The organism is Desulfogranum marinum (assembly GCF_016918565.1).
Classification (GTDB): Bacteria; Desulfobacterota; Desulfobulbia; order Desulfobulbales; family Desulfobulbaceae; genus Desulfogranum; species Desulfogranum marinum.
In genome coordinates this window covers 1-46,246 of record NZ_JAFFQD010000041.1, presented here as the reverse complement: position 1 = coordinate 46,246, position 46,246 = coordinate 1, and the positions used below count along the sequence as shown (strand labels likewise).

Here is a 46,246-nt window from a genome sequence, read left to right as displayed (position 1 = left end):
GCCTTGGGGTGGTCAGGGGCAGCCTCTGCTAAAGGTAGCTGTTGATTGTGAGTTTTTCGCATCTTTTTCGATTTCCGGAAATAGTTAATCAAGTAATTTTAGCGACTTACTAAAAAAACTTTACCAGGAATCGTAAAAAGAGCACCCCTTAAAAGGCGATTTTCTCTTACTAAATCAAATAAATAGCTTCTCGCGGACAGACACTAGCTTGGTTAAGCTATAGTGAAGCAAGTTGTATCTTTGTTTTGTCTATCCTCCTGTTCGTTGACTTTCACTTGTCCCTCTACTGTTGCACCAGACAGAACTCTACATCATCCGACCTTCTTGATCCCCTGTAGAACTAATCAACTGACTCCAGAGTCAACATGGGCCAGGTATTGAGTATCACTCTGTAGTATCGATTCTGTAGATACTGGGTGGCCCTTTCTGTATACCCTGGGGTACGGAAGCTAAACCTTCAAGATACCCCCGTATACATGGGTATTGACCTCTGCTTACCTAGCTGAATATAAAGTGTTCAAGGTTATACAGGCTGAGCATGATTAGGTCAGAAGGTATTTCCTGACCTGCAATTAAGGACATTTTCCCGTGCAACTAAAGAGGTGGTGAGGTCTTTAGTCATTATTATCCACCTCTACCAAAAGTGCTGGTACAAGGAATAAGACTACTAAAAATGATGGTATTGTTTCGTTCATCGCATTTCAATCCCAGCGTCCTGAACGCTTTTTTTTCATCCCAACTTGCCATCATACATTGAACCTCCAAAGCTGCAAATACCTTCCATGTTGCCGGTATTTGCTTCATGGCACCATTGATAGTATTGAAGTACATCATCTGGGGACAGCCCACGGCTTAATTCTCTGTTGATGCATGGGGGAACGATTTCCTCCGAAAGTTCCCGTTATATCAAGACTTCTAGTGTCTTTTTGAACTGAGTGTTTTTTGTTGGGAGTCTGTGCTGACCAACCCCTGTGCCACTGACCTGCACACCAAAATCTTTACCCATGGCCCCTTTTAAAAGGGAAGTCGTTGAGATGATGGTTTCATTCCTCATCGATCCTATATTGTTGCAATTGCTCGTACACTTGTATCTTGGTCAAGTGAACTTGTTCCATTTTTTCAGAGAGTTTCGTTAAGTTGAAAATATCATCTCCACCCTTTTGTAAGTATTCATTCATATTTTTTGTTGCTGCAGCTTCTTGTTCCTCAAGTAATTTATATTCAGCAAGAAGGTCGTGTGCAGCATCACTGTATGGCATAAGGTTACCTCTTATTAATGATTCAAATGAAAGTGTTCATGTCGGGAACCACAATAATTAACATATTTGAAGATTTCAATGTGGTCGTCAGTGTTCTCCCATGTACTGGTTCAGCGTGAACCTTGTTTTATGAAGTCTAAGGGGGCAGATCTTTGCTTGGCTCATCTCGTTTATATAATCTCCCCCGGAAGTCGATTTTTCTAAAGGCGAGATTTTTCCACTAAGTGTTGACTCTTTTTGTTTTTCCCAGCAAGTTGGACCAAAAATGTCTTTTATCTGGTCTGGTTTTTCAGTCGGAAAATCATAGCAGCAGTAACAAATAAGATTAAATCGTTCATCATTCGCGTTGGCAAGAAACTTTTTTCGTAGTTTTGTAGGATCGATAGAATCTATGTGAAACGAGCCCGCATCGGCCATGAAGCTCCAAAATGGATTTGGCTTATCGAGTGAGGATGTGGATTGGAGAATAGGAGGAGAACTGTGGTTCTGCTTGGGTCGATTTTGGGTACAAGTCGTTTGCTGAAAAACGAAACCTATTTTTCTTGGTCATGGAAATTAATAGGTTTATCCTCTCCTATGTACCGAGGAAGGATGCAATGGGCATTCCTATGAACCTTGTTGTAGTCATCGCCCAAGTGATATGTATATTTTTGTCTAATACTCACTAGGTAACTCCGAAAAACTTATTTTACTTTTTAATGCCTCAATTTTTCATCTATAAAACAATAGCAAAATTTTGCTGACGCTGCTGTCATTGCCGACTATGCCATAGGTTTCTGTTTCACCTTCTTCATTAACAACAGTTTGCAAATATCTCTTTCTAGCCTGGCAACTGAGAAGTGGTCAGGGGCCTTAGACAGGATAGACAAACAGGGCGGCTAAATCTATTCTGCACAGACAAAATATGACCATATTTTTCTAAAAAATAGTGATAAACAGGAAGTGCTCCTACCCAAGAGGTATCTTTCTATATTAATAAAGTTTTTTCCCCCGCTTTCTAAAGTGGCGAAGCTATCATAGATAGCGGACCCTAAATTTTATTTACATACCTTGAATTTGAATAAAGCCTTATTTTCGGATAGAATTTTGTAGATTAAATTTTCATGGATGCTGCGGCCTGTTCTCCGGATTTCTTGCGAGTATATTTTTTTAAATTTACATCATCCTTGGATGCGTCTGGTATTTAATACTTTTTTGCTTTTTTTGCCGAGGGGTTAAGCGATGTATCATCGGTTACTAAAAATCTATATTGCAACTCATGATCCTCAACTCGAAATGATTCTTCAGGGAGTGGAACCCGAGGAAAGGTTTTCCCATCAGTTTCTTTGTTCACATAATGTCGATGAAATCGACTTTAGCGACTACTCGGTCATTATCCTGGATTTCGACACCGCTGCCCCCAAGTCCTTGGATCGTATTAAGACAATCAAGAATGACAAAGTTGCCGTGATAGGTTGTTTTACCCGCAATAGCTTTCCTGTTTTAGCAGAGCATTACCATCTGTTTGACCAAGTCTGGATCAAACCTTTTGCTGATGATAAACTCCAGTCCTCCTTTGCCGGGATCTTAAGGCGTTTTAAAGAACGGGAAGAAGTGATCCTGGGCCAAAAATATCTGGATACCCTGATAGACAGTCTGCCCGAGCTTATTTGGTACAAAGATGCCCGAGGAGCCCACCTTAAAGTCAACGATAGTTTCTGCCGCACCGTCAATAAGACCAAGGCTCAGGTAGAAGGCCGCGGGCATTACTACATTTGGGATATTGAACCAGATGAATACACCCAGGGGGAATTTATTTGCCTAGATTCTGAAGAGATTGTTCTCAATAAAAAGGAAACCTGTTTGTTTGATGAAACGGTGAAATGCGGTGATGAACTTCGTAAATTTAAAACCTATAAATCACCGATTTTTGACATCGATGGTGAGGTTATCGGCACGGTTGGATTTGCTCACGATGTAACTGACTTGCAGAACTTGCTGATCGAGCTCAATATTTTGATTGAAGGCCTGCCTTTTGCTGTCATGGTAACCGACAAAGACAGGAATATTACGAGTGTTAATCAAAAATTTATCGATATCTTTGTTCTTGATCGTACCGAGTTTATCGGTAAAAAAGTTGATTTTTTGATCGATGAATCCAAATCATATACTCGCAGTAAGAGATGGCTTATTGAGAGGGAAGCTGACGGCACGTTGCTTATTTCAAAAAATAAAGTTTTAAAAATTCATGACGAAAAACTGCTGGATGTATTTGACGTGCTGGCAGGCCATGTCTATCTTTTTATCGATGTAACTCTTGAGCATCAATACAAAAACAAGCTGCTCATCGATGCCAACACCGATCATTTAACCAAATTGAATAACCGACGCAGTCTTCAGGATTTTATGAGGAAAACCCCGTGTCAACCAGGGACGGCACTGTTGCTCGCCGATCTCGATAACTTTAAGGAAGTCAATGATCGACATGGTCACGATGAAGGAGACCGAGTGCTGATAGCCTTTTCCAACTTGCTGCTGCAGCTGTTTTCTGCTGACAATCTCTTTCGTCTTGGCGGCGATGAATTTGCCATTATGCTTACCGAAATTGATGGTGAGGACCGGCCGAAAGATTCGGCAGAGCACCTGTTGGCAGGGTTTGCAGCAAAAGTTACCCGGAAGTTTCCGCATACCAATATTTCTGTCAGTATCGGGGGTGCCATTGATGCCGGTGTTGGAGACTTCGGTGAATTGTTCAAAAAAGCAGATATGGCCCTGTATGATTCCAAAAAAGCAGGGAAAAGTGCCTACACCCTTTGGGGCAAACAGCCTGTGATTTGGAGTGGTAAGTGACCAGATTTTTTTGGATAGTTGCCTAATATAGTCTTGGTAGACTTTAAAAAAGTGAGATGGTTCAGCGCGTTATAGCCTTATTTGCATTATTCAAAGGCGATGGACGTGGCTGAACCACCATCCATCAATAACTTAAAATTTGTGTGTCTTTATGAAGAAGTTTATCTGCTACCTGAGATGGTTTTGCAACAGCCACCCCATCTATTAGGTCCGCTGTTGTTTTTTCTTTGTTCGGCAAATATGGTGGGCAAATCTCTACACTAACGCTATTTTGAAGTAGATTTTTCAGTAGCATCTGCGGGGATATGTTTTTTGGCTTTAAAAGTACCTCCGGTGAATTTTTGACAGCCAGTGAACCTGCTTCTCCACAAAGAAGGACATCCACCGTTGCTCCTTTTTTCGATGTCTGTGTGGCCAGCACCATTGACATCAACTGGGTAATTGGATCGTCTGTTGTTACGACAATAAACATATTTTTAGAGATCTCGGAACCAATTCCAATGGTCGGAATAGCGAGTAAAGCTGCAAGAAATAACATAATCATACGTCTATACATTTTTTGGCCTCATCGTTGGTGTTGAGCATTTTAAAAATGTAATTATCATCGGAAAATATCCCAAAGCCCGTCCAAAGAATGGGCTTTGGGGTAAAAACGGTATCAGATTTTTTCCGGTAATTTCCAGGCGATAAGCATAAAAACAATACCAATGGCTACGGCCAGCAAGGTGCCGGGAATCATAGGCAGCAGTGGTTCAAATTTTTCAGACCCGGTTGCAAGCATCACCTTGCCTCCTGCAATCTTGTCGAACAGCCAGGTCTCTTCGATCGTGCCGTAAACCAGAGTATATACCAGGGCGCCAACCAGTCCGCCGCCGACAAAAAAGAGGGCATCCTTCCTGCCGTCTGCAAGAGCAGTTAGACTTGTGCCGGGGCAGTAGCCCGCTATGGCAAATCCCAGCCCGAGCAGTGCACCGCCGAGAATAACGCCAAAGTAGCTGCTTTTCACTGAGAGGTGTCCGCTATCGATGATGCCGACGGCCATAAGCAGAAAAAGCAGAGTGCTGCTGATGCCAATAGCAAAAAAGATGGCTTTCATGAGATGCAGATCTTTGAGGCGCAGCATGTTGATTATATTTTGAGGGTTGTTTGCCCCCACCCGCTGCAGGGCAAAACCGAAAAAAATTCCAAGGATGATCGCTAGTAGAGTATCCATGATAAATCTCTTATTTTCTCTTGTAGATTAATATGGCTGCCGGAATGGCTGCAGCAAAAGCGCCGAGGGCAAACAGATATCCACTGAGGGATGTCTGCATCATGCCGCTCATCATATGGCCGCTGGTGCAGCCTCCGGCCAGACGGGCACCGAAAAGCACAAGAATTCCGGCAAAGAATACTATTATATAACGGGCGAAAGGGTTTTCCCCGAAGCGCTGTCGCCAGACTTGGGGGGCTTGGCGGTCTTGTGCGCTGGGGGTGGGGCCGCCCAACTTGGATGATAAGAATGCTCCTGCTATCATGGCAAGAACAAAAATAAAGCTGTAGTTAATTGGGTTCGCTATATTTTTCGCGTATTTACCGTCGCTTTTGTCCAAGTAGGCGTTTGGGCTGGAATAGCCTGTCTTCCTTTCTGGATTTTCCTGGACGATGGTATCGGAAAAAAGATTCCATATAATGCCGTCAGCTATGACAAATTGAGTGGAAACCCCGATGGGCTTCACCAATGCGACAGCGAAGAGAAAGGCCGCTCCCAGTAAAAGGCCTCCTTTAAACCAGTTTAATTGTCCGCTCATGTCAATTCCTCCTCATTTTTCGGTTTGCAGTAAATGCGGTAAAGGACTTGCAGGATATCTGCAACGGCCTCGCTGTTCAGCCGGTAATGGATGATCTGGCTTTCACGCCTCGTTTCCACAAGACCGGCATCACGTAGACTTGCCAGGTGCTGCGATAGAGCCGACTGACTTAAAGGGACAGCCTTGTTCAGTACACTCACCGGGCATTCCCCATTCATCAGATGGCAAAGCACCATCAGTCGGCTTGGGTGACTCATGCTTTTAAGCAGGCCGGCAGCCTTTTTCGCATTTTTTTGTAATTTATTAGGGTCAATCTGTTCCATAATGGCGTATAACTTAAATTAGAATATACTAAATTAGTTAATTCTAATGTGTAGGGTTGTCAAGCTTTACCATGAGTGATGCTAATCACACATGTAAGGCTGATTGAAGATATGAAAAAAAAGGCAGAGCTGATAAGCTCTGCCTTACGCCTTCCGGTTTATGGGAAAGAGTTATTTTTTCCTTTTTCTGGCAAATCAGTTCGAAGATCCTCTTTACTGAAGATTTATCATGCGGGATTCTCCAGGTGAAAGTAGTGTGCCTTGCCGTGCTTTTAAGAAAAAATATATAAAAAAATGTTGAGCATAACAAGGTAAGCGCAAAACGACAGGAGATCGAACCCGGTGGAAATCCTTCAAGATAGCATCATTGTGCTCCTCTGAACAGATGCCCGGCTGACCTTGATCGGAAACTTGTTTTTTCAAAGTACCCTTAAATCCGCTTGAAATTTTTGTGATTGTTGGCAGGTACATGTATGGTGGTGCCGCCTATATTTGCATACTGCTCTCCAGCCTGAACAGGCATGGCTATAGGTGTCTCCAGTTCCGCTAGTGTATTGAGCCACGCGGCACTGGCAATGATCAGCGAGACAAACCAGATGGAAAAGCAAAGAGCTATATATCCTCGTGTTGAACCTTTCATTTTCTTCTCCTGATTCTTGATGTTCCCGAAGTAATTCGGCGATGGAAACAAGGTAAAAGGAAAAAATGAAAGCAATATGAAGGAAAGAAGGAAAGGGTTTATGGCAACAGGCTATCAATACTTTTTCACATCTTATTTTTTGAAAGATGACTCTCGCCCGACCTCCGTTTGCTTAGATCTGTGAAATAGATTGCCATGGTCTAACTACGTCGGGTGCCTTGAATGGTTTTTACTCAACAGCCCCAGCGTGGGTGAAGCCAACGGAACCGTTATAGGTTATTTTAGCTATTCGCTGTTTGTCACTCCAGGCTTCGATGTTAATAGGGCTGGCTGTTGTAATAATAGTGCAATGTTTAAGCGCCGCCTCTGCTTTTTTCACGTTGTTGTCAGCCATGCTTGATGCATATCTCCACACCCAGCTTGCATTTTCACACACCGGCGAGCCTACAATAAGTGTTGCCGCTCCTGTTGGAAGAGGCCCTGTTGGAAGGGGGATAGCCTCATCTTTTTTGGAATTACCTAGAGAGGAAAACATTACAATAATACCGAAGACTGCGAGCAGGCCTATCACTGTAGCGATTAAGTTTGCTTGTTCTACTGTCATAATTGTCCTTTTTTGAAGGTGCTGTTAAGCGTAAAAAAGTAATATACCACTAAATCACCTTGAGCACTGCTGAACAGTGACGGATTGTAGCTATTTTCCATTCAAGGGCGCCACTGAGGTTTTTTGCCTGTATCCTTGTATAGTGGTTTGTTGTATCGATCTCTTTGTTCGCTGAAATAATGAATGGTTGCCGGAAAGTATTTTCTATGTTCCGGGAATATTTTTTCAAATGTCTGGCGGCAGGGCTTGCGAAAATCTTCATCTGTGAGTCCTGGAAATTTTTCGCGGCAGCAGGCAACGATCCGATCAAAAAAGTGGCTCCCCATGAACATATCATAGGCAATACTGAGAAATTGGCCATAATCCATCCGATTATACTGATTGAGATGGGTAGACGAAATCTGTAGGTCCTGACGGCGGCGCATATCTATGCCTACGCTTAAATCTCGATGCACTATGCGAGTGATATTTTGCTCATCATCCAGTTCCAGGAGCACATTTTGCCCATGGGGTTCCAGCATGTAGCCAAAGGTGCTGAAGCACTGCACCCAATGGTGTATGATGGGCAGCATTATCCGGCCAAGAATAAATTCCACAGGATCTGCTGCATCAATAAGGCTATAAAGAAGGGGGGCTTGTTCAGCGGTAAAAAAATCTTTGCCGTATAGTGCAAAGCCTGGAATCAATGCTCTCTTTTCCCGGCAGACGGGGAAAGGGCGCATGTCGCGTATCAGATATCCCCAGTTTTCCCCACGGGATGATGACGTATTAAGGTTAGCGTACGAGATGCCGATTACTTCCCGAAGGTAGGCAAACGTAGGGTCAAAGTTATCTATTCCGTATTCCATGTCGCGGGAGACATTGACCGCCTGTTCAATCACCTCATCGCGCATTTTTCTATTGTAGCGGGAAACGCGAAAAGGAAAGTGAAGCTTTATAGCGTGGGGGAAGGCTGACTTGACGTAGAGTGTTCTCGTAGAAGAGCTTGGAATAACTTCTATTTTCCGTCTGCTTTTACTGGTTTTTATAACAGCTTGCACGTAAGGGTCGGTGGTATATTCTTCAAGCACTTGGGGGTGAATGCAGAAGAGGGCCTTCTCCTTGCCAAGATAAGAGACGCTGAGCTCCTGGGGAGGATTGGCGGTATAAATCAGGAGGTCCTGGCGCGGTATTGCAAAAGCATTGACAATGAAATTTTTCTGCGATGCATTGGGGCGATACAGTTCCTTCGCCTCAGTGTACGCTGAATGCTTGCTATAGGTTCTGGTTCCTTCGTTACGATATCTGTCTAGGTATTGGAGAGATGGGATCATGGTAACACCTGGATAAAATAGGTTGCTGACGTTAGAATATAGGTGTTTTTTTATATATGATGGGTAAAGTTTAGCTTTATTGCCAAAAAAATGTGAGAGTAAATATGCTCTTTTCTCTGATTACCATCTTTTCCACTTCTTTTATCCTGGCCTTGTCCGGCGCTCTCATGCCTGGGCCGGTGCTTACCGTTACCGTGAGTGAAAGCACGCGCAGAGGCGTGGTGGCAGGTCCTTTGATGATCTTTGGCCACGGGTTGCTGGAGCTTACGCTGGTTGTTGCCCTGCTGGCCGGCCTTGCGCCTTTTTTTACCAGGGATGATGTCTTTGTGGTCGTCTCCCTGCTGGGTGGCATTATTTTATTGTGGATGGCCTGCTCGATGATAAAAGAGCTGCCTACTTTGCAGCTTCATGATGTCGACAACCAAGAGCAAACCAGGAGCCTTGTTCTGGCCGGTATCCTGCTCAGTCTTTCCAACCCGTATTGGTTCATCTGGTGGGCCACGATCGGCATCGGCTATATCATGTATGCCGCCAAATTTGGTTTTTTGGGGATTGGTGCCTTTTTTACAGGCCATATTTTGGCCGATCTTGCCTGGTACAGCCTTATTTCTTTCGGAGTTGCCAAAGGGAAACGATATTTTAGCGATACTTTTTATCGGAGGCTTATTTTTGTTTGCGCAGCTTTTTTAATGATTTTTTCCTGTTATTTTTTTTACAGTGGCCTTGGTAAGGGATATTTTATCCTGCAAGCACACAAAATTATATAATAAATTCAGATTTGAGGGGTAGCTATGGTAAAGACGATAGAGGTGGCAAAGCAAGGCAATATTACTGTGCTAAGCTTGAATAATGGCGTTACCAACGCAATATCCCCGCAAATGGTTAAAGAGCTTTCTGCAGCGCTGAAAACGATACAGTTTGATTCCGAAGGGCTGGTTTTATGCGGTGGTGAGAAATTTTTTTCTATCGGTCTTGACCTACCCGCTTTAATTGAATTAGACCAAGCAGCGATGGCCGTATTTTGGGAAGAGTTTAATCAGCTTATTCTCGATCTCTATATATTTCCATTGCCCGCTGTCAGTGCTGTTGCCGGTCATGCCGTGGCTGGAGGGAATATTCTGGCGCTCACCAGTGACTACCGCTTTGCAGCCAGTGAAAGTCGGAAAATCGGATTGAACGAGATTACCTTGGGCATTCCGGTTCCTTTTTTACCCGACATGCTGCTCAAACAGGTTGTGGGAGAGCGACGAGCGATCCGCATGATGTACAGTGGTGCGTTTATGTCCCTGCCTGAGGCTGAAGCAATTGGCTTGGTTGATGAATTGCATCCTGTCGAGACTCTTCAGCAAGCAGCTGTGGAAAAAGTTGCTGCCATGGCAAAATTACAACCAGCGGCATTTGCTGCCATCAAAGCCAATTATACGGAGCCTGTCAGGCAGCGCTATCTACAGGAAGCGGCAGCCCAAAATGCAGCTTTTCTTGATTGTTGGTTCAATGATCAGGTCCAGGTTGGCCTCAGGGAGGCTGCGAAAAATTTTTAAGTACTGTAGCGAGGAGTGTAACCACGTTTTGCAGGATATCTTAACCCAAGGAGGAGTGTATGGAGTGTGCAGGTAAGAAGATAGCGATTCTGGTGGAAGAACTGTTCAACGTCTATGAATTCTGGTACCCCTATTATCGTCTTTTAGAGGCAGGGGCCGAGGTCGTGGTTGTCGGTTCGGGAAGAACTGACACATATAACGGTAAGCCCGGAACCGATGTGCAGCAGGATGTCTCTGCTGATGATGTTAAGGCTGCAGATTTCGACGGTATCATCATCCCCGGTGGTTTTGCCCCGGATATGATGCGTCGTTATCCTGCCATGGTACAGCTCGTTGCCGAAGGAGTAGAGCAAGGCAAAGTGGTGGCTGCGATCTGCCATGCAGGCTGGATGCTGGCGTCAGCCAAGGTCCTCAAAGGCCGGCGGGTGACTTCTTTTTTCGCCATTAAGGATGATTTGATTCATGCCGGAGCCGACTGGGTGGATGAGGCCGTGGTTGTTGATGGAAAGATAATCACCAGTCGCACCCCTGATGATTTACCGGATTTTATGCGGGCAGTGGTGAAGGAACTGACTGCCTGAGCCACATTTTCCAGGAACAGCCCATCAACCTGAGCGGCCAGTCGCTCAGGTTGATGGAGTTTGCCACGACTCATAAATACTGTTGCCGGGTTACTTGGTCTGCTCCCCAAAGACGTGTTCCGGGTTGAGCTGATGGATGCCTTTGATATGTCTGATTGAACCGGTTATGGCCCGGATGACTATACTGTGGGTTGTGACGCCTCCAGCCCTGTCAAAATGGACGCCCTCAAGAAAAGAACCGGAAGTGATGCCGGTGGCAGCAAAGAAGGCATCGTCGGAATGGATGAGGTCGTTTAACTGGAGAACCTGGTTTGGGAGAAAAGTGCTGTCCGCAGCAAGGGCCTCTTTCTCTGCCGCAAGTTGGGGGGCAGCCATGGCCTGCATGCCGCCGCCCAGTGCTTTTACTGCAGCGGCAGATATAACCCCTTCCGGAGTGCCACCAATCCCCATGAGCACATCCACTCCTGTGCCCGGTACCGCAGCCATGAGGGCTCCCATTACATCCCCGTCAGTGTGCAGAGAAATACGAGCGCCGGTACTTCGGATCTCCTCTATGAGCTTTGTGTGGCGTGGCTTATCGAGCACAAAAACCGTAAGGTCGGTTACGTGGCGATGAAGGGCCTGCGCGATGTTATGCAGATTATCGGCAGCCGGCGCGGTGATATCTATCGCCTCTCCGGCCGCTTTTTCGACAACGATTTTATCCATATACAGAGAGGGGCCTGGATCCCACATGCTGCCTTCCGGAGAGGCAGCGATGACTGCGATCGAATTCGGCCTGCCATAGGCAAGGAGTCTGGTACCCTCAACCGGATCAACAGCAATGTCAAGACGAGGTGCGTTGCCGTTGCCAACCTTTTCTCCATTAAACAGCATCGGCGCTTCGTCTTTCTCACCTTCACCGATGATGACCACGCCGTGCATATCCACACTTTTCAGGACGGCCCGCATGGCATCTACTGCAGCCTTGTCACCCCCTTCCTTGTCGCCTGTGCCCATAAAAGCTGCAGCGGAAAGGGCTGCTGCCTCGGTAACCCGAACAAGTTCCATACCTAGATTTCTATAGATCGATGTATTCATATGCTATGGTGGGGGTTGGGATTGATAAGTACTTCCTGCTGATTATCTTGTTATAAGGCAGATAATTTTTGTTTGTCTGTTTTTAACCTGAGGGGAAAATACATGTTTGCCATTTATGATGTAACAGGTCGAAGCTTCAGGGATTCACTTGAGCAACTATATCGAGTTAATAGCGTTAGATCCACTCTTTCTTCCCATCGACGTAAAGCAGAAGAGGAGCAGCAGCAACAATTTGCCTCGTCTGTCTCACAATCCGCTATCCGTGCTTACAAGAAAACCCTGCAGCTCCCAAAGGAACGGACCATTTATCATGCCAACCAGGTCATGCAATCTCCGGTTATCACGGTACGCGATAATTTTTTACCTGAGGACTGCTGGGAAATATTATGGAAAAATAAAATCAGCCAGGTGCCGGTACTCAGTGATAAGGGGCTGCTGGCTGGTATGTTAGCCAAAGAGGATTTACTCAAGGAGATGATTGTCGACGGTGAGACTATTATCAGACCTGCTGATAAACCGTTGTCGGAAATAATGTCGCCCAAGGTAATAACAGCTGACCCGGTTTCAGATATTCGCCGGGTAGCCCAGGTGCTCAATGACTACCACTTCAACAGTTTACCCATTGTCGATAATTTTGACCGGATCGTGGGCATCGTTACTCGGACAGATATCATCCGAGCAGTGGCCGAACATCCGACGCTCTCTTTATGGGGCTGAGGTTCGTAGTCGCAAAAAGGTAGAGCGTTGAGAAGATGATTGTGATGTGAAAAAAAAACATTTTAATGGAGTTGCGCATGTATATACTGGAACGAGAGCAACAGGTGAGCACATCCCTTGACAAGGCATGGCATTTTTTACAGAATCCCGCTAACTTGAACCGGATTACGCCCCCGGATCTTCGTTTTCAAATTGTTTCAGATACCCCGGACATCATGTACAACGGGCTCATCGTAGAATACCGAGTGAGCATTCCTTTCATGGGCACCCATGGGTGGGTTACAGAGATTAAGCACATTCGTGAGCACCATTCATTTGTTGATGAGCAGAGACTGGGGCCCTATCGTTTTTGGTATCATTATCACGAGATCCAGCAACAGGGAGACCACGTTCTCCTTTTAGACCGGGTCCATTATCAGCCGCCATTCGGTCCACTTGGAACCGTACTCCATTGGGTGCATATAGAGAAAACCCTGAACAGGATTTTCGACTATCGTCGGCAACAACTGGCTGATGTGCTCTCTACCGGGTAGGAGTCTAACGAAGAATGTCTTTTTCTCTCATATCGGTGTTATTTCCTGAAAATGCCTCGGAGGCGGGGCTTACCTGATTTGAGAAAAAAATCCTGTTATCCAACAGGCTCCTGCAGCAGAGGAAATCGGTTAATCCCCTGAAAATAAGAGCGCTTTTACCTGTCTTTCCGCATGGACAGGCTGATCCGTTTTCTGGCAATGTCAACCTCAAGGATACGGACCTGGACATGTTGACGAACTTTTACTATTTGACTGGGATCACTAATGAATTTGTCGGCAAGTTGACTGATGTGGACAAGGCCGTCCTGATGGACGCCGATGTCGACAAAGGCACCGAATTTGGTGACATTGGTCACTATTCCAGGTAGCTCCATTCCCGGCTCCAGGTCTTCCATGGTATTGATGCCTTCGGTAAAGGTAAAAGCGGTAAAGGAGGTTCGTGGGTCTCGGCCGGGTTTGTCCAGCTCGGCGAGAATATCCTGCAAGGTAGGTTTACCTACCTCTGCGGTAATATATCTGTTTATGTCTATCTGCTGACGCAGCTCCTTAGACGCAATCAGGTCGCGGACACTGCAGCCGGCGTCTTTAGCCATCTGTTCCACCAGGCCATATCTTTCCGGGTGGACGGCAGAGTTGTCCAGTGGGTTGGCAGCATTGCTGATGCGCAGAAAACCAGCGCATTGCTCAAAGGCTTTCGCCCCCAGGCGAGGTACCTGCATAAGGGCCTTTCTGGAGGTAAAGGCTCCCTGTTTGTTTCTTAAATCAATGATGTTTTTCGCAAGACCTGGTCCTAAGCCCGACACATAGGTGAGCAGAGATCGGCTGGCTGTGTTGACATCGACTCCAACCATGTTAACGCAACGCATCACCACATCATCAAGTCCTTGTTGCAGCGCCTTCTGTTGCACATCGTGCTGGTATTGACCTACCCCGATGGATTGTGGGTCCAGCTTGACCAGCTCTGCCAAGGGATCCTGTAGCCGCCTGCCAATGGAAATCGCACCGCGAACCGTGATATCATGATCCGGGAATTCCTCACGAGCAATTTCCGATGCGGAGTAGATCGAAGCCCCACTCTCGTCAACCATGGTCACGATGATCTCTGGCGGAAGGCCAAGGCTGCGGATAAAGGCTTCTGTTTCTCTGCCGGCAGTTCCGTTACCAATGGCAATTGCCTCGATAGCGTATTGCTTGCAGAGTGTCTGCACTGTTGCTGCAGCTTCCTGTTGCTGCTTGTGCGATAAAGTCGGAAAAACAGTTGTATGGTGGAGCAGGGCACCATGGCGATCCAGGCAGACCAATTTGGCCCCGGTTCGAAAGCCGGGGTCCAGTGCCATGACTGACTTTTGTCCAAGAGGGGGAGCCAGCAAAAGTTCTGTGAGGTTGTCGGAAAAAACAGCAATAGCCTCCTGGTCTGCCTGATCCTTTAACTGGGCACGGAGTTCATTTTCCAGCGAGGGCGCAAGCAGCCTCTTGTAACTGTCAGCAGCCGCAAGTTGGAGCTGTTGGTCAGCAACGCTATTTCGCCTTGCATATCTGGTATGCAATAACTCCATGGCGATTTGCTCCGGCGGGCGGATGGTGAGGCGGAGAATCTTTTCCTGTTCTCCCCTGAACATTGCCAGCAGGCGATGGCCTGGTATCTTTACGGCGGGTTCCTGGCGATCGAAATAATCTTGAAACTTTTTACCGTTCTCTCTGTTTTTTTCTATGACGCGTGAAGTGATGATCGCTTTGGTGGCAAACAACTGCCTGAGTTTGTTCCTGGTGCCGCTGTCTTCGCTCATCCATTCAGCAATAATATCCCGGCTGCCGGCCATGACATCTTCTGCGATGAGCAGACCATGCTCCTGGTTTAAAAAAGTTTCCGGTCGAGGAATATCAGACTGTTGGTTGAACAAGGCCCTAGCCATAGGCTCCAGCCCTTTTTGTCTGGCAATGGCAGCTTTGGTTTTACGTTTTGGCCGATGGGGAAGATAGACGTCTTCCAGTTCGCTTAGAGTTTGTGCCGCCTCAACAGATGCACAAAGGGCAGGGTTGAGTAATTCTCTTTCCTTGAGCGAATTGAGGATATTTTCGCGTCGTTTATTGAGCTCTTTGACCTGTTCAAGGCGATCACGGATGGCAGCAATCTGAATCTCATCGAGACCACCTGTCGACTCTTTTCGGTAACGGGCTATAAAGGGCAGGGTTGCTCCGCTGTCAAGCAGTTCGCACACTGCGCTTACCTGGCCCTGATTTATGGTCATTTCACGGGCAATGTTGGTGGTGTAGTTCTGCATAACAGTATGTTTTTGTGTGTGAAATTAGAAGAAGTTCGAAAAACGGCGACTGGCAGGTTCCGTGCAGATGGTGGATATGATGAGGCACACCTTTCTATGGTCACGGAATTATGCCTTTACCCCGCCCTCCTTGTATTGTCAACCGGCAACAGATCGTGTATAGTTTTCTTCCAGCCAAAAAATGACAGCCGCCGGCTGACTTATTTTCCCCCCTACAGAATTGATCAGGTGAACGCATGAAGCAACCGTTAAGCAAAAAGACGAAATTTATTTTTATTACCGGCGGTGTCCTCTCCTCTTTAGGAAAGGGCCTGTCTGCAGCTGCCATTGGATCGTTGCTCGAGTCCAGAGGGATGACAGTTACCTTCCAGAAGCTGGACCCCTATATAAATGTAGATCCTGGAACCATGAATCCTTTTCAGCACGGGGAGGTCTACGTTACCGACGATGGTGCTGAAACCGATCTGGATATGGGGCATTACGAGCGCTACACCAATGCAGTGATGGCCCAGAAGAATAATTATACTTCAGGTCGGATTTATTATTCCGTGATCATGAAGGAGCGTCGTGGAGAGTATCTTGGCGGTACGGTGCAGGTTATTCCCCATGTCACTGATGAAATCAAAGAAGCTGTCCTTCAGCTCGATGGCTTGGTGGATGTCGCCATTATTGAGATTGGTGGTACTGTGGGCGATATCGAAGGATTACCTTTTATAGAGGCAATTCGCCAGCTTCGTTCAGATCTTGGCAAGGAATATTCTCTGTTTATTCATTTAACTCTGGTGCCCTATATAAAGACAGCGGGTGAGGTCAAGACCAAGCCCACCCAGCACTCGGTAAAAGAACTACTCGCGTCCGGTATTCAGCCGGATATTCTCATGTGCCGTACCGAAGCACCGCTCACCGACGACCTGAAAAGAAAGATCGCTTTGTTTTGTAATGTAGAAGCAAAGTACGTTATTTCGGTGGTGGATGTTGATAATATTTACGAAGTGCCTTTAAAGCTCCACGCCGAAGGGGTTGATGACAGGATTCTGGAAAAACTCGGCATTTGGACCGGTGCGCCCAATGTGAAACCTTGGGAAGACCTGGTTCATAAAATCAAAAATCCCAAGCACACTGTTACCATAGGTATTACTGGTAAGTATGTTGATCTCACCGAATCCTACAAGAGTCTCCATGAAGCTCTGGTGCATGGAGGTATCGGCAATGATACCAAGGTTGAACTGGAGTATATCAGCGCTGAAGATCTCGAAAAGAATCCTGATGATTCGAGTTTGAAAAGGTGCGACGGCATTCTGGTTCCAGGTGGATTCGGTAGCCGAGGTATGGAAGGGAAAATTCGGGCTATCACCTATGCCAGGGAAAATAAGGTGCCTTTTTTGGGTATCTGTCTTGGCATGCAGCTAGCTGTGGTTGAGTTTGCTCGCAACATTGCAAAGATTGCTGATGCCCATTCGGTTGAATTTAACAGTGCTACTACCAACCCGGTTATTTATTTGATGACGGAATGGTACGACTTTAGAACTGGGAAAACAGAAACCAGAGATGAGCATTCGGATATGGGCGGTACACTCCGTCTTGGCGCGTACCCATGTGTTCTGCATGAAAACACCCATGCTGCGGATGCTTACCAGCAGGAAGAGGTGAGTGAGCGGCATCGTCATCGATATGAATTTAACAACGACTTTCGTGAACCACTGGAAGAAGCCGGGCTGGTCATCAGCGGGACTTCACCGGACAATACCTTAGTTGAAATTGTTGAAATTGCTGATCATCCTTGGTTTCTCGGCTGTCAGTTTCATCCTGAATTTCAGTCCAAGCCTATGCGACCGCATCCATTGTTCAAGGCCTTTATCAAAGCGGCTTTGGACAATAAAAAATAGTTACTTTGTTGGATAAAGACAGTCAATTATGAAAAACGTCGTTTTTAATCCTTTTGCAGGGAAAACCATTAGTATTGGTCCATGTCAACCGTTGCTGCTTATGGCTGGGCCATGTGTGTTGGAATCACCGGAGTTGGCCTTGGAAATTGCCCAGGAAATGAAGAGTATTACCACCCGGCTTGGTATTTCCTATGTTTTTAAGGCTTCATTTGATAAAGCAAACAGAACCTCTCTGGATTCCTTTCGTGGCCCAGGTCCGGAAAAAGGGTTGCGCCAGCTGGGGCAACTCAGGGCAGAGATGGGCATCCCTGTGGTTTCTGATATTCATGAACCCGCCCATGCAGAGCTTGCTGCTGATAGTCTCGATATCCTGCAGATACCTGCTTTTTTATGCCGGCAAACAGACTTGCTGGCAGCAGCAGCAAAAACCGGTAAGGTGGTCAATGTCAAAAAAGGACAGTTCGTAAGCCCATGGGACATGGAGCATGTAGTCAATAAACTGCGAGGCTGTGGCTGTGAGAAAATTCTGCTCACCGAACGGGGTGCCAGCTTTGGCTATAACAACCTGGTGGTTGATATGCGATCTCTACCGGTGATGCGTTCCCTTGGCTGTCCTGTTGTTTTTGATGCTACCCACTCGGTCCAGCTGCCGGGAGGAGCCGGCAAGTCTTCCAGCGGACAGCGAAATTTCATCGCTCCATTGACAAGGGCTGCCATGGCCGCAGGTATAGACGGTTTGTTTATGGAAGTCCACCCTGACCCTGACAAGGCCTTGTGTGACGGACCTAACTCGCTGCCGCTTGAACATGTCGAGCCTTTGTTGACTGAACTGCTGAAAATTCGTAACGCAGTCGAAGGAGTTGCTGATGATATCTGATGGTTGTTCGCCGGCTAATCCAGGTGACTATCCTTCGGATTGTCAGCTCACAGAAGCACTGCGGACCAGAGCAATGAAACGGAACGCCCCCGTTGAGAGAACTAAAGAGTGGCAGGCTGCGCTGGGACAGGCGCAAAAAGTCAAATTGCTGCTGCTTGATGTTGACGGTGTCTTGACCAATGGTTCCCTTGTGTATACGGGAAGTGGAGAAGAGGCCAAGTGTTTTCATACCCAGGATGGACTTGGCATCAAGCTACTGCAGGAGAGTGGGATTGAAGTTGGTATTATTACTGCCCGTAATTCATCGATTGTTGCCCGGAGAGCGGAAGAACTCAAAATAACCCATGTGTATCAGGGGAAATTTGATAAGCTTTCGGTATATGAAGAAGTGTTGAAAAAGACAGGCCTTCGTCCAATGCATACCGCTTACATGGGCGATGACTGGGTTGACCTACCGCTTTTGAATAGGGTCGGATTTGCTGCCGCTCCTGCCAATGCGAGGGTGGAGATCCAGCAGCGGGTCCATTATCTTACCAAACGTAACGGTGGTCAGGGAGCCGTCCGTGAAGTCTGTGACCTTATCATGGAGTCACAGGGTACCTATCAACAGATGTTTGCCAGGTTTGACAGATGATGAAAAAACCGCGCGACCTGCTCTGGGTGGTGCCACTTGTCTTGTTTGTCACCAGTCCCGTTTGGCAACCTGTAGTGGCTGATTTTCTGAAACCACGTGGTGAGTTTGGTCAGCAGCAAGTTGGCGGTCAGGCTACGAATTCTCAACAGTTTCAAATGGATACGGTTACGATCACCTTGACCAGTAACGGTAAGGAAGAGTGGTTGATCAACGCAGAACGTGCAAAAACGGGGAAAACTGATCGTATCATCGAGATGGAAGTCGTGAATGCCCGCTACATTGGGAAGGACAAAGCACCAACCCATATCGTTAGCCGTCAAGGGCAGTACTTCATCGATGACCGGCATCTTATCCTCATTGATGATGTGGTGATCAGCAAACCAGAGACCAAGGAGGTGCTGTATACAGATCTCCTCCATTATTACGATGCTACGAAAATGGCCGTCAGCCCTGGTAATGTGGACTTACAAGGCCCCGGCTTCAGGCTTGAGGGAGGGCGGATGGACTATGATCTCTCCACCGATGGATACGATTTCAGCGATCGGGTGAAAGTTGAGCTGTAATGCAATCGCGGCATGGATAGGATTTCGGCAAGTGTGTTAGCAACGATTAAACAGGCAAAGAGAGACAGGAAAAACAATGTTCCCGGCATGCTGTAACTCCACAAAAAGGAGTTGAATGCTGAAAAAATGCACAGCAGGGAGTATTTTTTTGAGGAACTCGGCAATAAATAACAACGAAACAAAACAGGACCTTTTGCATGATAAAAATCAACGAACATTACTTAAAACTGCAGGCATCGTATCTTTTTTCCAACATTGCCAAGCGAGTGGCCGCCTTTCAGGAAAATAATCCTGATAAAGACGTGATCAAACTCGGTATTGGCGATGTTACCAACCCGTTGCCTGCTGCCTGTGTGAAGGCTTTTCATGATGCTGTTGATGAAATGGCAACCGAAGCGGGCTTCCGTGGGTATGGCCCGGAGCAGGGGTATGATTTTTTGCGTGAAACAATCGTTGCCAATGATTTTCAGGCCCGCGGTGCTGAAGTCAATAGTGATGAGATTTTTGTTTCCGATGGTGCCAAATGCGACTCTGGTAATATTCAGGAGATTTTTTCTCTTGATACGCGGGTGGCTATCCCGGACCCGGTGTATCCTGTTTACCTTGATACCAACGTGATGGCAGGACGAACCGGTGGCTATAATGATGACCGCTATGACGGGATTGTCTACCTGGAGTCGACCAGGGAAAATAACTATGTCCCTGATCTGCCCCAGGAGCAGGTGGACATGATTTATCTCTGTTTTCCAAATAACCCGACCGGTTCAACTATTTCCAAGGAGCAGCTGAAGGTATGGGTTGATTATGCAAGGGATAACAAAGCGCTTATTTTGTTTGACGCCGCCTATGAAGCCTTTATCCGTGATGAAAGTCTTCCCCATTCCATTTATGAAATAGAAGGTGCGCGCGAGGTCGCTATCGAATTTCGCAGCCTTTCAAAAACAGCAGGATTCACCGGGACCCGCTGCGCCTATACTGTGGTGCCGAAAGAGTGCATGGCATATGACCAGAACGGAGGCCGGCACGCATTGCACGCTCTTTGGAATCGGCGTCACTGCACCAAGTTTAATGGGGTAAGCTACCCTGTACAGCGTGCAGCCGCAGCTGCTTTCTCTGCTGAAGGCAAGGTGCAGACCAAAGCGCTGATAGATGGGTACCTGGAAAATGCCAAGATCATTGGCAAAGCCATCGGCCAGCTGGGATTTGAATATGTTGGCGGAGATAATTCTCCGTATATTTGGATTTGGGGTGATCGTGATTCCTGGGACTTCTTTGACTTGTTGCTCGATAAAGCCGGGGTTGTTTGTACCCCTGGAGCAGGCTTTGGAAAATGCGGCCAGGGCTATATCCGTATCTCAGCCTTTAACTCCCGTGAAAATGTTATCACAGCTATGGATCGTATCAGTAGTGCCTTAAGCTGATTTTTTTTTCGGTGACAGCCCCATGTGGTGGCTGTCACCGTCCCCCTCCCGGCCGTTTTTCTTTGTTCGTCCTGTGTTTCTTCTTGTTGTCGCCAGGAAATTCCTTTTTTCTATTTTTTTACAGGTCCAGAAGTCTGGCCCCATTTTCTCTGGTGATTGCAGAGAAAACCTCCGGTGGGAGATTGAGCTTTCTGAGCATGTTTAAGCTGGTTTGCTGGTCAGCCCATGGTGAATCCGAGCCGAAAAGGATGTATTCCTGTGGATGGGAAAGGAGCATCTTTTTGATGTAATCCTGCTCCAGAAAATCAAGGGCAAAGGAAATCTCCATATATATTGGTTTGCCGATCAGCTTGGCATTGACGTCGTCCCATTCTTCCCAACCACCTAAATGGGTGGTGACAAGCTGTAAAGTAGGGAATTGGCGAATGACATTGAGGATGCGTTGTGGATCGGCTCTTCTGATTCTGGGGTAGGCGATATCGTAACCGGTGTGGACCACTACCAGCAGCCTTAGTTCCGCTGCCTGTTGGTAAAGTGGAGTCAATGCCTGGTCATCGAGAAAAAAATCCTGATAATAGGGGTGCAGCTTGATTCCTTTAAAGCCAAGTTCATGGATCTGCTGTAGTCGCGATTGGATTTCCGGATCAGCAGGATGGATTGAAGGAAAGGGGATAATCCGTGGGGATCGTATGGCCAGAGACCAATCCAAAATAGGCTGGAACTGCTGGGGACGAGTGGCTATGGAGCAGATAACCGACGTCTCGATCTCTGCCTGATCCATGGCTTGGAGCAGATTGGCAATGGTACCGTTAAGAAATGCCTTGATATTGCCGCTTTTTTCCAGAGAGGCGATGGCGCCGGCAGCAATGGCATCAGGAAATGCGTGGGTATGAAAATCGATGATTTTTGTCATGGCTGCATTTTACCCATTTTGATCAATTCCCGAAAAAATAAAGACCGAATTTGAGAATAACGAGTGCATACAGTCCGGCAAAGACATCATCGAGCATGATGCCTAACCCACCATGGATATGACTGTCAAACCAACCTACCGGAAAGGGTTTAAGTATATCAAAAATACGGAATAGAATAAAGGCAAGGAGGATCGGTATTGGTTGGAACGGGATGGTAGCCAAGGCAATCAGCTGGCCTACAATTTCATCAATCACAACCAGGCCGGGGTCGCCATGGTCGACAATCTTTTCGGCTGCTCCGGCAGAAATAACACCAAGAACAAATAAAATGGCAACGCCAAGTAAATAGGTGGGCAGCGGCAGCCGATAGAACAGCAGCCATACAAAAACACCAACCGCAGACCCCCATGTTCCAGGCGCTTTGGGCAAGTATCCGCTGTAGGCCCCTGTGGCGATAAACATGAACACTTTATCCATTTACTTGTCCGTCAAAAAAGAGTTGAGCCGGCAGTCCCGTACAGCAGTATACACCGTTTGCAAAGCGATGCCATGTTGTCGGGCCACCAGCAGACATGCTTCGTACTCAGGAGAGATTTCCACCCCAGAGGGTCGATGAATCTTTTTAGCCTTTAATGGGCCCCAGGGCGTATCCACGGTGACCGGCTCCCGCATCAGGGTTGATCGGCTTTCTCGGCGACAACGAATGCCGATGGTGCTGGTTTCCGTGAACAGACAGTTTTTCAGCTGAAGCGTGTCGGCAGGGGAGCAGACCACCCGCACAAGAAAGCCGGGTCGGCCTTTTTTCATCTGTATGGGGATCAGGCAGACATCAAGGGCACCTGCATCCATCAGCAGCTGACTGGTATGGGGCCACAGTTCAGGGTTCCAGTCGTCAATATGGGTATCAAGGATATCAACCTGCTGCGACTCCATAACGTCCAAGGCTTCACCAACCTGGATTCGCAACAGGTTGGGGCGGGAATCTGCCCGCTGCATGGTTCCGGCACCATAGGCGGTTTTTTGGAGGATCATAGCCGGCATTTGGCCAAAGTCTGCTGCCAGTTCCGTTACCAGAGCTGCGCCGGTGGGAGTGACCAATTCCTGTTGCAGAGATTCACCGTACACGGGTACGTCTTTGAGCAGCTTGCATACTGCCGGTGCGGGCAGAGGTATTTCGCCATGCGCGCACTGTACCCAACCTCCGGGCATGGGTAATGGAGAGCAGGTAATCTCCGCCGGACCCAGAAAATAAAAACCGGCTACCGCGCCAACGATGTCCACCAAAGCGTCCACTGCTCCAACTTCATGAAAATGAATGGTTTCAACTGTGGTTCCATGGACTGCCGCCTCTGCTTCTGCCAGACGATGAAACACTGCCTTTGCCTTTTTTGATATCGCTGGTTCCAGGCTGGAGGCTTCCAGAATCGAGTTAATATCAGCAAGGTGCCGGTGAGGATGGTGTTCATCGGTGGTGACTTTCACACGACATGCAGCAAAACCTTGGATTTGGAGGTGCTCAATATTGAGCTCAAATCCCTTTATGTTGAGCTGTTGCAGGGTGTCTTGGAGTAGCTTTTGCGGGACACCTGCGTCAAGCAGGGCACCAAGTAACATGTTGCCGCTGACACCGGAGAAACAGTCGAGGTAAATGCGCTTCATCATGTGAACAGGTCGCCAGGTACAATAGTGGTCCCGCAAAGACAGGCCTGGACGCTCATCCGTTTTTTTCCTTCCGGTTGGATTTCACGGATACGGAGATAATCGCTGCCTGTGGCAATGAGCAGTCCCTGGGCATCAGCCTGGCAGACCGTTCCAGGAGCCTCGGTGGCACTTTTTGCCACCAGCTCCGGTGCGAAGAAACGGAATCGTTTGTCGTTTAAAAAGCCGTAGGCAGACGGCCAGGGGTCGAGTCCACGGATGATGCAGTGAATACTTTCCGCTGTTTGCTGCCAATCAATATGTCCTTGTGCTTTGCTCAGCATAGGGGCATGGGAGGCTTTAGTGTTATCTTGAGGAATTGGTGACAGTTGCCCCAGCTTCATCAGCTCGACCGCCTTGGCAAGTGTCCGGCCACCAAGATGGGCAAGCTTATCAAACAGGGTGCCTGCGGTGTCGTCTTTTTCAATAGGAATGGCGACCGGGTAAAGAATATCACCTGTATCCATTCCCTCATCCAGCTGCATGATGGTCACACCGCTTTCTTTTTCGCCGTTGAGTACAGCCCACTGAATGGGGGCAGCGCCCCGGTACTTCGGCAGCAGTGACCCATGGACGTTGATAGCTCCCATGGGGGGCAAGCGCAACAGTGATGCGGGAAGGATTTTGCCATAGGCGACAACAACAATCAGGTCTGGCGCGATTTCTTCAACCTGTTTGAAAAATACATCAGTCTTGATGTTGTCCGGCTGCAGTACAAACAGGCCTGCCTCTGTTGCTGTAACCTTGACAGGAGGCGGCTGCAATTTTCGGCCTCTCCCTTTTTTTTTGTCCGGTTGACAGACAACGGCAACGACCTGATCCGGACCGTCGAGCAAAGCCTGCAGGGAAGGGACCGCAAAATCAGGGGTGCCCATAAAAAGTATGCGTAAAGGGGAGGTCATAAAATAGTGGATAGGTAAAGATGGAGAGAAGCTTGTTTACAGCATATGCAGCCAGTAGAGACGCTTGCCTTATGCCTGCTGATGAAGGATTTTTCTCAGCTTTTTCTTGTACAGGGTGCGCTTGAGGGAAGAGAGCCTATCTATAAAAAGGGTGCCACGTAAATGATCCACTTCATGTTGGATGATGCGTGCGAATCGGTCTTCAGCATCAAATTCTAAGGGATTACCGTCGATGTCTTTGGCTGTGACATGAATTTTTTGGAATCGTTTTACTTTTGCCTGGCATTCAAGCACGCTCAGGCAACCCTCTTCATCGACAATAGTGCCTTCACCATCGGAGATAACAGGGTTGACAAGGACTAAGAATTTTTTTTCGTCAGGGATTTCCGAGCGATCAACAAGTGCAACCTGCTGCGCTACGCCAACCTGATTAGCCGCCAACCCGACGCCTGGCGCATCGTACATGGTTTCGCTCATATCCTGGACAAGTTTTTTCAACTCATCGTCAAACACGGTGATTTCTTTTGCTTCTTCGCGGAGTACAGGGTGGGGATAAGTAATAATTTCTAGGAGTGCCATTGGATTGTGGGGGAAGAATTTCTACGTTACTGCTTTAGTTTTTTGGAGAAAAACAGGTGTATATATTGCCATCGTGTCTTATATGTAACCATTTTCCCCGGCGCTGTAAAGCCAAGAGAAGCAATGGAAAGGATGGCAGGGGCAGCCGCTTGTCTTCCTGGTTATAATTGTGTAGGGTTTGAGCCCTTTTGAAAGCAGATGAGAGAATGTATGGTACAAAAAGAAAATTTGAAACAAGGGCTGGAATTACTGAAACAACCAGTGCTGCCACTGGTCTCAATGGTAGAGTTTTTTCTGCTGACCGGAGATTTTGCAACTGTTGCCGAGATAGTAGAACAACTGCCTGACCCTATTGAAACTGCGTATGCCCGTTATGACCAACCGGCAGAACTGCTCAAACCCTATCTTGAGCAGTTGGAGACGCTGTTGGCACTACAACAGGGGGCTGAGCCATCGTGGCCGGTAATTACAGAGAACGGTGAAGAGGTAGACCTGACAACCGCTAGGACAGCCTTGGTCGATCAGAAGATCCTGACCATGGAGCTCGAGGCGATTAACAGCGCACTCTGCGGGCCATGTGGGTGCACGCTGTGCTGCGTTGGTCCTGACCGGGATATGGAACAGGCTTTTTTTGAGATCCCGCTGCGCGAGAGCGAAGTTGATTTGTTTGCAGTGGAGAAGATTGAAACAGTTGCTGCAAAGCAATGTAATGCCATGGATGAACCTCCTCTCCAGGTTGAGGGGACAGATTTCTTTGCACGTACAACTTCAGCGCTTGTCCATTGGCAAAAGGGGTGGAGCCTTATCCTGCCGAAAATGAGTAGTTGTCCCAATCTTGAATCGCAAACCGGTCGATGCACGGTGTATATCGATCGACCGAAGGTCTGTCGAAGGCCACAAATATTTTCCTATATTTTGGAACCTGTTACCGGTGAAGATGGGGAGATCATTGCTCAACGGTTGCGCAGGACGTTGCTGGCAATTATAGATTGTCCGTATGTGGAGGTGTTGCAGGAAGAAATTGCGGCCTATGCTGCGGCCTGTGAACTCAATTTGGTGATCAAGCGTAATAAAGGCTGAAGCGTAACTACTCAAGGGGGTGATACCTCTTTGATTTAGTATACCTAACACCTGTAATTGCTTACAGGTCATCAAGTTTTTTGATCCAAATTTTATAGAAAAAAACTATCATGAGTTTTGTTGAAATACTATATATTGTCTTGTCCTATTGCATTGGTGCCATACCTTTCGGTTTATTGGTATCTCGCGGCAGCGGTATTAATATTCGTGAGCAGGGAAGTAAAAATATCGGTGCTACCAATGTAACACGTTTGCTTGGCAAAAAAATGGGTGTAATAGCCCTTTGCGGTGACGTTTTAAAGGGGTTCCTGCCAATTTTTATCGCAACTCTGCTCATGGAAGGGAAGGCCAACGCTCATTTGGTTGTTGCCCTCTGCGGTGCTGCAACTGTAGTCGGCCATATGTTTCCCATCTATTTGGGCTTTAAAGGAGGGAAAGGGGTCGCCACAGCACTGGGCGTTTTTCTTTTTCTATCTCCGATTGCAATTCTTGGCTGTCTGCTGATTTTTGTTGCAGCAGTTTATTTTTCCGGTTTTGTATCTTTGGGCTCTTTGCTCGGTTCCGCTGCGATTGTCGGCCTGTTGCTGCTTTTGGGAGCATCCACCTGGAAGATCTTGTTAGCTGGTTTTATCGTTGTCCTTATTTGGGGAAAGCATTATCAGAATATAGGTCGTTTGCTTTCCGGTGCAGAGAAGAGTTGGAAGAAAAAGAGCGAATAAGCATATGAGCCGAAGCAAGTGGGCGACGATTGAACGGGCCAGAGATATTCTCGGCCTTGGCGATGAGGCCACGTTGGCGGAAATTAAACGTGCCTATCATCGATTATCGAAAAAATATCATCCCGACAGTGTCGATGGCACGGGGCAAGGTGATGCAGACAAAATGTATCAGCTCACCGCAGCCTATGAGCAACTCATGCAATATTGTGCGGAGTACCGATTTCCTTTGACTTCTCCCGGCAGGGCCGAGGTCGACCAATATGATCCTGAGGAATGGTGGCAGGAGCGTTTTGGAGAAGACCCGCTGTGGGGGACCGGGGGCCGCAGGCGTAAATAATGCCGAAGCTGACTGTCATCGTTCCATTGCGTGTGAAATATGGTAGCAAGGGGAAAAGGGAGCTCGAGAGTGAGCCGGAAAAGGCAGTGAGCAAAAAGAGTCTGGACAAAATGGGTAACTATTCAGCAGCACCCCAACTCACCACGATTTGCCCGCCCAGCATATCAATGTATCGAAGTCGGGGCTTATCTGTTAATCGGTCAGCTTGTGAACATTTGGAGCACTGCTGAACAGTTACAGCTCGGGGTAGATTGAGAGATTTTAGATCTTCGCTGAAGAGTTACAAGAATGGAGGGTACGAGGTGTGGTATCGACCAGGAGAATAATCGCTGGGTTACAATCGACTACAATTTTTTGGTGTTATTCTCGCTCTCTTTTTTTGCTTTGGAAAGGTTAGCTGCAACAGCATCATACTCAGCACAATACTCAAGCACCAGCTCTTTGCGAGCAGCAGGGCTCAGCAGCCAATAGCAGGGGCTGAGCATAAGTATTTTGATTGCTTGTTGCTGTGTCACAATCTCTTTTCCTAACCTTTCCTCTATTACGTTAAATATATTAGACACGTTTCATAAGAACTTTTGATACATTTGTAAATTCTTTTTCCGTTTTTTTTGAAAAAAAATACAAGCTGTTGCTTTTTGGATAGGCAGTCCTTTTCTACCTTGCTTGACAAAATCGATGGGGGTTGTTCATATGTTGTTTTTTTTGTTGAGCTATGTTGTATGCGACACAGGTGTGTCGGCAGGATAATATTATTTGGAGTCATTATGCGTATTCCCGAGATAATTAAGAACTCTGAACCTCGTGTTTCTTTAGAGTTTTTTCCCCCAAAATTACAAAGTGAGTGGCCTGTATTTCTGGACATTGCAACTAAATTAAAGGCCTTGAATCCGTCGTTTGTCTCTGTCACCTATGGTGCCGGTGGCTCGACACAGGATAATACCCTGGAAATTTGTAAAAAGCTGATTGAGGAATGCGGGGTTGAAGTGATGCCGCACCTTACCGGTGTTGCAGCAGATGAGAAGAAGATTGATGGTTTTCTACAAGCTCTGGCACCAATGGGTATCGATAATGTGCTGGCACTGCGGGGAGATCGGCCCGGAGATTTTTCAGGTACAGATAAAGAGCTTTTTTCAACCTTTCCCCATGCCTCTGATTTAGTAGCATATGTCCGTAAGCGTTGCCCGCAACTGGGGATTGGAGTAGCAGGTTTTCCAGAGGCGCATGTGGAATCGCCCTCCATTGCCGGGGATCTTGATGTAATGGAGAAGAAAGTGAGCAGTGGTGCGGATTTTATTATTACCCAGCTCTATTTTGATAACAGGGTCTATTTTGATTATGTGGAGCGCCTTCGGCATCGAGGAATCAACGTGCCTGTTGTTCCAGGAGTACTGCCCATACGCAATATGGGGTCTCTCAGGTTTATTCTTCAGCTCTGTAATGCCCGAGTTCCTGGACAGCTTGTGAATGCCTTGATGAAGGCAAACGATGAAGGCGGCAATGCAGCTGTTTATAAAATAGGAGTCGCCTATGCCAGGCAGCAGGTAAAAGAACTCCTGGAAGGTGGCGCACCCGGTGTTCATCTTTACACACTCAATAAGGCCGACATGTGTCTGGAGGTTATGGACGGTTTATATTAATCAACCCTGTATATTTTTCCCTTTTGATTTCCGTCCCTACTGTACTTTCTGCGCAGAGCCATTTTGCTGCATCAGGGCAGTTTTTTCTACTAACAGCTTATGGAGGCGTCTGCTCAGGAAAAAGGCAGATGCCGTAAGGCCGCAGATCAGGCCGATCCAGAATCCCTCAGGGCCCTGTTCCCTGCCACCCAGCTCCCCTAAACCCAACATATATCCTACCGGCAACCCTATACCCCAGTACGCCACCACCATTAGTACCATAGGAATTTTGGTATCCTTGAAGCCTCGCAAGGCTCCTGCGCAGTTAATCTGAATGGCGTCGGGTAGTTGAAAAAAGGCGGCAAAAATCATCAGGGATGCTGCCAATGCCTGGACGTCTGGATCCGGTGTATACATTGCGGCAATATATTTTGCCGAGGTGATAATAAACAGACAGGTGATGATCGCACAACAAAGGGCAATTGTCAGGCCGCTTTTCACTACCCTGGCCAGCCGTCTGTTTTGTTGTCTGCCAATTGTAAAGCCGACTCGTACAGTGAGTGCCATGGAAAGGCTGTATGGCACCATAAAAAGCAGAGAGGTAAAATTAAGTGCCACCTGATGGGCAGCAACGATCTCTGCTCCAAGCCTTGAGATAAGTAAGGCAATGACAGCAAAAATTGAGCATTCCACAAACAGAGAGAGCCCTATGGGGAGGCCGAGAAAAAGAAGTATGTGGATGGTTCGTATCAAGCGCGGGGCAAGGTGGTTAAAGAGGCCCAGGGAAGCTGTGCTGCGGTTTTTGCTCAACATGAAGGCCATGGCAATAAACATGGCGAGCATGGAAAGGGAGGTTGCCCAGCCGCACCCGACCCCGCCCATGGCAGGTATGCCGAATTTCCCATAGATGAATATGTAGTTGGCAATCACGTTTACCGTCAACCCTACAAACCCAGCAAACATGGAAAGTCGTGGCTTGGAAAAGCCGTCGCTCCCATTTCTCAATGCCAGGAAAAGGCCGGTTATGGGAAATCCCAGGGAAACGGCAAAGAGGTATTTTTCGGTGAGGGGGATGACAGCAGCATCCACATCCATCCATATCAGAAAAGGTGAAATAGACATGAGCAGGAACATTAATACTATCCCTGTAATTACACCGGTAAGCAGCCCTTGCTGCATTGCGGTGCGCATCCCCTTTGCATCGCTTCTGCCATGCGCTTGGGCAACAAGCGGCATAACAGCAGAAAGCAGACCAACCATAAAAAGAAACAGTGGTGTAAAAATGGAAGCTCCGACCGCCACTGCTGCCAGATCAACAGGGCTCACCCTGCCCGCCATGATGGTGTCGACAAATCCCATTGCTGTTTGCGAAAGTTGGGCAAGAATGATAGGGCCTGTCAGGCGTAATTGGCAAAGGCCTTCAAGGAGGTGGAGATTTTTAATTTTCATGATTGTTTTTAGCCCTTGGTGAACATTCTGTTCCCTTTATATCTCGTTTGCTTTCACTGTATCATCCTGAAAATAAAACTTAATTCAAAGATGGCAAAGTGTTGATGAGGACTCCGGGGTAGAGTTCGCCTTGGATGAATGAAGGAAAACGAATGTTCTGAACAAATGGGAACGCAAAAGTCAAGCCTAATACCTTGGCAGTACCACTGAAAGGAAGGAGCGAAGATGTTTTATTACTGCTGGACACTATTAAAAAACAGTTGACAATTATTTGCCTGATTAATAATTAGACATTCTAATTATTATATTTATTAAGCAAGCAGAGGTCGCAAACAGTGCAAAGAGAATCCCAGGAGCAGGCAAGGTACATATTCAAGGTTGGGAAGATGGTGCAGCATCACATCTTTTCCACCTTTGCCCGTTTGGAAACTGAAACCGAGGGCGGCGGAGGGCCGTTAGAGTTATCTGTTTCCCAGTTTAAATTGCTGATGACCGTTCGTCATCAAGGTGAGATCACGGTAAAAGAGCTTGCAGAAAAGTTAAATGTTTCTCCTCCTTCGGTCTCTGTTATGGTCGATAAGCTGGTTGATCGTAGTCTTCTGACCAGAGATCGGTCAAAACAGGATCGGCGCAAAGTCGTTATTCGGGTGAGCCCTGATGAAAAGGCATGTTTGGATGCCATGGAAGAAAAAGTGCTGCATGTGTTTACTCAGTTGTTGGAGGATGTTGGTCCTGAAATTGCCCAAAAATGGGAAGAAGTGCTGACCAAAGTCGAGCAAGTTCTGCAACCCGTGCAAAACGGGGAGTACTCAGAGAAAACCAAAGGAGAATTTCGTGAGCAATAAAGAGGAGCGTTCACCATCTATCTTTATTCGTCTGTTGGTTGTCTTGCTTGTTCTCGGTGCAGGGAGCGGCGGGTTTTTCGTTTTAAAAAAGCTGAAACAGCCGCCGCAGATGAAACCCGTCAAAGAACGTGCCCTGGCTGTAGAGGTGATGAAGGCCCAGCCAACAGACAGGCGTGTAATGCTGGGGGGATTCGGGGAGATAACAGCAACAACCAAGGTGGTGCTTTCATCTGAGGTGGCGGGGAGGGTGGTTTCCACTCATGAGCAACTGGAAGCAGGGAGGACCATTGCCAAGGGCACTGTACTGATCAATCTCGATGAGCAGGATTTTCAACTTGATTACGAAACAGCACTCTCCAGGCTAAAGACACTGAGGGGGGACCTTACCCTTGCTGAAAATGAACTGAAAAGATTAACCCAGCTTTATCGCAAAAATAAAGTAGGTACCCTGCCAAGTCTGGAGCAGGCAGAAGCGGCGGTAAACTCTATTGTCAACCAGATGCGTCAGATAGAGAAGGACCGTGATTTTGCAGAATTACGTCGTAAGCGGTGTGTCATTCGCGCTCCGTTTGACTGTCGGATTGTAGAGGTCAGTGTGGAAAAAGATGAATATGTCACCGCCGGCAAGCAACTTGTAACCATTGTTGATGACAGTACTCTGGAGGTACAGGTCGCTTTAGACAGCAGGGAGGCTGCCAACTGGCTAGAGCTGCAGGCAAAGACCAGTGGCGGGCCGGTCAATTGGTTCGGCCGACCGGAAAGCGTACCTTGCCGGATTACCTGGACCGAAAATGAAAGCCTTAGCGGCAAAGGTTGGCTTGATCGAATTGTGCGTTTTGATAAGCAAACACGAACCCTGGTGGTGGCTGTCAGGCTACAGCCAAACAGCAGTGCCCCATTTCCTTTAACAGAAGGCATGTTCTGTAAGGTGGAGGTGCCGGGAAAGATTCTTGAGGGGGTATATATCCTGCCGCGGCAGGCGGTGACCAATGAGCATACTGTGTATACGGTGGTAGAAGAACGTCTCCGGACCTCTCCGGTTACGGTTTTACGGATGGAAGGCCACAACGCATACATCAGTGGCGGGCTTAATCCAGGGGATACCGTAATTATTACCCGCTTGGAAAATCCCCTGGAGCATTCACTTGTCAACATCTCTGTTTCTGGAAAGACCCCATGAGGAAGGTGCTTGCCGCTTTTGCGGGAAATACGGTTTTCGCCAACATTGCGTTGATCATGATTTTTATAGCCGGCGGTTTGGCAGGGGCCAATATGCTTCGCGAGTCCTTTCCTCAGTTTTCCCTGGATCTGATTTCGATTGATGTTGCCTATCCCGGGGCCGACCCTGAAGAGGTTGAAGAGGGGATCAGCATAAAAATTGAGGAGGCATTGGAGTCGGTTGAAGGGATTAAGCAGTTTACCACTAAATCCTCGGAAAATATGGCCGCTGCATCTCTCGAGGTTCAGGGCGGATATGACGTGCTCAAGGTGCTTAATGACGTAAAGTCAAAAGTGGATGCAATTTCTACCTTTCCCTTGGATGCAGAACAGCCGGTTATTACTGAAGTCCTAATGCGCGAGTCGGTGACCATGCTGGCGCTTTCCGGCAACGTGACTGAAAAACAGCTCAAACAGTGGGCCGACGAGGTCAAGGACGAGGTCAAGGCACTGCCCGGTATTTCCCAGGTAGAGGTGTTTGGTTCCAGGGATTTTGAAATTTCCATTGAGCTTGCCGAACATCGGCTCCAGCAATATGGATTGAATTTTGCGCAAGTAGCTGATGCTATACGCCGTTCCAGCCTTAATCTCCATGGGGGAACAATACGGACCCAGGGCGAGGAAATACGGGTAAGAACCGTAGGGCGTAAATATACCGGCGAAGAGCTTGCTGAGATCGTTATTTTAACCGGGGAAAATGGCGAACTTGTTCGATTGGGCCGGCTGGCGGAAATTAATGACGGGTTTACCGAGGATCCTGTTCAAGCGCTTATCGACGGGATTCCGTCGGTTTTTGTGATGGTTTTTAAAACAACGGAAGAGGATTCCCTGAAGATCTCCAATACGGTAGCCGACTATGTTGCCACCAAGCAACAGATGCTGCCGCCCGGGATATCAATGGTGGAATTTTATGATAATACCGAAATTCTCAGAGCCAGGGTGAACCTGCTGGCCAGAAACGGCATTATCGGGATGGCGTTGGTCTTTTTTCTGCTTTGGCTCTACCTGGATCTGCGGCTTTCTTTTTGGGGAGGGCTTGGTATTCCCATCTCCCTTGCCGGTGGTTTTTTTGTGCTGTGGATGATTGGTGAATCCATCAACATGATTTCCCTGTTCGGTTTCATTATGGTGCTGGGGATTGTGGTCGATGACGCGATAGTAGTAGGAGAGGCGATCTATGTGCATCGCCTGCAAGGCAAACCACCCCTCCGTGCTGCGGTAGATGGAGTGGACGAAGTCGGCATGCCGGTTATTGCTGCCATTCTCACCAGTGTGATTGCCTTTTTTCCACTTTCCCAGGTTGGCGGTGTTATGGGGAAGTTTATAGCTATTTTGCCGGCAGTGGTTATCTCCTGCCTGTTGATATCTCTGCTGGAGTGTCTTTTTCTACTACCGGCGCACCTGAGTCATTTGCCGGATATGAGCCGGCCCAAAAGATATAAAAATCCTGTATCAAGAGGGCTTGTAGGCTTTCAACAGTTCATGCAAAGGGGGATGGAGCGGTTTGTCGACGGCAAATATATGCGATTGCTCGATCATATACTGCGCTGGCGCTATGTCTCGTTGGCAACAGCCTTGTCCATTTTGCTGCTTACCTTGGGGCTGGTTCAGGCAGGGTTGGTGAAATTTCAAGTGTTTCCTAAAATTGATGGATTTGTCATTACTTCCACTGTTGAATTCCCTGATGGGACGCCTCCAGGAGTAACACTAAATGCACTGGAACGGATCGAGACTGCGTTTGTAGAGGTGGCTGATACGACACCGACACTGACTGGCGAGCCGATGATAAAAAAACGTCTTTCCCTGGTCGGGCAGACGTTGAGCAATACCATGGGCAGAGTTGGACCTAATCTTGGTTCAGTCCAGGTCCTGCTCCTTGGGTCCGAATACCGTGGGGTTCATTCCAACGATCTGATGGTGAAGTGGGAGCAGGCAATAGGTGCGATTCCGGGAGTAAAGTCACTGACCTTTGAAGGGTTGTCTGCAGGACCGGCTGGAGCGGAGATTGAAGTATGGCTTCAGGGGCATGATATGGCAGAAATCAATGATGCTGCAGACAATCTGCAGCAGGAGCTCAGCACTTTTGACGGCGTTTTTCAGGTGCGCTCCGATTTCAGCCCGGGAAAGAACGAGCTGCGCCTCCAGCTCAAACCCCAGGCCCGGACGCTAGGCCTGACCGTCAATGACTTGGCCGAGCAGGTCAATGCATCCTTTTTTGGTAAAGAGGCCTTCAGGCTGCAACGCGGTCAGGATGATATTCGCGTGAAGGTGCGGTACACAAAGGATGAGCGCAGTACCCTTGCCGGTTTTGAAGCGATGCGGATCAGAACGCCCGGTGGGAAAGAAGTGCCGCTATTGTCGGTGGCTGACCTGGAAAAGGCCGCTGGGTATTCAACCATTACGCGCACGGATGGGCTGCGAAGAGTGGCAGTCACTGCGGAAGTGGATGCGAAAAGGGCCAATGCCAATGAAATTTTTGCCGAACTGGATAAAGGATATTTTCCCCGGCTTATGGAAGAGCACCCAGGCGTAAAGATATCTTTACAGGGGGCGAAAAAAAATCAACGTGAGTCGTTTGACAGTCTCAGGGTCACCTTTCCATTGGCAATCATAGGTATTTTTGTCATCATTGCCACCATCTTTCGTTCGTATATTCAGCCGATGGTGATTCTTTTTACCATACCTTTCGGGATTATCGGGGCAGTGCTTGGACATCTTGCTCTGGGCTACGATCTTTCTATAATGTCTATTTTCGGAATGGTTGCTCTGACCGGGGTGGTGGTCAATGATGCGATTGTGCTTATCGAGAGGGTGAATGAAAATGTCGCCGAAGGTATGCCTTTTCTAGAGGCTGTTAAACAGGCTGGGCGAAGAAGATTTCGGGCGATTTTTCTGACCACGGTTTCCACGGTGGGTGGCTTGGCTCCCCTGATCATGGAAACTGATATGCAGGCAAGATTTCTTATTCCCATGGCGCTGTCCCTGGCAGCAGGGGTTATGTTTGCTACCATTCTTACCCTGGTGCTGATTCCGAGCTTGTTGGTCATTGTCAATGATATGCGCAGAGGGGTGAGAAGGGTGAAAACCGGTAGCTGGCCGAAGCGTGAAGAGGTAGAGCCTGCTGCATTGAGAAGGGAAGATAGAATGGTAATGAATTGATGTTGTTATTAGTTTTTATGTCATGTGTTGCTTTTGAAAAGTCTTGGACTTGAAGGGTGCTCATGGTATGGACAGATGATTCTTAATCCCTGCGTGGGGTGGCATCCTCAACCAGGAGAGTTGGTAATCAGGAGGAATAAATGAAAAAATATATACTGGTAGTTGCCTGTTGCCTGTCGCTTGTCGGCATGAAGGCCCAGGCAACAGAAGAGCAGGTGGAAGTCCCGGATTTATCCAGGATTGAAGTGTTGAATTTGCGTACTGCCCAGGAAATAGCGCTTGCAGGCAACCCGGATATGGTCTCTGCCCAGGCAAGGATTGAGCAGGCTAGAGCCAGGGTGAATCAGGCTGTTGCCGCATGGTGGCCAAGTGTCGATCTGACCGCTGTTGGTCAGAAAGAAAGGCTTTCAGACAGCGCATACGAGACTAGTCAGGCGTTAGCCTCATTGTATGGAGCCACCGCTGATAGAACAAATGACAATTTTAGTACTGGTCTCCAGGCAACCTGGCTCCTGTTTGATGGTTTTTTTCGTAATTTTAACGAAAAAAAGGCTCGCTACGATGAAGAAGCAAACATCTCCGGATTGCTCAATTCGCAAAGGCTGTTGGTGGTATCAGTTGCAGAGGCTTTTTTGAATGCCCAGCTTGCTCAGACAAATGTTGATATTGCCAAGGCAGATAAAGCCTTTTACACACGACAATTGGAAGATGCGCAGAACCGATACGATGTCGGTGCCGGTCCCTGGGGTGATGTGCTGAATATTAAAGTGCAGTTGAACTCTGCTGAAACGAACCTGATGCTGAATCAGCGAGAGTTTGAAGCGGCAGGATACGGCTTGGCGGCTTTGCTGGGTATACCTGACGCCGCCTTTCCAGCCCATGTGCGGTTAGAAGCCTTGGACCGTGAATTTGTCACTGAAAATTTTGAGGAAAATGTTGAACAACTTCTTCAAGAAGCGCTTGTTGCTCGTCCAGACGTACGTCGCCAAGAATTGAATGTTAAACAGGCCGAAGCAGGCACCGGTCTTGCTGAAGCGCCTTTTTACCCGACCGTTCAGCTTGCTGGTGCGGTGAATGGCGCCAGGCAGGGTGATGTAAGCGTTACCGGTGATGATTTTGGCAATAGCGTTTCAGTCAATATCGCCTGGAACCTTTTTGCCGGAGGAGCAGACAAGGCTCGCCTGGCTGAAGCGAAACAGGCAAAAAGAGAAGCCCGTTACGCTCTGCTTAATTTACGGAATCAGGTCGCTTCTGAAATCCGCCAGGACATTGCCCTGCTCGAAGCCGCTCAGGAGCAGGTCCGGCTACAGCGGGAAACAGTTGGTTTAGTCGAAGAAAATCGTGATCTGGCAAAAAATGAATATGAGGCAGGGGAAGCCTCCTTGGTACGGCTTAATGAGGCGCAACGGGATCTGAGCACCACCTACGGACGACTGGCACAGGCTTTGGTCGGCTACCACCGAGCCTTGCAGCGTTTGGATTCGGCAACTGGTCGTAATCTTACAGGGTTAGTTATGGAAAACGGACAAGAGTAATGGCTGCCATCGGGTCCTCAGAACTGGTTGTTGACCAATCGGCCATTGACGCCAATGGGCATGTCAACAATGTTCACTATATACAATGGATGCAGGATGCGGCAATGGCCCATTCTGCATCCTTGGGATGGCCTTATGAGCGATATGTGGAATACGGTGCGACTTGGATTATACGTTCTCATTCCATAGAATATCTGCACTCGAGTTATGCCGGAGATACATTAATCGTCTACACCTGGGTTAACCAAATTAAAAAATTCAGGTCGCTTCGTAAATTTAAGTTTTACCGGCCTGCCGATGATACAGTTATTGCCAGGGCTGAGACGCTTTTTATTTTCTGCGATATAGCAAGCGGCCGTCCCCGTTCCATTCCTCCTGAAGTGCAGCAAGTCTATAAGATGGTCAGTGAAGAAGATGAGCCATAAGCTCCTTTTTTCATGAGTGTTCGTGCTCTGCGCCGGGGGGTAAACCTGGCGCAGATCGTTTAGTCTACTCTTTCCCCATCAATCGTTTGAAGTTTGCCTCTGTTATATCGGGCGCACCGTAATTTCTGAACTGCACCCTGCCGTTGCTGTCCGCAACCAGAATAGTTGGCACTCCGCGAACCATATATTGCTGGGTAATTGCATTGTTTGCGTCAAAAACTGTCGGGTATGCCATGTCTGTTTTTTTCACAAACGAGCGCGCCCTCTTGATCGAATCGTTGACGGCGATGTTGATGCCGATAAACTCCATTCCCTGTTTTTTATATTTTTCTACCAGCTGGTTAATTTTTGGCGCCTCTACTTTGCAGTTAGGGCACCAGGAAGCCCAGAAAACAAGCATCACCGGCTTTTTGCCAATGATTGTACTCATGTCGATAACATTGCCGTTCAAGTCTTTTTGCTTGAACGGTTGAAGCTTTTCTCCCAGTTGTATTGCTGAAGCAAAGGCAGGGGAAATGACAAGAAAAGCGAAAAGAAAAATAAGAACACGACTTCTGCGCATGGAGTTATCCTCGTTTCCTAGTAGTTGGTGGTAGATGAAACAAAATGATAGGCATCAAATAAAAAGCATTCCAGCTTTTATGAAAAAATATTCAGCCAGGGCAATCATGATAAAGCCCATGGCTTTTTTAATTGTGGCCATCCATGAGCCTGATTTCGGAATGGCTGCCAGTATGCTGGAAAAGGTACCGACTCCAATGAGTATTGTCCCCATGCCAAAAGAAAAAATAAAGAGCAGCAGGCCACCAGTTAAAATGTTTTGAGTGGTTGCCACGTAAGCAAGTAGTACCCCCAGAACTGGAGCTGTGCATGGACCTGCAACAAATGCCGATAAAATACCCGCAAAAAACACGCCGAAAAAACCCTTGGTCTTGGCGGTAATGTTATGGCTGAAGTAGGGCATGGTAAAGACATCGAGCATGCCGAGGCCGAAAAGGAGGATAATATTGCCCACCAGGAGAAAGGTCAGCGGGTGGCTGTTTACTGTCCCGAAAAAACGGCCGGTTGCAGCAGCAAAAATTCCCAATCCGGCGTAGGTGATTGCCATGCCGAAAACATAGGTAACTGACAGTAAAAAACCTCTGGCTCTCGATCCACCGATATTTGAATGGCCGACCACTCCGGCAGTAATGGGGATCATTGGATAGATACAGGGGGTGAGGCTTGCCAGTAACCCGCCCAGGTAGGCTATGCCAATGGAGAGTAGCAGTGATGTCTGGAGCGTTGTTTCAAGTTGACTTAAAAAATGTTCCATGGCTCTATTCGTAGGTAAGGATATTGACTGTATGGGAATGGTCTTTTGAGACAGGGTTGTGTTTTGATTTCCTTAGCATTAATGATAATCATTCCACAATAATCTGTTGCAAGTGAATGTAAAGGGTAGAACGGCAATAGAGGTGCGGCTAATGGGCTGAGTAAAGGAGTTTTAGGTGGAAGTTATTGGAGTTCGGCTATCCAACTGTCTGGTAATGTTAGTTTTGATGTAACAGGGGCAAGCTGAGGATATCCTGTTGCCCCTGTTTATATGGCAGGGTTGACCGGGGGCTTGATGTATTCAAGCCGTTTAGAAAGTGTAATGAAACATAAGAGAGGCTACGGGATAGTATTGAAAATAGTCTAAATCTTCTTCAATGGCCTTTTTTTCATGCTCAAGGGCCTGTAAGATGATTGGATTGTCAGTGTATGCGTCAAGTGGTGGTGCTGCTGCTAGCGTTAAGCTGGAGACCGTTGGTGCGCCTTGAAAAAGTACTCCCATCTCAAAGGAAACCCCCCAACCTCTTTCCTGCTCTACATTGCTGTTCCAGCCGATACCTACATAAGGGGCAAAGGTGTTGAACTCTACTGTGCCATTGAGCTTGATGGAGTCTTTTAAGGGATCAACAACGCTGCTGTAATTTGAGGGAATTGTGCTGTCTCCCCAGAATTCTTCTCGAGGAGAACCGGTCAGGGCAATCTCGTTGTTGTTGATGAAAACGCCACCGGTAATACGAAAACTGCCAGAAAATGGATACACATCCAGAAGCAGAGAAGCATTTTTAAACTCTGGTTCCATTTCATAATCAATGTTGGAGACAGTCGAATCAAAAGAAAATTGAAGGTAGTTGGCACCGCCCCGAAGGTGCAGTATTTCGTTTAGCCCGAGGTCGACCTCTGCTCCAATCCCTAATGTACCGGCTTTGACACCGACTCCAATGTTGCCTTGTTCTCCGGCACTGGCCTGAGAGAAAATCAAACACGTCAAACAACTTGTGAGCAGGGCGTATCTTGCTTTCATATACATTCCTTGTAGTCTTTATACATAAGAGGGTGAAGAGTTGGAACTACAGGGGCATGCACATTGTGAGCCAAGATGAAGTCGTTGTTTTTCTGTTGTAATTTTAGATGGTTAAAAAAAGAAAATTCGCAGGTAGTTTAAAAAGAGAGGAACTTGTCAATTTTTCGTCAAATTATACCCTGTCTGCTTTTTCTGCGGAAGATGAGCAGAAGCAGGGGGGATGTATCAATCCTCTGGTGAGCATTTTGTTAATTTTGAACTTTATTCATTTTAACGCATGACTTTGAAATGAGGTGTTTTCAAAAATGGCAAAATGCTCATGAGTAATTCGGGTGGCCCTGTTCTTTTCCTATAAGTGCCGCGCCAATGGCGTTGCCCACTTCAAAATGTTCAGGAAAAGTAACTGTGGTGTGCAGACGTTTGGCGATTTCAGGAAGAAAATATTTTGCTGCGGCGCCAATGCCTATTATGGGGAGATCCAACGAAAAGTGAATGGAAAAGAAATCGCTACTTTGTTTGTTGAGCAGCACTGCGGCCTGCTCCATGGACCATGTGGTGCGCGCCAGATAGGTCAGAATTATTTTTTCAATCGCATTGCCGGCTGTGGTAACTGACTGCTTGCAGAAAACTTCCGGTGACAGACTCATTTCAGCGGCCAGTACTCTGGCTCCTGCCTGGCTTGCAGCTGCATTACCGATGGAAAGAAGGCCCATGGCATGCAAAGCATCTGTTGGCGTAAACCCAGCGAGAATAACATGCTGGTCATAGGCAAGTCGTTCAAGTTTTTTTTCCAGAGCAATACCCTGGATGCCTGTTGCCATCTCAATCTTACTGGGGCTGGCAGGTCCATTAGCCGCCAAGTATTGGACAACAGGGTCTGCGAGCTGCTGGTCCTTGTTTGTTTCCACTGGAAGAACCAGGTAGGCATCTTTACCGGTCTTGAGCCACTGCTTAGGATCAGGCAGGTCTGGGGTCATTGCCAGTGGTTGTACCCGGTAAGGGTGGAGCGAAATCTCTCCTTTGCGGTCGCACTTGATATGACTATCACCGCCTCCGGCTGCGGTGTACATGTCTACGGCATCAACATGGGTGCGCCATTGCCCTATGCGGCACCCTTCCTTGCTCATGGTTGGTGCGCCGTCTTTGACCAGGCAGATGTCGGTTGTTGTCCCTCCGATGTCAACGATCAATGCTGTTTTATGTTCACTTGCTGCACCGAATCGTGCAGTGGCGGCAGGACCGCTGGCCATGGTGACTGCAGCGCGCGCAACGGTTTTTTCCAGAGAAGCACCTGTCCCGTCGCCGCATATAATGGTAACCGGACACTCCAGGCCAAGGGCGAGCATTGCTCGCTGGATGGATGACAGAAAGCTGACCATCAGCGGCTGAAGTTTGGCATGGAGGCAGGCTGTTGCAGATCGTTCAAGCATTCCAGGGTGGGTGGAAACCTGGTGTGAACAAAAAACAGGCTTTCCAGGGTCCACAAGTGATATGGCTTTTTCCGTTACAAGCTCATGGGTAGGGTTTTGAATCGACATGGCACCGCACACCGCATAGCTGTCAACTTCGTTGCGCAAACCCTGCAGCATGTCTACCAACTCTTCCATGTCAAGGGGCTGGTCTTCCTCTCCGGTAATTGTATGGCCACCCTTGAGAAAGATGTTGGCAACTATGGGAAGTTTAAAATGGCGTACATGGCCCAGGACAAACAGTGCCACCCGCGCCCCATGCCCTTCCACAACTGCATTGGTTGCCAATGTAGTGGAGACCGCAAGCTGGGTAACAGATTCCGGCGCAATGTCAGCGGCAAAAAGCTTGGTAAGCGCTTTGGCAACGCCAATACTTAAATCATGATGGGTGGTGCGTTCTTTAGCCTGTTGGGCAACCTTTCCCGTTGCCGTGTCCAGGAGGACCGCATCGGTAAAGGTCCCTCCGGTGTCGATGCCAATACAGTATGTACTCATGGTATGAAATGGGGTTGTTGATAAGCTTTGAAAAATGATTTGTTACTACTCAACATAAAAGGTGACAACTTACGGGGTATGTAAATCCCTGGTTTCACTAGTTTTAAATCTGTAACTGCTCTCAGGTTGCCAAGATTTGGGTAAGCGCGATTGGCAGCTATCCCGGATTTCTCATGAACTTTTTGATCTTAAACTCAATTAATTGATATTATTGTTTAAAGAGTAATTGTACAATTAACAGTCTGTTTTTCGTTTTCAATCAAAAAGTTCCCCCTTCGGGTCAATAGATTTTTCCGCAGGATCTGCGTTACAAGTCACTTGCGGTAGTTTACTACAGCTACGCGGCTTGTGCCTTGCCCTGCGAAAAACTTTATTGATGAAAATTCCGGCTATAGCCCCTCTATGCGGACAATCGTGATCACCCGAAGATGGGTGACCTGTGAGCAATTACCATAAAAGAACGGTTGATACCACTCTTACGGTGGATGCGCAAGCGAAGGATGGAATGAGACTGCCGGTGGCGGGGAAATTTTGCGAACGGAATCAAAAGCAAAAAAAAAGCCCGGTCAATAAATGACCGGGCTAAAATTGGCTCCTTGGGAGGGACTCGAACCCCCGACAAGGTGGTTAACAGCCACCTGCTCTACCAGCTGAGCTACCAAGGAACAAATGTTTGATGCTGCGAACTGTCAAATTGTGAGTGGGGTATATATCCCGACAGAGAGAGAACGTCAAGAGAAAAAATGCTTAGCTATTCATAAAAATCAATTTTTAGTTCTGTGCAGGTTGGCTTTAGCCTGAAAATGAAAGGATATTTATGTCTGTAAAGTTTAGGTAATCTCATATTATCAGGGCTTTACCGGATATTTTCGCTAAGGGCGCTTCCATAACAGGCAATGGGTGAGCGCAGGAGGGCTTTTTCTCTTTGTCATCTGCTGAGTACTTAGTGCTGGGTGGGGAAGTCAAGGCTTCCCTCGGGGGGAGCTGCAGTTTAATTGTCACCGGTAACCACTTATTGTATCCCTGCAGATAGCATTTGTGAAAAGCTGACTCGATTTGTTGAATCATTTTGAGCAAAATGTGTATGAGCCGGCTAAAGAGACCCTGAAATCGTATGTGGGGCAATAGGGCAAGCCGGCCAGTTTTAAAAAGAGCGAGATGTTTTCTACAGGTTGCATTCAGTCCAGTCAAAAAAATGAAATAAGTTAGCTTAAAATGCTTGCAATCTTTTTCTCAACAGAGTAGATAAGCGGGGCTCTCAGTGAACAGCACTTCGAGTCGGGGCGTAGCGCAGCCTGGTTAGCGCGCCTGCCTTGGGAGCAGGAGGCCGTAGGTTCGAATCCTACCGCCCCGACCATTTATATAAGAAAAGCCGAACAGTTACATGCTGTTCGGCTTTTTCTTTTTTGTGGAAATTCGAGGCAGGGTGTCGCTTGTTCCAGTTTTTTGTGTTGATGATTATTTCCTGTAATATCAACGTGTAAGTGGTGATACTGCTTGTGGGCCTATTAGTTTGAGACCTCCTGCCTCCGCGACTAGTGGGCAGGGGAGCTAATTTTCAAGTAGTGTTTCCCGGTTCAGTAATCTCATACCCGATAGATTTGTAGCCACTGAGTCTTCTTTTATACATCCTTGCAAGCATTGGTATTGACTCGTCCAGGTAATCATAAATACGAACTTCCTTCTTCCTATCATACTGACGGTGGAGTCGCCCTGCGTATTGTTGAATCGTTCCTTTCCATGAAATAGGGAGAGCTAAAAACAAGGTGTCGAGCCTTGCATCATCAAAACCTTCACCAATATAACGGCCAGTTGCGAGGATAATACGCTCATCATCTTTATCGATATTTTTCAGTTGTTCGTAGGCAGAATCTCGTTGCTTCTTGCTCATTCCACCTTTAAGGATGACGATGTTTTTCACTTTACCTTCTAAAAGATCCGCTATGATTTGAAGGTGCTCAGTTCTTTCTGTGAGTAACAGGGGAGAGCGGTTACTTTTAAGCGATTCAAGAATATCTTCGCAGATCAAGTCATTCCTGGTTTTATCGGCAATGAGTTTTTGATAAATTTCATAGAGAGCTGGTTGTTCATTTTCAAATGGGACATGGAATCCAGTTTGTTTAATGTTTACAAAATGATTGAACGTACTGTCTGCAGTTGCCTCCTTGCTACTATATCTGTATCTGATCGGTCCACATTGCATGATAATGATTGGGTGATGGCCATCTTTCCTGACTGGCGTAGCTGTTAGCCCTAGGACGTAATTTGCTTTCACCTTTTTCATCAGTTGCTCAAAACTTAGAGCTGCAACGTGGTGACATTCGTCGACGATTACGTGTCCATATTCTGCGACAATATCGTCCACAACACCTTTCCGGCATAAGCTTTGGATGACAGCAACGTCTAGCTTGCCTGTAATATGTTTTTTACTTCCACTTAGTTGGCCAATCTCTTTTGGTTCAATTCCTAGAAATACTGAAAGTCTTTCTCTCCACTGGTCCATTAGCTGTTTTCGGTGTACGAGGACAAGGGTGTTTCTCTTTCTCACAGCAATCAGTTTTGCGGCAACAACAGTCTTGCCAAATGCAGTTGCCGCGCTGAGTATCCCTATGTCATGTTTTCGTAATTCTTTTACAGCGTGCTTTTGCTGTGTCCTGAGCTTGCCTTTGAAGCCTACTCGTAAAGGTTTCCCTTTGAAACGTTCGTCGATTATCTTGATCTCGACTCCGAGGCTGTTGAATAAGTTCTCTGCATCTGGAAAACAGCCTCGTGGTAGCCCGATATGTTTTGGAAACTCTTCTGAGCAAAATAGAATTCTGCTTAGATTGTAAGTGGATCTTCTCATTGCCTGTGCTTTATAAAACTCAGGATTTTGAAATGCAGCCAGTTGGATCAGTTGGTTCTGTAATCCAGCTGATAAACCCTCTTTCTCAAAGTAAATTAAATCTCCAAGAACGATTGAGATCTGTTTCGGTACTGGATAGTTTGCTGTAGATAGTTTCTGGGCACCAGAGGGTGGCTGTGTCCATGGGTCTTCGGCATTATCTTCTTCAAGTGTGCTGCCTTTTATACAAAGAATTGATTTTTCATTTGCTGCTTGTGAAACAAGCTTTTCGATTTTTTCTGGAGTGAATTTCTCTATTGAAAAAAGGTACGCCCATTGATCTGGGAATGGTTGGAAGTCTCCATCAAGGAATACGCTATTTCCTTTTTCTCTTGGAGCTTTTTGCAGAGGTAAAGCAATCAAATTGCCAAAACCTCCTTTGGGCATTGTGTCTTGATTAGGAAATAGACGGTCATAGGATTTGAGTCCTATCTGGTGCCTTCTCTCCATCGTTTTTGTTAGGATAGCACTACCGAGTTGTCTTGCAAGTGATGCTTGTACTGGTTCATTGAAGAAAATCCAAACGTGTCCTCCTTTACCAGACCGGGAGCGTTCTAATGCTGCTGGAACTTTTAGAGAATGACACGTATCTAAAAATGCTGAAACATCATCAACCCATTCTGTACCATCAAAATCAACAGCAAGAAACCAGCACAAATCTCCTGGTAATAATGGGTAGACACCGATAGTTTGCTTTCCTGCAAGATGGTCATAGATCACATTGTCCGTAACAGCTACATACTGACGGTTTTGGCACTTATTACATTTTGTGCGAGGTTTGTCACAATAAGCCGGATTCCATTCATTGCTGCAAACCGGGGAATATCCAGAATTGTTGTTCTTTGATTCCCAGCGTTTGGGATAAACATCTTCCCTTCCACGAAATAGTTGCCTGAACAGTGCAATTTTTTTTTCGGTAGATGATTGAGAATGGATTTGGGAAGGAGTTGATGTTGGTTGGTGAACTTTTACTTGAGTTATAGTCAAGTCTGGTGTTCGAAGAATGATTCCTAAACGACAGCTCTGTCAGATTCTTCGCTCACTATTGGAGCCACAGGCTCCCCATCTTTAAATTGAACTCCTTGTATTACATCTGCAAGCAGTTTAAAACCTCTCAACCTTCGCCACCTTTTTTGAGCACTTTGGCCGAGCTTAAAAACCATGGATAAAATTGTGTGCCTGGCAACGCAGCCTCGAGTTTTTGCAGTCCTAAGACGAACCGTCGCGAAAGTCGACTCAATAGGGTTTGAAGTCCGTATATGCTGCCAATGGGCTGCTGGAAAATCATAAAACGCCAGCATGTCGTCTTTATCTTTCTCGAGACATTCCATTGCTTTCGGGTACTTTGCCTCATAGGTTGACGTTGCAATGTCAAAGGCCGAATAAGCTTCTTCTTTCGTCGGCGCCATCCATATCTCATGAAGTGCCTGCTTGACCTTGGGCTGAATACTCTTTGGCAGCTTGTTCAATACATTTGCGGTCTTGTGCACCCAGCAACGTTGATGAGTTGTTGTGGGGTAGACTTTTCTTAATGCTTTCCAAAAGCCCATTGCACCGTCGCCAACAGCCAATTTAGGAGCGCGTTTCAGCCCCTGAGCTTTCACCCTCAATAACAACTCAGACCAACTTTGCTCTGACTCTCTAAAGCCATCTTCAATGGCAATAAATTCTTTTCTCCCTTGCTCGGTGACACCAATAACAACAAGGATGC

General features: G+C 47.2%; 44 protein-coding genes and 2 tRNA genes. 21 read left to right on the top strand and 25 right to left on the bottom strand.

All coding sequences use genetic code 11. The annotated features are described in order from the left end of the window. Positions 1-1,043: 1,043 nt before the first annotated feature. Positions 1,044-1,259: a hypothetical protein gene (locus tag JWH17_RS18865; protein ID WP_205224218.1), complete on the bottom strand. Its 216-nt coding sequence runs from the start codon at positions 1,257-1,259 to the stop codon at positions 1,044-1,046. Between the two features lie 87 nt (positions 1,260-1,346). After that, positions 1,347-1,676, bottom strand: a complete 330-nt coding sequence (locus tag JWH17_RS18860; protein ID WP_205224217.1) for a hypothetical protein — start codon at positions 1,674-1,676, stop codon at positions 1,347-1,349. 804 nt (positions 1,677-2,480) lie between these two features. Here JWH17_RS18860 and JWH17_RS18855 point away from each other — a divergent pair. Continuing rightward, positions 2,481-4,088, top strand: a complete 1,608-nt coding sequence (locus JWH17_RS18855; RefSeq protein WP_205224216.1) for a diguanylate cyclase domain-containing protein — start codon at positions 2,481-2,483, stop codon at positions 4,086-4,088. A gap of 124 nt (positions 4,089-4,212) precedes the next feature. Here JWH17_RS18855 and JWH17_RS18850 read toward each other — a convergent pair whose 3' ends face one another. The 7 genes from JWH17_RS18850 to JWH17_RS18820 form a co-directional block, all read right to left on the bottom strand. Continuing rightward, positions 4,213-4,644, bottom strand: a complete 432-nt coding sequence (locus JWH17_RS18850) for a DsrE family protein (protein WP_205224215.1) — start codon at positions 4,642-4,644, stop codon at positions 4,213-4,215. Positions 4,645-4,746: 102 nt separating this feature from the next. Beyond that, entirely contained in the window at positions 4,747-5,301 is a 555-nt protein-coding gene (locus JWH17_RS18845) for a DUF6691 family protein (RefSeq protein ID WP_205224214.1), read from the bottom strand. Between the two features lie 10 nt (positions 5,302-5,311). Further along, a complete protein-coding gene (locus JWH17_RS18840; RefSeq protein WP_205224213.1) occupies positions 5,312-5,878 on the bottom strand; it encodes a YeeE/YedE thiosulfate transporter family protein in 567 nt (188 codons plus the stop codon). Next, entirely contained in the window at positions 5,875-6,201 is a 327-nt protein-coding gene (locus JWH17_RS18835; protein WP_205224212.1) for an ArsR/SmtB family transcription factor, read from the bottom strand. Before JWH17_RS18835 ends, JWH17_RS18840 begins: the two co-directional genes overlap by 4 nt. Before the next feature lie 430 nt (positions 6,202-6,631). Beyond that, positions 6,632-6,841: a hypothetical protein gene (locus JWH17_RS18830; protein WP_205224211.1), complete on the bottom strand. Its 210-nt coding sequence runs from the start codon at positions 6,839-6,841 to the stop codon at positions 6,632-6,634. Positions 6,842-7,070: 229 nt separating this feature from the next. Continuing rightward, positions 7,071-7,445 carry a hypothetical protein gene (locus tag JWH17_RS18825; protein WP_205224210.1) on the bottom strand — a complete coding sequence of 125 codons (375 nt, stop codon included), beginning with the start codon at positions 7,443-7,445 and terminating at the stop codon, positions 7,071-7,073. Positions 7,446-7,546: 101 nt separating this feature from the next. Then, complete coding sequence (locus JWH17_RS18820; protein WP_205224209.1) at positions 7,547-8,758, bottom strand: IucA/IucC family protein; 1,212 nt, start codon at positions 8,756-8,758, stop codon at positions 7,547-7,549. Between the two features lie 104 nt (positions 8,759-8,862). On the opposite strand from JWH17_RS18820, the gene JWH17_RS18815 reads away from it, so the two are divergent. Genes JWH17_RS18815 through JWH17_RS18805 form a run of 3 tightly spaced genes read left to right on the top strand, consistent with a single transcriptional unit; the run spans position 8,863 to position 10,880 of the window. Then, positions 8,863-9,525 carry a LysE family transporter gene (locus tag JWH17_RS18815; protein ID WP_205224208.1) on the top strand — a complete coding sequence of 221 codons (663 nt, stop codon included), beginning with the start codon at positions 8,863-8,865 and terminating at the stop codon, positions 9,523-9,525. 24 nt (positions 9,526-9,549) lie between these two features. Then, positions 9,550-10,299, top strand: a complete 750-nt coding sequence (locus tag JWH17_RS18810; protein ID WP_205224207.1) for an enoyl-CoA hydratase/isomerase family protein — start codon at positions 9,550-9,552, stop codon at positions 10,297-10,299. Positions 10,300-10,358: 59 nt separating this feature from the next. Further along, positions 10,359-10,880, top strand: a complete 522-nt coding sequence (locus JWH17_RS18805) for a type 1 glutamine amidotransferase domain-containing protein (RefSeq protein ID WP_205224206.1) — start codon at positions 10,359-10,361, stop codon at positions 10,878-10,880. A gap of 90 nt (positions 10,881-10,970) precedes the next feature. Here the strand turns inward: JWH17_RS18805 and glpX are convergent, their stop codons facing one another. Continuing rightward, a complete protein-coding gene (glpX, locus tag JWH17_RS18800; RefSeq protein ID WP_232371188.1) occupies positions 10,971-11,960 on the bottom strand; it encodes a class II fructose-bisphosphatase in 990 nt (329 codons plus the stop codon). 102 nt (positions 11,961-12,062) lie between these two features. On the opposite strand from glpX, the gene JWH17_RS18795 reads away from it, so the two are divergent. Together JWH17_RS18795 and JWH17_RS18790 are read left to right on the top strand one after the other, a co-directional pair. Continuing rightward, a complete protein-coding gene (locus JWH17_RS18795; RefSeq protein ID WP_205224205.1) occupies positions 12,063-12,677 on the top strand; it encodes a CBS domain-containing protein in 615 nt (204 codons plus the stop codon). A 77-nt stretch (positions 12,678-12,754) separates the two neighbouring features. Continuing rightward, positions 12,755-13,210 carry an SRPBCC family protein gene (locus tag JWH17_RS18790; RefSeq protein ID WP_205224204.1) on the top strand — a complete coding sequence of 152 codons (456 nt, stop codon included), beginning with the start codon at positions 12,755-12,757 and terminating at the stop codon, positions 13,208-13,210. A gap of 155 nt (positions 13,211-13,365) precedes the next feature. Here the strand turns inward: JWH17_RS18790 and JWH17_RS18785 are convergent, their stop codons facing one another. Beyond that, positions 13,366-15,492 (bottom strand): Tex family protein, encoded by a 2,127-nt coding sequence (locus tag JWH17_RS18785; RefSeq protein ID WP_205224203.1) that lies wholly within the window; start codon positions 15,490-15,492, stop codon positions 13,366-13,368. A 236-nt stretch (positions 15,493-15,728) separates the two neighbouring features. Between JWH17_RS18785 and pyrG the strand changes: the two genes are divergently transcribed. The 5 genes from pyrG (at position 15,729) to JWH17_RS18760 (ending at position 20,873) form a co-directional block, all read left to right on the top strand. After that, the gene (pyrG, locus tag JWH17_RS18780; RefSeq protein WP_205224202.1) at positions 15,729-17,378 is read left to right on the top strand and encodes a CTP synthase; all 1,650 of its coding nucleotides are present in this window, start codon (positions 15,729-15,731) and stop codon (positions 17,376-17,378) included. A 28-nt stretch (positions 17,379-17,406) separates the two neighbouring features. Next, on the top strand, positions 17,407-18,255 hold the full coding sequence (gene kdsA / locus JWH17_RS18775; RefSeq protein ID WP_205224201.1) for a 3-deoxy-8-phosphooctulonate synthase: 849 nt from the start codon (positions 17,407-17,409) through the stop codon (positions 18,253-18,255). Then, positions 18,245-18,889 (top strand): KdsC family phosphatase, encoded by a 645-nt coding sequence (locus JWH17_RS18770; protein ID WP_205224200.1) that lies wholly within the window; start codon positions 18,245-18,247, stop codon positions 18,887-18,889. Before kdsA ends, JWH17_RS18770 begins: the two co-directional genes overlap by 11 nt. Beyond that, complete coding sequence (gene lptC, locus JWH17_RS18765; RefSeq protein WP_205224199.1) at positions 18,886-19,452, top strand: LPS export ABC transporter periplasmic protein LptC; 567 nt, start codon at positions 18,886-18,888, stop codon at positions 19,450-19,452. Before JWH17_RS18770 ends, lptC begins: the two co-directional genes overlap by 4 nt. 197 nt (positions 19,453-19,649) lie before the next feature. Continuing rightward, positions 19,650-20,873: an LL-diaminopimelate aminotransferase gene (locus JWH17_RS18760; RefSeq protein ID WP_205224198.1), complete on the top strand. Its 1,224-nt coding sequence runs from the start codon at positions 19,650-19,652 to the stop codon at positions 20,871-20,873. A gap of 118 nt (positions 20,874-20,991) precedes the next feature. Here the strand turns inward: JWH17_RS18760 and JWH17_RS18755 are convergent, their stop codons facing one another. The 5 genes from JWH17_RS18755 to def form a co-directional block, all read right to left on the bottom strand. Beyond that, positions 20,992-21,786 (bottom strand): amidohydrolase family protein, encoded by a 795-nt coding sequence (locus tag JWH17_RS18755; RefSeq protein WP_205224197.1) that lies wholly within the window; start codon positions 21,784-21,786, stop codon positions 20,992-20,994. Between the two features lie 22 nt (positions 21,787-21,808). Beyond that, positions 21,809-22,264 (bottom strand): phosphatidylglycerophosphatase A family protein, encoded by a 456-nt coding sequence (locus JWH17_RS18750; RefSeq protein WP_205224196.1) that lies wholly within the window; start codon positions 22,262-22,264, stop codon positions 21,809-21,811. Further along, the gene (gene larC / locus JWH17_RS18745) at positions 22,265-23,449 is read right to left on the bottom strand and encodes a nickel pincer cofactor biosynthesis protein LarC (protein ID WP_232371187.1); all 1,185 of its coding nucleotides are present in this window, start codon (positions 23,447-23,449) and stop codon (positions 22,265-22,267) included. Then, a complete protein-coding gene (gene fmt, locus JWH17_RS18740; protein ID WP_205224195.1) occupies positions 23,446-24,387 on the bottom strand; it encodes a methionyl-tRNA formyltransferase in 942 nt (313 codons plus the stop codon). Before fmt ends, larC begins: the two co-directional genes overlap by 4 nt. Positions 24,388-24,456: 69 nt before the next feature. Further along, positions 24,457-24,966: a peptide deformylase gene (gene def / locus JWH17_RS18735; RefSeq protein ID WP_205224194.1), complete on the bottom strand. Its 510-nt coding sequence runs from the start codon at positions 24,964-24,966 to the stop codon at positions 24,457-24,459. Between the two features lie 210 nt (positions 24,967-25,176). On the opposite strand from def, the gene JWH17_RS18730 reads away from it, so the two are divergent. From JWH17_RS18730 to JWH17_RS18720, 3 genes are all read left to right on the top strand, one after another. Beyond that, a complete protein-coding gene (locus JWH17_RS18730; RefSeq protein ID WP_205224193.1) occupies positions 25,177-26,046 on the top strand; it encodes a YkgJ family cysteine cluster protein in 870 nt (289 codons plus the stop codon). 110 nt (positions 26,047-26,156) lie between these two features. Next, positions 26,157-26,765, top strand: a complete 609-nt coding sequence (gene plsY / locus JWH17_RS18725) for a glycerol-3-phosphate 1-O-acyltransferase PlsY (RefSeq protein ID WP_205224192.1) — start codon at positions 26,157-26,159, stop codon at positions 26,763-26,765. 4 nt (positions 26,766-26,769) lie between these two features. Next, positions 26,770-27,102 carry a J domain-containing protein gene (locus tag JWH17_RS18720; protein WP_205224191.1) on the top strand — a complete coding sequence of 111 codons (333 nt, stop codon included), beginning with the start codon at positions 26,770-26,772 and terminating at the stop codon, positions 27,100-27,102. A 344-nt stretch (positions 27,103-27,446) separates the two neighbouring features. Here the strand turns inward: JWH17_RS18720 and JWH17_RS18715 are convergent, their stop codons facing one another. Further along, positions 27,447-27,617, bottom strand: coding sequence for a hypothetical protein (locus tag JWH17_RS18715; protein WP_205224190.1), 171 nt, complete (start codon positions 27,615-27,617; stop codon positions 27,447-27,449). A gap of 252 nt (positions 27,618-27,869) precedes the next feature. Between JWH17_RS18715 and JWH17_RS18710 the strand changes: the two genes are divergently transcribed. Further along, positions 27,870-28,742 carry a methylenetetrahydrofolate reductase gene (locus tag JWH17_RS18710; RefSeq protein WP_205224189.1) on the top strand — a complete coding sequence of 291 codons (873 nt, stop codon included), beginning with the start codon at positions 27,870-27,872 and terminating at the stop codon, positions 28,740-28,742. A 36-nt stretch (positions 28,743-28,778) separates the two neighbouring features. On the opposite strand, the gene JWH17_RS18705 is transcribed toward JWH17_RS18710, so the two are convergent. After that, positions 28,779-30,170: an MATE family efflux transporter gene (locus JWH17_RS18705; RefSeq protein ID WP_205224188.1), complete on the bottom strand. Its 1,392-nt coding sequence runs from the start codon at positions 30,168-30,170 to the stop codon at positions 28,779-28,781. Between the two features lie 335 nt (positions 30,171-30,505). Here JWH17_RS18705 and JWH17_RS18700 point away from each other — a divergent pair, with 335 nt between their 5' ends. The 5 genes from JWH17_RS18700 (at position 30,506) to JWH17_RS18680 (ending at position 37,352) form a co-directional block, all read left to right on the top strand. Further along, a complete protein-coding gene (locus tag JWH17_RS18700) occupies positions 30,506-31,015 on the top strand; it encodes a MarR family winged helix-turn-helix transcriptional regulator (protein WP_205224187.1) in 510 nt (169 codons plus the stop codon). Further along, on the top strand, positions 31,005-32,195 hold the full coding sequence (locus JWH17_RS18695; protein ID WP_205224186.1) for an efflux RND transporter periplasmic adaptor subunit: 1,191 nt from the start codon (positions 31,005-31,007) through the stop codon (positions 32,193-32,195). The genes JWH17_RS18700 and JWH17_RS18695 overlap by 11 nt, the downstream gene beginning before the upstream one ends. Continuing rightward, complete coding sequence (locus JWH17_RS18690) at positions 32,192-35,392, top strand: efflux RND transporter permease subunit (protein WP_205224185.1); 3,201 nt, start codon at positions 32,192-32,194, stop codon at positions 35,390-35,392. Before JWH17_RS18695 ends, JWH17_RS18690 begins: the two co-directional genes overlap by 4 nt. 140 nt (positions 35,393-35,532) lie before the next feature. Then, positions 35,533-36,927, top strand: a complete 1,395-nt coding sequence (locus tag JWH17_RS18685; RefSeq protein WP_205224184.1) for a TolC family protein — start codon at positions 35,533-35,535, stop codon at positions 36,925-36,927. Then, positions 36,927-37,352, top strand: a complete 426-nt coding sequence (locus JWH17_RS18680) for an acyl-CoA thioesterase (RefSeq protein ID WP_205224183.1) — start codon at positions 36,927-36,929, stop codon at positions 37,350-37,352. Before JWH17_RS18685 ends, JWH17_RS18680 begins: the two co-directional genes overlap by 1 nt. Positions 37,353-37,416: 64 nt before the next feature. Here the strand turns inward: JWH17_RS18680 and JWH17_RS18675 are convergent, their stop codons facing one another. From JWH17_RS18675 to JWH17_RS18655, 5 genes are all read right to left on the bottom strand, one after another. Next, positions 37,417-37,914: a TlpA family protein disulfide reductase gene (locus tag JWH17_RS18675; RefSeq protein ID WP_205224182.1), complete on the bottom strand. Its 498-nt coding sequence runs from the start codon at positions 37,912-37,914 to the stop codon at positions 37,417-37,419. 54 nt (positions 37,915-37,968) lie between these two features. Further along, positions 37,969-38,667 (bottom strand): cytochrome c biogenesis protein CcdA, encoded by a 699-nt coding sequence (locus JWH17_RS18670; protein ID WP_205224181.1) that lies wholly within the window; start codon positions 38,665-38,667, stop codon positions 37,969-37,971. Between the two features lie 309 nt (positions 38,668-38,976). Beyond that, the gene (locus JWH17_RS18665; RefSeq protein WP_205224180.1) at positions 38,977-39,687 is read right to left on the bottom strand and encodes a hypothetical protein; all 711 of its coding nucleotides are present in this window, start codon (positions 39,685-39,687) and stop codon (positions 38,977-38,979) included. A 317-nt stretch (positions 39,688-40,004) separates the two neighbouring features. After that, positions 40,005-41,651: a hydantoinase/oxoprolinase family protein gene (locus JWH17_RS18660; RefSeq protein WP_205224179.1), complete on the bottom strand. Its 1,647-nt coding sequence runs from the start codon at positions 41,649-41,651 to the stop codon at positions 40,005-40,007. Between the two features lie 589 nt (positions 41,652-42,240). Further along, a tRNA-Asn gene (locus tag JWH17_RS18655) sits at positions 42,241-42,316 on the bottom strand. Positions 42,317-42,930: 614 nt separating this feature from the next. Here JWH17_RS18655 and JWH17_RS18650 point away from each other — a divergent pair. After that, positions 42,931-43,008: transfer RNA gene (locus JWH17_RS18650), tRNA-Pro, on the top strand. A gap of 201 nt (positions 43,009-43,209) precedes the next feature. On the opposite strand, the gene JWH17_RS18645 is transcribed toward JWH17_RS18650, so the two are convergent. Together JWH17_RS18645 and JWH17_RS18640 are read right to left on the bottom strand one after the other, a co-directional pair. After that, a complete protein-coding gene (locus tag JWH17_RS18645) occupies positions 43,210-45,522 on the bottom strand; it encodes a TOTE conflict system archaeo-eukaryotic primase domain-containing protein (protein ID WP_205224178.1) in 2,313 nt (770 codons plus the stop codon). A gap of 23 nt (positions 45,523-45,545) precedes the next feature. Further along, positions 45,546-46,246, bottom strand: a 701-nt coding sequence (locus tag JWH17_RS18640; protein WP_205224177.1) for an IS256 family transposase, incomplete at its 5' end; no start/stop codon positions are given.

Coding starts and splice junctions, on each gene's coding strand:
- JWH17_RS18865 (WP_205224218.1), bottom strand. CDS start 1,259: ATGCCATACAGTGATGCTGCACACGACCTTCTTGCTGAATATAAATTA.
- JWH17_RS18860 (WP_205224217.1), bottom strand. CDS start 1,676: ATGGCCGATGCGGGCTCGTTTCACATAGATTCTATCGATCCTACAAAA.
- JWH17_RS18855 (WP_205224216.1), top strand. CDS start 2,481: ATGTATCATCGGTTACTAAAAATCTATATTGCAACTCATGATCCTCAA.
- JWH17_RS18850 (WP_205224215.1), bottom strand. CDS start 4,644: ATGTATAGACGTATGATTATGTTATTTCTTGCAGCTTTACTCGCTATT.
- JWH17_RS18845 (WP_205224214.1), bottom strand. CDS start 5,301: ATGGATACTCTACTAGCGATCATCCTTGGAATTTTTTTCGGTTTTGCC.
- JWH17_RS18840 (WP_205224213.1), bottom strand. CDS start 5,878: ATGAGCGGACAATTAAACTGGTTTAAAGGAGGCCTTTTACTGGGAGCG.
- JWH17_RS18835 (WP_205224212.1), bottom strand. CDS start 6,201: ATGGAACAGATTGACCCTAATAAATTACAAAAAAATGCGAAAAAGGCT.
- JWH17_RS18830 (WP_205224211.1), bottom strand. CDS start 6,841: ATGAAAGGTTCAACACGAGGATATATAGCTCTTTGCTTTTCCATCTGG.
- JWH17_RS18825 (WP_205224210.1), bottom strand. CDS start 7,445: ATGACAGTAGAACAAGCAAACTTAATCGCTACAGTGATAGGCCTGCTC.
- JWH17_RS18820 (WP_205224209.1), bottom strand. CDS start 8,758: ATGATCCCATCTCTCCAATACCTAGACAGATATCGTAACGAAGGAACC.
- JWH17_RS18815 (WP_205224208.1), top strand. CDS start 8,863: ATGCTCTTTTCTCTGATTACCATCTTTTCCACTTCTTTTATCCTGGCC.
- JWH17_RS18810 (WP_205224207.1), top strand. CDS start 9,550: ATGGTAAAGACGATAGAGGTGGCAAAGCAAGGCAATATTACTGTGCTA.
- JWH17_RS18805 (WP_205224206.1), top strand. CDS start 10,359: ATGGAGTGTGCAGGTAAGAAGATAGCGATTCTGGTGGAAGAACTGTTC.
- glpX (WP_232371188.1), bottom strand. CDS start 11,960: ATGAATACATCGATCTATAGAAATCTAGGTATGGAACTTGTTCGGGTT.
- JWH17_RS18795 (WP_205224205.1), top strand. CDS start 12,063: ATGTTTGCCATTTATGATGTAACAGGTCGAAGCTTCAGGGATTCACTT.
- JWH17_RS18790 (WP_205224204.1), top strand. CDS start 12,755: ATGTATATACTGGAACGAGAGCAACAGGTGAGCACATCCCTTGACAAG.
- JWH17_RS18785 (WP_205224203.1), bottom strand. CDS start 15,492: ATGCAGAACTACACCACCAACATTGCCCGTGAAATGACCATAAATCAG.
- pyrG (WP_205224202.1), top strand. CDS start 15,729: ATGAAGCAACCGTTAAGCAAAAAGACGAAATTTATTTTTATTACCGGC.
- kdsA (WP_205224201.1), top strand. CDS start 17,407: ATGAAAAACGTCGTTTTTAATCCTTTTGCAGGGAAAACCATTAGTATT.
- JWH17_RS18770 (WP_205224200.1), top strand. CDS start 18,245: ATGATATCTGATGGTTGTTCGCCGGCTAATCCAGGTGACTATCCTTCG.
- lptC (WP_205224199.1), top strand. CDS start 18,886: ATGATGAAAAAACCGCGCGACCTGCTCTGGGTGGTGCCACTTGTCTTG.
- JWH17_RS18760 (WP_205224198.1), top strand. CDS start 19,650: ATGATAAAAATCAACGAACATTACTTAAAACTGCAGGCATCGTATCTT.
- JWH17_RS18755 (WP_205224197.1), bottom strand. CDS start 21,786: ATGACAAAAATCATCGATTTTCATACCCACGCATTTCCTGATGCCATT.
- JWH17_RS18750 (WP_205224196.1), bottom strand. CDS start 22,264: ATGGATAAAGTGTTCATGTTTATCGCCACAGGGGCCTACAGCGGATAC.
- larC (WP_232371187.1), bottom strand. CDS start 23,449: ATGATGAAGCGCATTTACCTCGACTGTTTCTCCGGTGTCAGCGGCAAC.
- fmt (WP_205224195.1), bottom strand. CDS start 24,387: ATGACCTCCCCTTTACGCATACTTTTTATGGGCACCCCTGATTTTGCG.
- def (WP_205224194.1), bottom strand. CDS start 24,966: ATGGCACTCCTAGAAATTATTACTTATCCCCACCCTGTACTCCGCGAA.
- JWH17_RS18730 (WP_205224193.1), top strand. CDS start 25,177: ATGGTACAAAAAGAAAATTTGAAACAAGGGCTGGAATTACTGAAACAA.
- plsY (WP_205224192.1), top strand. CDS start 26,157: ATGAGTTTTGTTGAAATACTATATATTGTCTTGTCCTATTGCATTGGT.
- JWH17_RS18720 (WP_205224191.1), top strand. CDS start 26,770: ATGAGCCGAAGCAAGTGGGCGACGATTGAACGGGCCAGAGATATTCTC.
- JWH17_RS18710 (WP_205224189.1), top strand. CDS start 27,870: ATGCGTATTCCCGAGATAATTAAGAACTCTGAACCTCGTGTTTCTTTA.
- JWH17_RS18705 (WP_205224188.1), bottom strand. CDS start 30,170: ATGAAAATTAAAAATCTCCACCTCCTTGAAGGCCTTTGCCAATTACGC.
- JWH17_RS18690 (WP_205224185.1), top strand. CDS start 32,192: ATGAGGAAGGTGCTTGCCGCTTTTGCGGGAAATACGGTTTTCGCCAAC.
- JWH17_RS18685 (WP_205224184.1), top strand. CDS start 35,533: ATGAAAAAATATATACTGGTAGTTGCCTGTTGCCTGTCGCTTGTCGGC.
- JWH17_RS18680 (WP_205224183.1), top strand. CDS start 36,927: ATGGCTGCCATCGGGTCCTCAGAACTGGTTGTTGACCAATCGGCCATT.
- JWH17_RS18675 (WP_205224182.1), bottom strand. CDS start 37,914: ATGCGCAGAAGTCGTGTTCTTATTTTTCTTTTCGCTTTTCTTGTCATT.
- JWH17_RS18670 (WP_205224181.1), bottom strand. CDS start 38,667: ATGGAACATTTTTTAAGTCAACTTGAAACAACGCTCCAGACATCACTG.
- JWH17_RS18665 (WP_205224180.1), bottom strand. CDS start 39,687: ATGAAAGCAAGATACGCCCTGCTCACAAGTTGTTTGACGTGTTTGATT.
- JWH17_RS18660 (WP_205224179.1), bottom strand. CDS start 41,651: ATGAGTACATACTGTATTGGCATCGACACCGGAGGGACCTTTACCGAT.